The sequence below is a fragment of the Paenirhodobacter enshiensis genome, from assembly GCF_000740785.1.
GTDB lineage: Bacteria > Pseudomonadota > Alphaproteobacteria > Rhodobacterales > Rhodobacteraceae > Rhodobacter > Rhodobacter enshiensis.
Map to the genome: position 1 here is coordinate 113,533 of NZ_JFZB01000014.1, position 54,477 is coordinate 168,009.

Here is a 54,477-nt window from a genome sequence, read left to right on the forward strand (position 1 = left end):
TCACGGCCGCATCCGCGCCGAGCTCGACCATCCATTCGAGCGCGGCGCAGGCGGTCAAGAAATCGAGATCGCGGGCGGGTTGTGTCATGGTGGCAGCCTATGCCGGGACGCGGGCGGGGTAAAGGCGCTGGACGCGCGCGCGGCTGCCTGCCATAAGCGGCCCCGGCCGGTAAAGGCCCTGCGGCTGCCCGAACCAAGCGGCGGGCGACAGCGGCGGGCCGGACCGTTGGTTTTCGCCGTTGGATTCGGGGGCAGACATGGCATTCCGCGCAAGGCATCTTCTGGGGATCGAGCATCTGGCGCCCGACGAGATCGTGACCGTTCTCGATCTGGCGGAGCGTTACGTCGCGCTCAACCGGCGCACGGTGAAACGCACCGAGGCTCTGGCCGGGCTCACCCAGATCAACATGTTCTTCGAGAACTCCACCCGCACGCAGTCGAGCTTCGAGCTTGCCGGCAAGCGTCTTGGCGCCGATGTGATGAACATGTCGATGCAGACCTCGAGCGTGAAGAAGGGCGAGACGCTGATCGACACCGCGCTGACGCTGAACGCGATGCACCCCGATCTTCTGGTGGTGCGCCATGCGTCTTCGGGCGCGGTCGATCTGCTGGCGCAGAAGGTCAACTGCGCGGTGATCAACGCCGGCGACGGCAAGCACGAACATCCGACGCAGGCCCTTCTCGATGCGCTGACGATCCGGCGCTCGAAGGGGCGGATCACCGGGCTGACCGTGGCGATCTGCGGCGACGTGGCGCATAGCCGGGTGGCGCGCTCGAACATGCTGCTGCTCGGCAAGATGGGCAACCGGGTGCGGCTGATCGGGCCGCCGACGCTGGTGCCCTCGGCCTTCGGCGACATGGGCGCCGAGATCCATGACGACATGGCGAGCGGACTGAAGGGCGCCGACGTGGTGATGATGCTGCGTCTGCAGAAAGAGCGCATGGACGGCGGCTTCATTCCGTCGGAGCGGGAATATTTCCACCGCTACGGCCTCGATGCCGACAAGCTGTCCCATGCCGAGCCCGATGCCATCGTGATGCACCCCGGCCCGATGAACCGCGGCGTCGAGATCGACGGCACCATCGCCGATGACATCACCCGCTCTGTCATTCAGGAGCAGGTCGAGATGGGCGTCGCCGTGCGCATGGCGGTGATGGATCTTCTGGCGCAGAACCTGCGCGCCGAGCGCGGACGTGCCGCCGTCGACGGCACCTACGCCTGAAGGAGCGCGCATCGCGATGAGCCTTCCGGCCAAAACTCCTTCCGAAACCGACACGGCGCTTGCCGTGCCGCACTGCCCCGACGCGCTGCGCGACGAGGATCCGGTGCAGCTCGGCCACAGCTCCGGGCAGCCGGGGTTCGAAGCGTTCTGGCAAGGGATCGTGTGCAGCGACGAGCGGGTGCTGTGGTCGGGCCGGCCCGATCCGATGCTGGCCGCCGCGCGCGCCCCGAAAGGCGGCCGGATCGGGCCCTGGCTGTGGTATGGCGCGGCCCTTGCAGGGGGGGCGCTGTTGCTCGGCGGCTCCGGCGCGGGGGTGCGCATCGCCGGGATGGCGGTCGCCTGCGGCGCGCTGATCCTCGGGCTGCGCGCGCGTCCCGTCGACCTCGGCCGGATCGAGGGGACGCGCTATCTCGTCAGCAATCAGGCGGTTTACATCGCCCGTCTCGGCCCCGGCATGGCCCCCGAGGTGCGCAGCCTGCGCCTCAGCCCGGGCATGACCCTCAGCGGCGACGAGACCTCGGTCTCCGTCGCGCTGAACCGTCCGCTGCCGCGGGACGAACATATCGAACATCTCAGGCAGGGCGAACGCCTCGTCCTGAGCGACATTCACGACGCCGGCACGGTGCTTGACCTGCTGCGCTCCATCCAGAAGGGGATGAAATGACCCTGTTCTTCGAAAACGCCCGCCTGATCGACCCGGCCACCGGCACCGAGACACCCGGAAACCTGCTGGTGCGCGACGGGCTGATCGCCGCCACCGGCATCACCGAGGCCCCCGAGGGCGCCGAAGTGATCGACTGCGCCGGGCGCTGCCTCGCACCCGGGATCGTCGACATCGGCGTGAAGATCGGCGAACCGGGCGAGCGCCACAAGGAGAGCTTCCGTTCCGCAGGGCGCGCGGCGGCGGCCGGCGGCGTGACTACCGTCGTGGCGCGTCCCGACACCCTGCCCGCCATCGACACGCCGGAACTTCTGGAATTCACCACCAAGCGCGCCGCCGAGGCCGCGGTGCGCATCCTGCACATGGCCGCGCTCACCAAGGGCCGGCAGGGCCGCGAGATGACCGAGATCGGCTTTCTGCAAGATGCCGGTGCCGTCGCCTTCACCGACGCCGATGCGGTCGCAACCGATGCCCGCGTGCTCAGCCGCGCCTATACCTATGCCCGCGCCCGCGGCGCATTGGTGATCGGCCATCCGCAGGATCCGGGCCTCAGCCACGGCGCCGCCGTCACCGCCGGCAAGTTCGCCGCGCTGCGCGGCCTGCCGGGCGTCAGCCCGATGGCCGAGCGCATGGGCCTCGAACGCGATCTCGCCCTCGTCGAGATGACAGGCGTGCGCTATCACGCCGACCAGATCACCAGCGCGGCAAGCCTTCCGGCCCTCGAACGCGCCAAGGCCGCGGGGCTGAAGGTGACGGCGGGCGTTTCCGTTCATCATCTGACGCTGAACGAGATCGACGTCGGCGAATACCGCACTTTCTTCAAGCTCACCCCGCCGTTGCGTGCGGAATCCGACCGGATGGCCGCAGTTCAGGCGGTGGCGGACGGGCTGATCGACGTGATCTGCTCGATGCACACGCCGGCCGACGAGGAATCGAAGCGCCTGCCCTACGAACAGGCCGCGGCCGGGGCCGTCGGCCTCGAAACCCTGCTGCCCGCGGCGCTGCGGCTCGTGCATGCCGGCGCGCTCAGCCTCGCGCAGCTGTTCCGCGCGCTCTCGCTCAACCCCGCGAGGCTCCTCGGCCTGCCGCAGGGCCGGCTCGAGGAAGGTGCGCCCGCCGATCTCGTGCTGTTCGATCCGGATGCACCTTTCGTGCTCGATCGCTTCGCATTGCAGTCGAAATCGAAGAATACGCCCTTCGACGGCGCCCGGATGCAAGGAAAGGTGCTTGCCACATTCGTTGCCGGGGTGCAGGTATATACTTCAAATAACCAATAACAAATCGGGCACGAGGGGCAGTCATGCCGGCGACGGAATACGGGGCCGCAATTCTGGGCGCGGTAGCAGTGCTGGGCTATCTGCTCGGCTCCATACCTTTTGGCGTTCTGGTCACCAGGATCATGGGGTTGGGCGATCTGCGCAAGATCGGCTCTGGCAATATCGGCGCGACGAACGTTCTGCGCACCGGCAACAAGGCGGCCGCGGTGGCGACGCTGTTGCTCGACGGCGGCAAGGGCGCGGTGGCGGTGCTGGTCGCGGGGGCGCTGTTCGGTCCGAATGCCGCACAGCTCGCCGGCGGCGCTGCCTTCATCGGCCATCTCTACCCGGTGTGGCTGCGCTTTCAGGGCGGCAAGGGCGTGGCCACCTTCCTCGGAACGCTGCTCGCTCTCGGCTGGCCGGTCGGCATCGCCGCCTGCCTCGTGTGGCTGGCGACGGCGGTGGTGACGCGGATCAGCTCGCTTTCGGCGCTCGTCGCTGCTGCGGCGGCGGTGCCGCTCGCTCTCGTCCTCGGCCAGCGCGAGCTGATGCCTCTGGTGACGGTGATGGCGCTGCTGATCTTCTGGCGCCACCGCGGCAACATCATGCGCCTCGCCCACGGCACCGAACCCCGGATCGGCGGCAAGAAATGAATTTCAGGCGGGGGCGCAACGCCCCCGCCTGACAGCTTCATCCGCGCGCAGCCAGCTTCTCGACCGCTTCCGCCGTGCGCCGGGTATTCTCGTGGATGCCGATGAACAGATAGCAAAATCCCCCCATCAGCACGATGTAAAGACCGCCACCGATCAGCACCATAAGCCCGGCGAGGAAGCCGTTCTGCATCATCATGGACAGACCCGACAGCAGCACACCGAGGCAGCCGAGGGCCAGAAACACCGTGATGATCTTGTCGAGGGAATTGATGAAGAACTGACGCATGGGATCGCTCCGGACAGACATTGAACCAATGCCGCACGATCCCGTGATCTGATCGCAAGGTCAACCCGCGTCCGCCCTCTCGCCCTTTCGATTCGCCATAAATATCCCGGGGGTGAATTTGCCCGTCAGGGCAAAGAGGGGGCAGCGCCCCCCCTCTTCATCCTCGACAGCTCAGAACCGGCAGGCGGTATAGATCCGGCTCAGATCGCCGCCCCATTCGCCATTGTAGAGCGCGAGCAGCCGATCCGCCGCCACCGCACCCGTCGCGAGCGCAGGCTCCAGCACGTCGAGACAGCTCTCCTCGCCAAGCCCGCGGCGCGCAAGCCCCTCGCGCGCGATCGCCACCACCTGGCGCGACAGATCCAGAAGACGCACGCCCTCCGCCTCGCCCTGCAGCGCCGATTTCGCCGCCGCGCGGCGCAGCCCCTCGCGGGTCGCATCGGTCCAGCCCTTCACCAGATCCCAGGCGACATCCAGCGCACCCGTGTCATACATCAGCCCGGTCCACAGCGCCGGCAGCGCCACCAGATGATCGCGATCTCCGCAATCGGCACCGCGCATCTCGATGTATTTCTTCACCCGCGCCTCGGGGAAGACCGTCGTCATGTGATCGGCCCAGTCCGACAACGTCGGCTTCTCGCCCGGCAGCGCCGGCAGCTCACCCTTCAGGAAATCGCGGAACGACTGGCCGAGCGCGTCGATGTAATGCCCGTCGCGGTAGACAAAATACATCGGCACATCAAGGACGTAGTCGACATATCTCTCGTAGCCCGCCCCATCCTCGAACAGGAAGGGCAACATCCCCGTGCGCGCATCGTCGAGATGCGACCACACGTTCGAGCGCCACGAGCGGAACCCGTTCGGCTTGCCGTCGAGGAAGGGCGAATTCGCGAACAGCGCCGTCGCCACCGGCTGCAGCGCCAGCGCGACACGCATCTTCTTCACCATGTCCGCCTCAGACCCGAAGTCGAGATTCACCTGCACCGTCGAGGTGCGATACATCATCGTCTTCCCCATCGTGCCGACGCGGTCCATGTAGGCCGTCATCAGCCGGTAGCGCCCCTTCGGCATCATCGGCATCTCGGCCTCGCGCCAGACCGGCGCGGCGCCAAGCCCCATGAAGGCCGCGCCCATCGGCCCGGCGATCTCGGCGACCTCCGCCAGATGAGTGTCGAGTTCGGCACGCGTCTCGTGCAGCGTCGCCATCGGCGCGCCCGACAGCTCGAACTGTCCGCCGGGTTCGAGGCTCACGTTCGCACCGTTGCGCGTCAGCCCGATCAGATGCTCCTGCTCGAAGAGCGGCTCCCAGCCGAAGCGGGTGCGCAAGCCCTGAAGCAGCGCCTCGATCGAGGTCTCGCCTGCATAAGGAAGCGGGCGCAAGGTCTTGGTATCGAACCCGAATTTCTCGTGCTCCGTGCCGATGCGCCAGTCGGCGGCCGGCTTCTCGCCCGAGGCGATATATTCGGCAAGCTGCTCGAACCGTTCGATGGGGCCGCCGCCCTGCTGGGGAATGGACATGGTGCCCTCGTCTTCTGGTGTCGGAGTGGTTGCCGGAACATGTCGCGGCGTCGGTGCGAACAGGTGGCGCGATCCCCGACACAAGTCAAGGGAAGCGCATCGAATGAAAACCCGAATGTCGGGGCAACTCCGCGCCGATGTCGCGAAAGCTCAGCGCAGCGTCGCGACCGAAGCCCCGGGGCGCAGCATCGGACGCAGCCACAGGCTCTGGCTCGCCTCTGCGTCCTGCGTCTCGGCGAGCGCCGCACTCAGCCGGCCCATGTCGATCCCCGGCAGCGCGGCGAAGGCGTCGTACAGCGCCTCACTCCCGGCCGCGCCGAGCGGGATCAGCAGCGCCTGACCGTCGAGCGTGCGCAGCCGCCACGACCGGCCCGAGCGCAGCGTAATCAGCCGGATCTCGGCCAGCTCATCGAGGCCGATCTCGCCGCCCATCACGGTCCCCGCGCCGAAATAGCCGATCCGGCCCTCGATCACCTCGACCAGACCGGGGGCCGAGGTGCCGTGCCGGAACCGCGACCGGCGCGAGGCCACCACCGCCCAGCCGAGGCCGAGCGCCGCGACCGCAAACCCGACGCCTGCCAGAAACCAGCCACCGCGCGTCGCGATCCACAGCCCCACAGCAGCAAGAGCAAGCCCCGCCAGCGCCTCGCCATGGCGCGCGACGAAGGCCGCGCCGGTATGTGGGGCACCGGTCTGCGGGGCCTCATGCTCCACCGGCTTGTCCGCGCGCGGCGCCTCATCGAGGTTCGCCGGCTGTCCGATGGGCAGCATCATCGCCGAGCGTCCATCATCGTCCGTCCCCGTCATCGCCAGTCCCCAAGCGCCGCCTGCCACAGCGTGATCGCGGCGCAGGCGGCGGTATCGGCGCGCAGGATCCGCGGCCCGAGCGACACCGGCGTGACGAAATCGAGCCCGCGCAGCCTGGCCCGCTCCGCCTCGGAAAACCCGCCCTCCGGCCCGATCAGGATCGCCCAGGGACCGGGCGCGAGGCCCGAGAGCGTCTCCGCCGGCCCGACGAGGCTCTCGTCCGCCCACAGGATGCGCCGCGCCGGATCCCAGCCCTTCATGAGCGCATTGAGCGCCACCAGATCGTCAACCGGCGGCACGTAGGTGCCGAGGCACTGCTCCGCCGCCTCGAGCGCATGGGCCTGCAGCCGGTCTTGTCGGATGCGCTGCGCGTTGGTGAAATCGGTCTGCACCGGCAGCACGCGGGCGCAGCCAAGCTCGGTCGCCTTCTCGACGATGAAATCGGTGCGCTCCTTGCGGATCGGGGCGAAGATCAGCCACAGATCCGGCGGGTTCAGCTGCGCCGCCGCCTGTTCGAGGCAGACCAGCCGCCCGCCCTTCTTCGCGGCCTCGGCGACCTCGGCGGTCCATTCGCCGTCGCGGCCGTTGAACAGCGCGACCTTGCTGCCCGGCCCTTCGCGCATCACGCTGAACAGGTAATGCGCCTGATCTTGCGTGAGCGGCACGGCTTGCCCCTGACCCAAGGGGTGATCTACATGCAGTCTGATCTTTGCGCGTTCCATGAGGCGGTCTCTATGAAGTCTTCCAGCCATCATATACCAGAGCCGCCCGCCACGGGCGAGGTCGCCGACGCGGTTTCCGGAAACTGGGTCGATACCCGCGCCCCGGCCAGCTGGCGGCCCTATCTGCGGCTTGCCCGCGTCGACCGCCCGATCGGGACGTGGCTGCTGCTGATCCCGTGCTGGTGGGGCATCGCGCTCGCCGCGACGGCGGATCAGGGGCGGCTGTCGGATCTGTGGCTCGGGCTCGGCTGCACCATCGGCGCGGTGCTGATGCGAGGCGCGGGCTGCACTTGGAACGACATCACCGACCGCGACATCGACGGCTCGGTCGGGCGCACCGCGTCGCGGCCGATTCCCTCCGGTCAGGTGACGGTGCGTCAGGCGCTGGTGTTCCTGGCGGCGCAGTGCCTCGTCGCCTTCGCGGTGCTGCTGACCTTCAACGGCGCGGCCATCGCGATGGGCATCGCCGCGCTGATCCCGGTTGCGGTCTATCCTTTCGCCAAGCGCTTCACCTGGTGGCCTCAGGCGTTTCTGGGCGTCGCCTTCAACTGGGGCGCACTGGTCGGATGGGTGGCGCACAGCGGCCATCTGAGCCTCGCCGCCGTGCTGCTGTGGCTGTCGGGCATCGCCTGGACGCTGTTCTATGACACGATCTACGCCCATCAGGACAAGGAATTCGACGCGCTGATCGGGGTGAAATCAACCGCGCGCCTGTTCGGCGCGAACACCGGGCGCTGGCTTTACGGCTTTCTCGTGGTGACGGTAGCGCTGACCACGGCGGCGGTGCTGGCCGCCCTGTTGCCTGCTGGCGTCGGCGGGCCGCGGCTGGTGCTGGCGCTGATCGCGCCCTGGGCGATGGCTGCGCATATGCTGTGGCAGATGCGCCGGCTCGACATCGACGCGCCCGACACCTGCCTGATGCTGTTTCGCGCCAACCGCGACGCCGGGCTGATCGCTGCGCTGTTTCTTGCCGCCGCCGCCCTTGCCTGAGCGCTGACGAATTGCACCCGGGGCCCGCCTTCCTTATGTGGGGCGGGTCATTCCAAAGGAGCCTCCCCCTTCATGCGGCTGCGCACCACGGTCCTCATCGTCCTCGCCTTCCTGCTGGCGGCGGTCGCCGCCGCCTTCGTCGCGGGCGGCTCGGCGACGATCATCGAGAAGCGCTCGCGCCTCGCCACCCGCGTCGCGATGGAGGAAGGCGGTCACGGCTGGGTCCATGTCGAGACCGACGGCCTTCAGGTGATCCTGTTCGGCACCGCGCCCACCGAGGCCGAGCGGTTCCGCGCCGTCACCCGCGCCACCGCCGTGGTCGATGCCTCGCGCATCGTCGACAATACCGATGTCGCCTCGATCGACGCGATGACGCCGCCGGCGTTTTCGCTGCGGATGCTGCGCAACGAGGACGGCATCCAGCTGATCGGGCTGGTGCCCGCGGGCACCGACCGGGCGGGCCTCGTCGCCCGGCTGCGTGCCGCGCTGAAGGGCGGCGCCGTCACTGACATGCTGGAAACCGCAAGCTTCCCCGCCCCGCCGGGATGGACGGCCGCGCTGAACTACGGCGCCGACGCGATGCAGATGATCCAGCGCGCCAAGGTCTCGGTCGATCCGGGCGCAGTGCGCGTCGAGGCGATGGCCGACAGCCCGACCGAGAAAACCCGCATCGAGACCTCGCTCGCCCGCGCCCGGCCCTCGGATGTGCGGCTCAGCTCTGAGATTTCGGCACCGCGGCCGGTGATTGCCCCCTTCACGCTGCGTTTCCTGATCGACAAGATGGGCGCGCGCTTCGACGCCTGTTCCGCCGACAGCGAGCGCACCCGCGACCGCATCCTCGACGCCGCCCGCGCCGCCGGCGCCACGGGCACGCTCGGCTGCACCATCGGCATGGGCAGCCCCTCGCCGCAATGGGGCGAGGCGGTGGATCTGGCGATCCGCGCGCTCGGTCAGATCGGTTCGGGCGTGGTGACCTTCTCGGACACCGACGTGTTCCTCAGCGCCAACCCCGAGGTCGCGACCGCGCAATACGACCACGCCATCGGCGAGCTGGAATCCAACCTGCCGAAGGTTTTCACCCTGCATACCGAATTGCAGGCGAAGCCCGCCGAAAAGCCCGCCGCGGCCGGATTCTCGGCGGTGCTGAACGATGACGGCAAGATCGAGTTGCGCGGCCGGATGACCGATACCCGCGCCCGGACCGCGACCGAAAGTTTCGCCCGCGCCGAATTCGGCGCCGAGGCTGTGCATGGCGCGATGCGCCTCGACCCGGAGATGCCGCAGGGCTGGCCGACACGGGTGATGACCGCGCTTCAGGCGCTTTCCTCGCTCAGCTCCGGCACGGTCGAGGTGACGCCCGACAGCGTTCATATCGCGGGCGTCAGCGGCGATCCGCAGGCCTCCGACACGATTTCCCGGGTGCTGAGCGGCGGGCTCGGCAGCGGATCGCGGATCGCCATCGACGTGCATTACGACCGCCATCTGGACCCGGCGCTGAACCTGCCTGACGGACCGGGCTGCACGGCGCGGCTGAACGAGGTGCTGAAGGCGCACAAGATCGCCTTTGAACCCGGATCCGCGGTGATTGCGAAGGATGCGCTGCCGGTGATCGACCTGCTCGCGAAAGCGATGAAGGATTGCCAGGAATTTCCGATGGAAATCGGCGGGCATACCGACAGCCAGGGCAGCGACGAGATGAACCTCGCGCTCAGCCAGGACCGGGCGCAGTCGGTGCTGGCGGCGCTGCAGGGACGCGGGCTGTGGACCGGAAACCTGACCGCGAAGGGCTACGGCGAAGCCAGGCCCATCGACACCAACGACACCGAAGCCGGGCGCGAGAACAACCGCCGGATCGAGTTTCGCCTGATCGCCGATGCGGATGCCGCAGGCGCAGAGCCGGTTTCCGGCTCGGCGCCCGACAGCGCCCCGAAGCCTGCCGCCCGCCCCGAGGGGCTGATGCCCGATCAGATGGGCTCCGATCAGATGGGCCCGGCCACCGCCGAAGCGGGTGAGGATGGCGCTCCGATGGACGGAACCGACGGTGACGGCGGTGACGGCGGTGACGGCGCCCCGATGGATGGCGCCCCCGAGGACGACACCGCCCCGGCAAACTCTGCCGCCAACACTGCGACTGACTCTGCGGCAGCCTCTGCGACAACCTCTGCGGCGCCCGCGGATCTGGCCCCGGCCGGAACGCTGCCCGCCGCCCCTTCGGCGCAAGTCGCCCCGACCGGGGCTGCCGCGGAACCGGCAGCGCCGCCGCAGACAGCAGACGTCGCGCAGCCGGACGCCGCTCCGACCGTCTCGGCCCCGGCGCAGGATGCTTCCCCGGCCGCGGAAACCGGTGCTCCGGCCCCTGCCATGCCGGAGGCCGCGCCCGTGACAGAACAGGCGGCGGGGCCGGCGACGGGGCCGGCGACCGACGCAGCAGCCGAAACCGCCTCCGAGCCAGAAACCGCCCCCACGACCTCGCCCCGGCCGCAAAAGCGCCCCGCAGGTCTGGGCAAGGGCAAGGCCGCGACGACCGCTCACAAGCGGGCCCACAAATGACCTCGCGCCGGACGCCCGCACGCGCCGCGCAGACAGGAGACGACGCATGAACCGAACCGAATTCGTCACCGCGACGGCGATCATCCTGTTCCTGTTCTTCTGCCTCGGCTGGTTCGCCTGCTGGCTGTGGATGCGGCTCAGCCGGGTGTCGCGCGCCGACATCGGCGAGATCGACCGCATGGCGCAGGAACTGCACGAGGCCGAGGAGGCCCGCGACCGCGCCGTCTCCTACATCGAAACCCGCGAGGCCGAGCTGACCAACCGCCTCACCCAGGCCGAAGCGGAACTCGATGCCGCGATGGACGGTTTGCGCCTCGCCCGGCGCGAGACCGAGGAACTGCGCACCCGCATCGGACGCTGAGCGCCCCGAAGCGGCGCCCCGAAGACAAGAGACGAACGGGCCGGCCTCCGTCAGGGGCCGGCCCGCCGCTTTTCGGCATGAACTTGCGACGGGCGGCCTCAGCGCAGGCCGCGGGTGCGCAGCGGATGAACGATACGGACATGGCGCGCCGCCTCGGCAGTATAGGGGGCGACCTGCTGCCACAGCCGGTCACCGGCGCGCCACTCGGCCATGAAGCGCTCGCGGGTCAGCTTGTGCAGCTCGGCCAGGGTGGTGATGCCCATGTTCAGCAAGATGTTGCGCGCCCGCGGGTTGATGTCGAGCGCGGCAACCTCGGCCGCTTCCTGCGAGGAGCCGGGAAGGAGATCGTCGTAACGGGTCATGATGGGTGGTCTTTCTGCCTGTCAGTGCGCAAGGCACGCCGAAGCCCCGGCGTGCCGGATCGGCCCGCGCGCTCAGGCGCGGGCGCTCGGCATCGCGACGACAGGCGGCGCACGCATCCCGCCGCGCGCCGGATCGAGAACCGGCCTCGGCGGCAAGGGCGCAGGAGCGCGCGGAACCAGATGCAGCGCCGCGTTCAGCCCGGCATCGCGGGCCGGCCCCGCGGGCAGGCCGACCGGCGGCAGTGCAACCGGATGGCAGGCCGGACAATCATGCCCCTCGTGCACAACCTGACCGGTCCGGTGACAGATCTGTGCCACATCGAGGCCCTGAAGCGCCGCAATCTCCAGCGCCTGCTGCTGGAGATCTGGCCCGCGATGGGCAAAACCCGCCAGAGCCGTCGAAACGACGACAAGGATCAGCGCGGCGATCCCGATCAGACTCTGGCGCAGCGGCCTGTGCATGGCTTACATATGCAGTATATGGAATGTCATGACAAGGCGCCCTCTCGCCGATGCCGGGCAGAGCGCCTTGCGGCCCCGACGGCCCCCCGCCATGATCGCCCGGTCCGAACTGCCGATGAGTCGTCCATGGCTGGCCGCCTGTTTCCCACCCTGATCTGTGCCCTTGTCGCGGCGCTGAGCCTGCCGCTGCCGGCGCGCGCGGACTGCGTGGTGCTGCTGCACGGGCTGAACCGCGGCCCCGGCTCGATGTCGAAGATCGGCGATGCGCTGAAAGATGCGGGCTACCGCGTGGTCAATGACGGCTACCCTTCGGGCGCGGCGCGGATCGAGGCGCTGGCGCCGCGACTGAACAGGATGGTCGCGAAATGCGGCGCAGAGCGGGTCGATTTCGTCACCCATTCGATGGGCGGGATCGTGCTGCGAGCCTGGCTGGCGAAGACCCGGCCGGCCAATCTCGGGCGGGTGGTGATGCTTGCACCGCCCAACCACGGCTCCGAGGTCGTCGACCGCATCGCCGACTGGCCGGGCGCGGAGGCCTTCATCGGCCCCGCCGGGATGGAGCTGGGAACCGGCGGCATCGTCCGGCGCCTGCCGCAGCGCGCCGATTTCGATCTGGGCGTGATCGCGGGCGACCGCAGCGTCGATCCGACGCGGGGCTGGATGTTCGACGGGCCGAACGACAATGCGGTCTCGGTCGCCAGCACGCGGCTTGCGGGGATGGCCGATCAGCTGGTGGTGCACCGCAGCCATACCTTCATCATGAACGCGCCGCAGGTGATCGCCGAGACGCTGGTGTTCCTGCAAACCGGCCGGTTCAGCCATGCCGAGTACGGTTCGGACGACGGGCAGGACGACACCGCCGAAGCGGGCGGCGAGGATCCGTTCGGCGATCTGCTCGGCGGATTGTCCGGCAGCGGCAACTGATCCCCGGCCCCGGCCGGTTTCACGAAACGGATACAGACCCGCCACGCATCCGTTACCTGCCACGCCTATCCCCGCCCCGAAGACGACGGCAAGGGAGAGCGGCACGATGCACATCGAGGTCAGGGGCGTGACCCGGCGGTTCGGCACGGCGACGGCGGTCGACGCGCTGAGCTTCAGCATCGAGCGCCCGGCGATGATCGGCATCATCGGCCGCTCGGGCGCGGGCAAGTCGACCTTCCTGCGCATGATCAACGGCATGACCGAGGCGAGCGCGGGCCAGATCCTCGTCGAGGGCGAGGACGTGCTCGCGCTGACCGGCAAGGCCCGGCGCGCCTGGCAAAGCCGCTGCGCGATGATCTTCCAGCAATTCAATCTGGTGCCGCGCCTCGATGTGGTGTCGAACGTGCTGCACGGGCTGCTGAACCGGCGCCCGACGCTCGCCACGCTGTTCAACCTGTGGTCCGAGGGCGACATCCGCCGCGCCATCGCCATTCTCGACCGGCTGGGCCTTGCCGAACAGGCGCCGAAACGCGCCGAGGCGCTCTCGGGCGGCCAGCAGCAGCGCGTCGCCATCGCCCGCGCGATGATGCAGGAGCCGCAGATCATCCTCGCCGACGAGCCCATCGCCTCGCTCGACCCGATGAACGCGCAGATCGTGATGCAGACGCTGCGCCGCATCCATGACGAGGACGGCCGCACCGTCATCGCCAACCTGCACACCCTCGACACCGCGCGGCGCTATTGCGACCGGGTGATCGGGATGCGCGCCGGGCGGATGGTGTTCGACGGCACGCCCGAACAACTGACCCTCGATGTCGCGCGCGAGATCTATGGCGCCGACGCGAGCTTTTCCGAAGCCACCACCTCGACCTCGCTCGACGTGCTGCCCGAGGGGCGGCGCTACGAACAGGCGATGCTCGCCGACTGACCCTTTTCCCCCGGCCGCTTCCCCCGGACGGGGGCGCGGCCCAATATCCCTGGAGAGACAGATGAAGAAGATCCTGGCCGCGCTCCTCGCGGCGACCGTGCTGAGCCCCGTCGTGACGCCCGCCGCCCATGCCGAAGGCATCAAGCAGTTCAACGTCGGCGTGCTCGGCGGCGAGAACGCGCAAGACCGCGTGAACTCGAACGAATGCTACCGCAAGAAGATCGAGGACACCCTCGGCGTGCCGGTCAAGCTGTTCACCCCGGCGGATTATGACGGCGTGATTCAGGGGCTGCTCGGCGGCACCATCGACGCCGCGGTTCTCGGCGCCTCGGGCTATGCCAAGATCTACCTGACCGACCCGAAGGCCGTCAGCCCGGTGCTGACCACCGAGGGGATGGATGGCTCGCTCGGCTATTACTCGGTCGGGATCGCGCGCAAGGACTCGGGGATCAAGTCGCTTTCCGACATGAAGGGCAAGGTCATGGGCTTCGGCGATCCGAACTCGACCTCGGGCTATCTGATCCCCTCGGTCGAATTCAAGGCGCAGGGCATCTCGACGGAGCCGGGCGCCTATTTCAAGGACGTCAAGTTCACCGGCGGGCATGAGCAGACCATCGTCGCGGTGAAGAACAAGGACATCGACGGCGGCGTGACCTGGGCCGACGCTCAGGGCAACTGGGAAGACGGCTACAACGTCGGCGCGCTGCGCAAGGCGGTCGATGCCGGGCTGATCGACATGAACGATTACGTGCAGATCTGGAAGTCGAAGCTGATCCCGAACGGGCCGCTGGTGATCCGCAACGCCCTGCCCGAGGACGTGAAGAAGAAGGTGATCGAGCTGACCACCGGCCTCGACAAGGATTGTGCCTACGGCGTCGCGGGCGGCGAGATCAAGGGCTTCGTGCCGGTGACCAAGGCCGATTACGACTCGATCATCGAAGCGCGCAAGATGTCGAGCAAGTGATCGACCTTCAGAAGGGCGGCGCAGGCCCGGGGCAACCCGGCGGCCGGTGCCGCCCTTCGTCTTTTCAGCGACGGAGCGGGCGATGAGCGATGCAACCGTGCCGGGCGGGCTGTCCCGGATCGAGGCCGGATATCTGGCGCAAAGCCGGCGCCGGCGGGCGCTGTCGACGGTTCTCGGGATCGTTCTGCTGGCGATGCTGGCGGCGGGGTTCGGGCTGGCCGACAGCCGCAACGCGGGCGGGTTTCTCGACGGGCTGCACCGGATCGGCGATTTCCCCCTTGAGCTGCTGAGCGAGGCGCTTGCCCGCGCCGACCGCATTCCGGGGCTGATGGCGCACTATCTGCCCTCGCTGATCGAGACGCTGAACATCGCACTGTCCTCGACGATCATCGGCACGGCGGGGGCGGTGGTGCTGTCGCTTCTGGGCGCGCGCAATCTGGCCCCCGCGCGCTGGATCGTCGCGCCGGTGCGCCGGGTGATGGATCTGTTCCGCGCCCTGCCCGAGATCGTCGTCGCGCTTGCGCTGATCTTCGCGCTCGGCGGCGGGCCGGTGCCTGCGATGCTGGCGATCACGCTCCACACCTTCGGCGCGCTCGGCAAACTGTTCGCCGAGGTGAACGAGAACGCCGATCCCCGCCCGGTCGAGGGGCTGGCCTCGGTCGGCGCGGGCTGGGTGCAACGGATGTGGTTCGCCGTGGTGCCGCAGGTGGCGCCGAACTGGCTCAGCTACGCGCTGTTGCGTCTGGAGATCAACGTGCGTGCCTCGGCGATCCTCGGGTTCGTCGGCGCGGGCGGTATCGGCTATGACCTGAAGGTCGCCATCGGCTGGGGACAGGGGCGATACGACGCGGCGGCAGCGATCTTCGTGCTGCTGATCCTGTCGATCATCCTCATCGACCAGAGTTCCGAACGTCTGCGCAACCGCCTGATCCGGGGGAAAGCATGAGCACCGTGGCCACCGATCCGACCCTGCTGCCGCGAACCGAGCGCACGATCCTGTCGCGCTTCTCGCGCCGGCGGCTGATGGGGTTCGTGCTGCCGCTGACGGTGCTGGCCTATCTGGTCTATGCCGCCTTCGCGCTCGATGTGGCGGGGCTTGCCGGCCGGTTCCGGCCGGAAAACGCGGTGGTTCTGCTCAACGACAGCTGGAGCTATCGCACCCATGTCACGACCGACAACCGCAGCGGCGAGACCACCGTCGCGATCAAGGGCGAGCGCCGGGCGAGCTATGACGCGACCCACCTGCCCGGCTGGGTGAGCCGCACCGGCGAGACCACCCGCGTCGCCCTGCCCGACGGCAGCGCGGTGACGCTTTCGCCCGGTCAGGCGCGGTTCGACATCGCCGGGCGCGGCACGGTGAACGTCACGGCCGGCCCGCATGGCGTCACCGCCACCGTGCCAGACGGGCTGCCAGCGGACTGGCTCAGCGCCTCGAACACCCGGTTCGACATCACCGTGCCCGGCGCCGGGCGGCTGAGCGTGACGAAATCGCGCTCCGAGGTGCAGCGCCGCGCCTTCGGCTGGGCGATGTGGTTCTTCGATCTGCAAAGCCCGTTCCATTACATGAGCTGGCCCGAGATCGGCCGCGCGCTGGTTTCGGGCCCCGAGATCCGGCCCGGCCAGTCGAACCTTTCGGCGATGCTGGGCGACTGGTGGCACAACGGGATGTGGCATCATGACATGGTGTTTCAGGCGCTGTTCGAGACGCTGCTGATGGCGTTTCTGGGCACCTTCGGCGCGGCCATCATCGGCCTGCCGCTGGCGTTTCTGGCGGCGCGCAACTTCGACCCGCTGGGGCCGGCGCGCTTCGCGGTGCGGCGGCTGTTCGACTTTCTGCGCGGTGTCGACGGGCTGATCTGGACGATCATCCTGTCGCGCGCCTTCGGGCCGGGGCCGCTGACCGGATCGCTGGCGATCCTGCTGACCGACACCGGCACGTTCGGCAAGCTGTTCTCGGAATCGCTCGAAAACATCGACGAGCGCCAGATCGAGGGGTTGCGCTCGACCGGGGCGAATGCGCTGCAACGCGGCCGGTTCGGCGTGCTGCCGCAGATCGCGCCGGTGATCGTGTCGCAGCTTCTGTACATGCTGGAATCGAACACCCGCGGCGCGACGGTGATCGGTGCGCTGGTGGGCGGCGGGATCGGTCTGCTGCTGACCCAGGCGATGATCACCCAGACCAACTGGGAAGATGTCAGCTATTATATCGTGCTGGTGCTGATGCTGGTGATGACGATGGACAGCCTGTCCGGCTGGCTGCGGCAGAAGCTGCTGAAAGGAAAAGACAATGCCTGAACTTTCGCCTGACGGGCCGGTGCTGGGCGCGCGCTGCGCGCTGGACAACGCGAGCTTCGGCCCGTTCACCAGGGTGGGCGAGGACAGCCGGGTGCAGAACGCCCATTTCGGCGCCTACAGCTATTGCGACCGGCTGTGCGACATCGCCAACGCAGAAATCGGCAAGTTCGCGAATATCGCCGCGATGGTGCGGATCGGGGCGACGGACCATCCGCTCGACCGCGCGAGCCTGCATCATTTCATGTACCGGCAGGATTATTACTGGGACGGCGTGGCCCCCTGGCCCGAGCATTGGCAGCGGCGCGAGGCGCGGCGCGCGACGATCGGCCACGACACCTGGATCGGTCATGCCGCGATGGTGAAACCGGGCGTGGTGCTGGGCGAGGGCGCGGTCGTCGCCTCGGGCGCGGTGGTGACGAAGGATGTGGCCCCCTATGCCATCGTCGCGGGCGTGCCGGCGAAGGTGATCCGGTTCCGCCTGCCCGAGGATCTGGCGCAGCGGATGATCGCACTCGCCTGGTGGGATTGGGATCACGAGACGCTGCGCGAGCGGATCGGCGATTTCCGCACCCTGCCGGTCGCGGCATTTCTGGAAAAATACGAGCGCTGACGGGCCGCAGGGCCAGCGGCGCGGGCGGATGGGGGCTCTGCCCCCGTCTCCTTCGGAGACTCCCCCGGGATATTTTCGGAAAGCCGAAAGAGAGCGGGCTCAGCCCTCGGGGGTGACGGTGAGGGTGACGCGCGCGCCCACGAACCAGGTCAGGCCGTATTCGAGCGGGCGGCCTTCCGGGTCGAGGTTGAGGCTTTTCGCCCGGATCAGCGGTGCGCCCTCGGCGATCTGCAACAGGACCGCCTGTGTCGCCGTGGCGAGGCGCGCATCGAGCCGGGTCCAGGCGCGGGTGTAATCGGGCACGCCGCAGCACGCGAGGGCGCGGGTGATCGACACCTCTTCGGCCATCACGTCGAGCAGACCCGGCAGCCGCGCCGCCGGCAGGACCGAGCGGAAATTGCCCAAGGGCACCCCATCGGCGAGCGACACCCCTTCGAGGACATGGACGCTTTCGCCCTCGGACAACGCGAGGGCTTCGGCCTCGGCCGCATCGGCGTGGCGGGTTTCGAGCGACAGCACCCGCCGCCCCGCCACCCGACCCGAGGCCTCGAGGTTTTGGCGAAACCGCACCCTGCGGCCGAGCGGGTAATCGAGCGCCGGCGCGGAAGCCACGAAAGCCCCCGCACCGCGCCGGCTGGTCACCAGCCCCTCATCGGCGAGCTGGGCGAGCGCGCGGCGCACGGTGTGGCGGTTGACGCCGAAGCGCTCGGACAGCTCCGCCTCGGTCGGCAGGCGGTCGCCGGCGCGGCGGCGGCCGGTGGCGATCTCCTCCTTCAGCGTGTCGGCGATGGCGATCCAGAGCGCGGTGCGTCCCATGTCATCGAACTTTCATGCGGCCGGGGCTTGCCCGACTCAGGCTCCACCGGATATTTGTCTAGTTGTATATTTAATTCGACAACTCCGCAAGGTGTCTGAAATGACCGATGAGCAGAAAGCGGAGCGCGCGGCCTGGATGGGGCTGCTGGCGCGCTCTCAACCCTCGGAGCTGGCGCGGCTGATGCCGGCGCTGCCGCCCCATGACACGATCCGCGCCCCCGAGATCGGCACGACGATGATCCGCGGCCGGGCCGGCGCGACGGGGGCGGCGTTCAATCTGGGCGAGATGACGGTGACGCGCTGCGCGGTGCGGCTGGCCTCGGGGGTCGAGGGGCATGGCTATGTGCAGGGCCGCGACAAGGATCATGCCAGAAACGCCGCGCTGATCGACGCGCTGATGCAGGGGCCGGAGGCCGTGGCGCTGCGCGCCGCCGTTCTGGCGCCGTTGCAGGCAAGTGCGACCGCGCGGGCACGCGCGCGCGCCGGCGAGGCCGCGGCGACGAAGGTCGAGTTCTTCACCATGGTCCGAGGGGAATGAGATGACCGCACCCGCTTTCACCGACACGCCGCGCGAGGCGGCACGGGCGTTTCGCGCCGCCCTCGACGCCATGGCGCGGCCGGGGCGGATCGTGGAGATCGCCGGCCCCTCGGGCACCGGGCTGTCGCCCGCCGCGGCCGCGCTGGTGCTGACGCTCGCCGACCGCGGCACCGGGATCTGGCTGGCGCCCGCGCTCGACACGCCCGGGCTGCGCGGCTGGATCACCTTCCACACCGGGGCGGGGTTCACCGCACCTGAGGGCGCCACCTTCGCCCTCGGGCCCTGGGAAGAGATCGAACCGATCCTGCCGCGCCTGCCCGCGGGACAGCCGGATTATCCCGACCGCTCGGCCACGCCGATCATTGAATGCCAGAGCCTGAGCAAGACCGGCGCGCGCCTGACCGGCCCCGGCATCCGCGACAGCGCCCGCCTGTCGCTGCCCGACAGCCCGGCCTTCGCCGCGAATGCCGCCGCCTTCCCCTGCGGGCTCGATTTCTTCTTCACCTGCGGCGCGCACCTTGCCGCCCTGCCCCGCACCACCCACGTGGAGGTCTGCTGATGTATGTCGCCGTCAAAGGGGGCGAGCGCGCCATCGACGCCGCCCATGACTGGCTCGCCCGCGAAAGGCGCGGCGCGCCCGAGCTTGCCGAGATCGGCAACGATCAGATCGCGGGGCAACTGAAACTCGCCACCGACCGGGTGATGGCCGAGGGCTCGCTGTACGACCGCGACCTTGCGGCGCTGGCGATAAGGCAGGCGCGCGGCGATCTGATCGAGGCGATCTTCCTGATCCGCGCCTATCGCACGACGCTGCCGCGCTTCGGGCATTCGGTGCCGGTCGAGACCGCGGCGATGGCCTGCATCCGGCGCATCTCGGCCACGTTCAAGGACGCGCCGGGGGGGCAGATCCTCGGCCCGACTTTTGACTATACCCACCGGCTGATCGACTTCGCGCTGCTGGCCGAAGGCGCGGTGCCGCCGCCGCGCGATCCGGAAACGATGCCGCATGTGACGGGGTTCCTCGGCCGCGACGGGCTGATCGAGGCGGCGGACCCCGACGACACCGAACCCGGCGATCTGACCCGCACGCCGCTGTCGCTGCCCGCCGACCGGGCGCTGCGGCTGCAGGCACTCGCGCGTGCGGACGAAGGGTTCATCCTGTCGCTCGCCTATTCGACCCAGCGCGGCTATGGCCGCACCCATGCTTTCGTGGGCGAGCTGCGCATCGGCCTCGTCACCGTCGAGATGGAGATCCCCGAACTCGGGCTGAGCATCGCCTTGGGCGAGGTCGAGCTGACCGAATGCGAGACGGTGAACCAGTTCCTCGGCTCGAAAACCGAACCGGCGCAGTTCACCCGCGGCTATGGGCTGGTGCTTGGCCAGTCCGAGCGCAAGGCCATCGCGATGTCTCTCGTCGACCGGGCGCTGCGCTGGAAGGAGCTTGGCGAGGATTTCACCGGCGCCCCGGCGCAGGACGAAGAATTCGTCCTCAGCCATTGCGACAACATCCAGGCGACGGGGTTCCTCGAACATATCAAGCTGCCGCATTACGTCGATTTCCAGTCCGAGCTGGAGCTGATCCGCCGCATCCGGGCGGAAGCGCTGAAACAAGGCACCGCGGACACCACTGAACCGGAGGACCGGGCATGACCGATCAGGCCTACAACTTCGCCTATCTCGACGAGGACACCAAGCGCATGATCCGCCGCGCGATCCTGAAGGGCGTGGCGATCCCCGGCTATCAGGTGCCCTTCGCCAGCCGCGAGATGCCGATGCCTTACGGCTGGGGCACCGGCGGCGTGCAGGTCACCGCCGCCTGCCTGACCCCCGAGGACACGCTGAAGGTCATCGACCAGGGCGCCGACGACACCACCAACGCGGTCTCGATCCGGCGGTTCTTCCAGCGCACCGCCGATGTCGCGGTGACCGAGCACACGCGGGACGCCACGCTGATCCAGACCCGCCACCGCATCCCCGAAGAGCCGCTGACCGAAGACCAGATCATGGTCTTTCAGGTGCCGATCCCGGAGCCCCTGCGCTTCCTCGAACCGCGCGAGACCGAAACCCGCAAGATGCACGAGCTGTCGGATTACGGGCTGATGCATGTGAAGCTTTATGAAGACATCGCAAAGAACGGCCATATCGCCACGGCTTACGATTATCCGGTGATGGTGGAGGAGCATTACGTGATGTCGCCCTCGCCGATCCCGCGCTTCGACAATCCGAAGCTCGACCGATCGCCCGCGCTGATGCTGTTCGGCGCCGGGCGCGAACAGCGGATCTATGCGCTGCCGCCCTATACGAAGGTGCGCAGCCTCGATTTCGAGGACCACCCGTTCGAGGCCTCGAAAGCCGATCACGCCTGCGACCTGTGCGGCGCCGAAGACAGCTACCTCGACGAGGTGATCGTCGACGATGCGGGCGGGCGGATGTTCGTGTGCTCGGACACCGATCATTGCGCCGGACGGCGCGCCGCGGGCCATGTCGGACGGCTTGGCGCGGGCACGGAGGACGTGAAATGACTGATCTTCAGATGACCCGCCCCCTGTTCAGCGTCCGCGACCTCGAAAAGCGTTACGGCGCGCGCATCGGCTGCACCGGCGTCAGCTTCGATCTGTATCCCGGCGAGGTGATGGGGATCGTGGGCGAATCCGGCTCGGGCAAGTCGACGCTGCTCGGCTGTCTCGCGGGGCACATGGCGCCCGATGCCGGCACCATCGCCTATGACGGGCGCGACGTTCTGGCGATGAGCGAACCCGAGAGGCGCCGGATGGCGCGCACCGACTGGGCCTTCGTGCATCAGAACCCGCGCGACGGGCTGCGGCTGTCGGTCTCGGCCGGCGGCAATGTCGGCGAGCGGCTGATGGCGGTCGGCGGGCGCAACTACGGCAAGATCCGCGACACCGCCACCGACTGGCTCGGCCGGGTCGAGATCGCCGCCGACCGGATCGACGACCGGCCCTCGGCCTTCTCGGGCGGGATGCAGCAGCGGTTGCAGATCGCGCGCAATCTGGTGACGGGGCCGCGGCTGGTGTTCATGGACGAGCCGACGGGCGGCCTCGATGTCTCGGTGCAGGCGCGGCTTCTCGATCTGATCCGGGGGCTGGTGCGGCGGATGGGGCTGTCGGCCATCGTGGTGACGCACGATCTGGCGGTGGTGCGGCTTCTGGCCGACCGGCTGATGGTGATGAAGGGAGGCCGGGTGATCGAGGCCGGGCTGACCGATCAGGTGCTTGACGATCCGCAACATGCCTATACGCAGTTGCTGGTCTCCTCGGTGTTGCAGGTGTGAGGATGGAACGATGACGATGCAGATGAATGGCATGGATCCGGTGATCCGCCTCAGGGGCGTGGCGAAGACCTTCACCTTGCACAATCAGGGCGGCGCGGTGATCGAGGTGATGGCGGGCGCCACGCTTGCCGTCGCGGCGGGCGAATGCGTCGGGCTGGTGGGCGCCTCGGGCGCGGGCAAGTCGACGCTGATGCGGATGATCTACGGCAACTATCTGACGGCTGCGGGCACCATCGAGGTCGCGGGCACCGATGTCTCGCGCGCCGATCCGCGCGAGATCGTGGCGCTGCGCCGCGACCGGCTGGGCTATGTCAGCCAGTTCCTGCGCGTGCTGCCGCGGGTTCCCGCCCTCGACGTGGTGGCGGAGCCGCTGATCGCGCTCGGCCGGCCCGAGGAAGAGGCGCGCACCCGCGCCGCCGCGCTGCTTGCCCGGCTGCGGCTGCCCGAACGGCTGTGGTCGCTCTCGCCCACCACCTTCTCGGGCGGCGAGCAACAGCGCGTCAACATCGCCCGCGGCTTCGCCCATCCGTTCCCGGCGCTGCTCCTCGACGAGCCGACGGCGAGCCTCGATGCGCTGAACCGCGAAACCGTGCTGACCCTGATCGAGGAAGCGAAGGACCGCGGCGCCGCCATCGTCGGCATCTTCCACGACGAGGGCGCGCGCGAACGGGTCTGCGACCGGCTGATCGACGTCACCGGCTTCACCCCCGGGCGGGAGGGCTGAGATGGCGGTCTTCGCGATCTGCGGCCCCTCGGGGGCGGGCAAGGACACGCTGATCGCCGCGCTCGAACGCGCCCGGCCCGATATCCGCGTGGTGCGCCGCATCGTCACCCGCCCGGCCGAGGCCGGGGGCGAGCCGTTCGTGCCCGCGACCGAGGCCGAGTTCTCCGAAATGGTGGAACGTGGCGATCTGGCGCTGCACTGGCGTGCGCATGGGCTGCGCTACGGCATCCCCATCTCGGCGCTCGGCGCGGCCGAGGCGGGCGAGACGGTGCTGTTCAACGCCTCGCGCGCGACGCTGGCCGAGGCCGCCCGGCGGTTTCCGGGGCTTGGCGTGATCCTCGTGACCGCAAGCCCCGAGACGCTGGCCGCCCGCCTTTCAGCCCGAGGACGCGAGAGTGCGGCGCAGATCCGCGAGCGTCTGGCGCGCGCGCCGGCCTTCGAGCTGCCCGCCGGGCTGCGGGTGATCCGCATCGACAATGACGGCGCCATCGAGACGGCGGCGGCGGCGCTGATCGCCGCGCTCGCGGTGCCCGAAGATCAGAAGCTCAGATGAGGGGGGAGCGATGAACCAGATGGAACCGCCCGTCCGCCGCCTCGCCGAAGACGCACAGGGACGCGATGCGGAACGGCACCGGCAGAATCGGCGCGAGGACGGGCGCGAGAGCCGCGCGCACCGCTTCGGCCTCGGCTTCGGTCAGCTTGCCGGTCAGCGTCAGATGAAAGCGGAACTCGTCCATGACGTAAGGATAGCCCCAGCGGTCGAGAAGCGCGACCTGCGCGGGCGAGAGTTTCTCGGGGTGGCGGCGGGCGCGGTCGGCCGCGGTCATCGGCGCGCGGAACGGATCGAGCGCCTCGACCGCCCGCGCGGCCAGCGCCATGAGGGGGGCCGTATCGCCTTCGGGCGTCAGCGCGAGGAACCGGCCGATCCGGCGCAGCGAAAGCGCCGGCATCTCGACCGGCGCGAGCGTGCCGCCAAGCGCATCGACGGCGGCGATCAGCGCGGCTTCGTCGCGCCCCCCGGCCAGACGGAACGGCGGCTTCAGCGTGCCGTGAAAGCCGTATTTATGCGCCTCGGCGGTCAGGGTGGGGATATCCGCCTGAAGTCCGGGCACGGCGGGACGGGGGCACTCCGCCCCCGCGACCGGATCCCAGCCGAGCCAGCTTGCCGCGAAATCGGCCAGCGGGCCGGGCTCGGGGGCGTAATAGACGGCGTAACGGGTGAACTCCGGCATCGGAACCTCTGAGTGACAGATTTGCCGCGCGGCTGTCGCGCGGCTGACATGCTGGGGCGTGTATGACGCCCGAATGCGACAATTCCAACAAACAGGCGGCGCATCTGGCGCCAATGGACAGAAAAATGACGCAGACCATACTGGCAAACGCCCGGATCGTGCTTCCCGAAGAGATCGTGACCGGCACCGTGGTGCTGGAAGACGGCCGCATCGCGCGGATCGACACCGGCACCGCGGTGCCCGCGGGCGCCACCGATTGCGAAGGCGATCTGGTGATGCCCGGGCTGATCGAGCTGCACACCGACAACCTCGAACGCCATATCGAGCCCCGCCCCGGCGTCAGCTGGCCGCGCGAGGCGGCGATCCTCGCCCATGACGCGGAACTTGCCGGCGCCGGCATCACCACGGTGTTCGACGCGCTGCGGGTGGGCTCGATTCTGGGGGGCGACAGCGAATATCGCAAATATGCCCGCGAGGTGGCGAGCACGATCCTCGATCTGCGCGCGGCCGATGCGCTGCGCATCACCCATCTGATCCACCTGAGGGCCGAGGTCTGCTCGCAGACGCTGATCGAGGAATTCTCCGAATTCGGCCCCGGGGATCACATCGGCATCGTCAGCCTGATGGACCACACCCCCGGCCAGCGCCAGTTCCGCGATCTGTCGAAACTCGAGCAATACATGCGCGGCAAGCGCGGCATGAGCCCCGAGGCCTTCCGCGACCACGTCGCGCGGCAGATGGAGCTGAGCGCGGCCTATGGCGCGCGCCACGAGGCGGCGGTCCTCGATTTCGCCCGGACGGTGGGCGCGACGCTCGCGAGCCATGACGACACCGACCGCGCGCAGGTGGCGACCTCGGCCGCCCACGGCATTCGCCTTGCAGAATTCCCCACGACGACCGAGGCCGCCGAGGCCTGCACCGAGGCCGGGATCCGCGTCATCATGGGTGCGCCGAACCTGATCCGCGGCGGCTCGCATTCGGGCAATGTGGCGGCGCGCACGCTCGCGGATGCGGGGCATCTCGATATCGTGTCGTCGGATTACGTGCCGGCGGCGCTGCTGACCGGGGCGCTGCATCTGGGCGCGCTGTGGGGGGATCTGCCGCGCGGGCTGCGCACGGTGACGGCGACGCCCGCCGCGGCCGCGGGGCTGACCGACCGCGGCCGCATCGCCGAGGGGCTGCGCGCCGATGTGATCCGGGTGCGCCCGCTCGGCCCGGTCACGGCGCGGCTGCGCGGCACCTGGGTCGGCGGCGAGCGCGTTGCCTGAGGAAGGGCGCGCGGGGGGATTACCCCCGCGCCGAACCCGCAACCGTCTGCGCGGCCGCAAGTGCGAGGCGCGCAGACGCCGCCACCCCGTCGATCAGCGGTAAGGATGCGGTCTCGGACAGCGCGGCGTGCAGATGCGCCATGCCGGCACAGCCGAGGACCACGGCCTCCGCCCCGTCGTCGCGGCGCGCGGCCTCGGCCTCGGCCGTCAGGCGCGCGCAGACCTCGGGCCCGCCGGCATCGACCGCCAGCACCGGCAGACCGCTCGCCCGGACCGAAGTGCAGCCCGGCGCGAAGCCGAGCCGGCGGATATTCCCCTCGATCACCGGGACCGAGACCGCGAGCGTCGTCACCACCGAAAACCTGAGCCCCAGAAGCCCCGCCATCGCATAGGCCGACTGACCGATGCCGAGCACCGGGCAATGCGCCGCCGCCCGCATCTCGTCGAGCCCGGTATCGTCGAAACAGGCGATGACGATGGCATCGACCGCCTCGGCCCGCGCGCGCGGCAGTTGCGCCAGAAGCCCCGGCACAGCGGCAGCGCCATCCTCCGGCCCCTGGATCGCCGGCGGCGCGCCCGCGTTGGTCCAGCCGAGGATCTCGGTTCCGGGCGCGGTGCCCGCCAGCGCCGCACGGGCAGCGATCACCACGGCCTCGGTCATCGAGGCGGTCGAATTCGGGTTCAGGTAGAGAAGTTTCATCGTCTCGTCTTCAAAATGCGGCCAACCGGAACGGCGGCAGGCAAGGCGTGAGGGGCAAGGCGGCGCCCTGCCCCTCGGGTCGTTTCAGTGCGTCAGGCTCACACGCTCTTGCCGGCGTCAGAGCCGCCGCGCCGCCGGCGCAGACCGAGCGCCCAGACCACGCCGAGGAACACCGCGATGATCGCGAAGGAGAACAGCGTGGTCAGCGTGCCGAGCGCGTAGATCACCGGATTGGTCACGTTGGTGGTCATGCCGAAGATCTCGAGCGGAAGGGTGTTGTAGCTGCCCGACGTCAGCAGCGTGCGGGCGAATTCGTCATAGGACAGCGAGAAGCCGAACAGCGCCACCCCGATCACCGGCGGGGCGATGATCGGCAAGATCACGTGGCGCACCGTCTGCCAGGCCGACGCGCCCTGATCGCGGGCGGCTTCCTCGTAACGCTTGTCGAAACGGTTGAACACCGCGAACATCACCAGAAGGCCGAAGGGCAGCGTCCAGGTCAGCTGCGCGCCGAAGGCCGAGGTCGCCCAGTGGATCGGCAGCCCGCCTTCGTTGAAGATCAGCCCGACGCCGAGCGAGACGAGGATCGACGGGATCACGAGGGACGCGATCGCCAGATAGAACAGCACGCCCGAGCCCACGAAATGCTTGCGAAACGCCAGACCCGCCATGACCGAGACGACTACCGTCACCGCCATCACCATCAGCCCGAGCACGAAAGACCGCCGCCACGCCCCCCAGATGTCGCCCACCGCCTGCTGAGCGAACAGCGCATGGAACCAGTGCGTCGAGACGCCGCGCATCGGGAAGGTCAGCCCGCCGTCCGGCCCCTGAAAGCTGAGGATGCCGATGGTGACCGTGGGGCCGTAAAGGAACAGCACGAACAGCGCGAAGAAGGCCGTCAACCACCAGAAACTTTTCGAACGCGGTTCCATGTCACAGCTCCTTGCGGATGTTGACGAAGCGCAGCACGATCCCGATCATCATCAGAACGGTAATCAGCAGCACCACCGAGGTGGCCGAGGCCGAGGGATATTGCAAAAGCCCGATGTCGTTGGAGATCAGCCGCCCGACGTTGGCCGATTGCGAGCCCGACATGAACCGCACGGTGATGAAATCGCCCATCACCAGCGTCACCACGAAGATCGAGCCGATCATGATGCCCGGCTTCGACAGCGGCACGATCACGCTCCACAGGATCTGCCAGCCCGACGCGCCCTGATCGCGCGCCGCCTCGATCAGGCGGTGGTCGATGCGGGTCATGGTGTTGAAGATCGGGGTGATCATGAACAGCGTGTTGATATGCACGAAGGCCAGCACCACCGCGAAATCCGAATAGAGCAGCCATTCGAGCGGCTGGTCGATCACCCCGAGGCTGATCAGCGCCTGATTGGCGATGCCGTTGCGGCCGAGAAACGGGATCCACGAGATCATCCGGATGATGTTCGAGGTCAAAAACGGAATGGTGCACAGCAAAAACAGCGCCGTCTGCGACGCCGCGCTGCGGATGTGAAACGCCAGATAATAGGCGACGGTGAAACCGATCAGCAGGGTGAACACCCAGGTCAGGAAGGCATATTTGAACGTCGCGAGAAACACCTTCCAGGTCACCGGCGAGGTCAGCAGAAACTCGTAATTCTCCCACGAGAACGCCGGCTCGATCGAGAATTCCGTCGCCTGCCAGAAGCTGACGACGAAGATCATCCCGATCGGCAGGACGAGGAACGCGCCCAGAACAAGCGCCAGAGGCGAGGCCAGAAGCCAGCCTTTCGCCGATTCCGACATCGTGTGCGACACGGGACTGCTCGACATGGGGGAAACTCCTCATCCGGTCGGGAAAGGCGAAGGGGGTGTCCCCCTTCGCCGCGGGTCTGGCAACGCCTGGTGCGGTGTGTCACCGCCCCCGGCCGCTCAGCCGCCTCAGGCGGCGATGAACTCGTTCCACTTGCGGACCATGTACTGGTTCTCGTCCATCACCGAGTTCCAGCACGCGACATGGCCCATGCGCTCATAGAACGAGCCGCCGTCGCGCAGCTCGCCGGCCTTGGCCATGACCTTGCCGAACGGGTTGGCGATGTCGGCGGTGGCCGCCTTGCCCTCGAACCAGTAGCCCCATTCGTTGGCGTCCATGAACTGTTTCGAGGTCTCGGGAACCGCCGAATAGTAGCCCTGACGCATCAGGAAGGCGCCGACCCAGCCCGACAGATACCAGTTGATGTATTCATAGGCCGCATCGAGCTCCATGCCCTTGAGCGACTTCGACAGGCCGAGGCCGCCGCCCCAGGCGCGATAACCTTCCTTCAGCGGCTGGAACACGCACGGGATGCCGCGCGACTTCACCGCGGTGACGGCGGGCGACCACATCGACTGGATCACCACCTCGCCCGAGGCCATCAGGTTCACCGACTCGTCGAACGACTTCCAGAATGCGCGGAACTGGCCGGCCTTCTTCGCCTCGGTGAAGATCGCGATGGTCTGGTCGATCTCGGCGCGGGTCATGTTGCCCTTGTCGCCATATTTGATCTTGCCCATCGCCTCGCACACCATCGCCATGTCCATGATGCCGATCGAGGAAATGTCGAGGATCGAGGCCTTGCCCTTGAACTCGGGGTTCAAGAGCTCCGCCCAGCTGTCGATCGGACGGCCGATCAGGTCGGGGCGGATGCCGAGCGTGTCGGCGTTGTAGATCGTCGGAACCAGCGTCATCCACTGGGTCTGCTCGGGCGCGAATTTCTTCGAGCCGGGGCCTTCGACGAAGCCCACGGTGTTCGGCGCGGTGCCCTGGGCGATCTTGCTGTCGGGCGTCAGCTTGCCGTCGCGGAAGATGCCGACGATCTTGTCGTAATTCTTGATCTTCGAGACATCCATCGCCTGCAGGTTGCCCGTCGGCCAGACCTTCTTGCAGATCCAGTATTCGATATCGGCGATGTCATAGCTGTCGGGCTGGGTCGCGGCGCGCTGCGTCACCGCATCCGAATCCAGCGCCGTCATGTCGAGCGAGAATCCGAGGTCTTCCTTGACCTTCTGGCCGACCTCGTTGAGGTTCGACACGCCCGTGCCGACCTGACGCAGCTTGATGTTCTTGATCTCCTGCGCCCAGATCATCGGCGCCGGGAAGGCCGAGGCGGCGGCAACGGCCGCACCCGTGGCCAGAAGCGAACGGCGCGAATATCTCATCTTCGACATGAACTTTCCCCTGTCTGTCTGTCTGTCTGTCTGTCGTTGCGATGGAATTGTCAGGCTTCGAGGCGGTGGACCCGCCCCTCATCCCAGGCAAGCCCGAGGGTCTCGCCGGGGTTGATCGGTTGCGCGAAGAAGGCGGCATCGGGCACGAGAGCCACCACCTCCTCGCCAAGCTCGGTGCGGCTGGTCACCGCCACACGGTCGCCCTGATATTCGATGCCCGTCACCGAGGCGGTCACCGTGGCCGGCTGCCCACCCGCGGCGATGCGCACCGCATCCTGACGCAGCGCGACGCGCTGGCCGCCGAAGGTGACGACATTGTGCCCGCCCATGAAACGCGCAACGAATTCGGTGCGCGGGCTGCCCCAGACTTCACGCGGAGTGCCGGCCTGCTCGATCACCGAGTTGTTCATCACCACCACCTCATCGGCGAGCGCGAGCGCCTCGTCCTGACCGTGGGTGACGTGGATGAAGGTGATCCCGGTCTCGCGTTGCAGCTTCTTCAGCTCGGCCCGCATCCGGATGCGCAGGAACGGATCGAGCGCGGAGAGCGGCTCGTCGAGCAAAAGCACCCGCGGCTCGGTGATCAGCGCGCGGGCGAGCGCCACGCGCTGCTGCTGGCCGCCCGACAGCTGCGCCGGCATCCGTTCGGCCAGATGCGCCATCGCCACGAGATCGAGCAGCTTCATCGCCTTCTCGGCCCGCGTCGCCTTGTCGACGCCTTTCATCTTCAGGCTGAACGACACGTTGTCGCGCACCGTCAGATGCGGAAACAGCGCATAGCTCTGGAACATCATCGCCGTCCCGCGCGCGGCCGGCGGCAGCCTGGAGATGTCAGTGCCGTTCAGGATGATCCCGCCTTCGCTGACCGTCTCGTGCCCGGCGATCATGCGCAGCGTCGTCGACTTGCCGCAGCCCGACGGCCCCAGAAGGCAGACATAGGTCGAGGGCGCGAACACGTGGTTGATGTCGTTCACCGCCACCGTGGTGCCGTAACGCTTGGTCAAATGCACGAGTTCGAGATCGTTGGGGGTGCGCATCGCTGGTCCTCGCTGCTGGATGGGATCAGGCTGACCCGGTTCGGCCCCCGTCGGCCAGAAGATAGCGCCGCCCATGAAGCGTTTTCATGCACTGCCGAAATTCTGGGCAAAATTGTATACGATATGCTCATTCGCGCACTCTAAATTGTATCCAATTTTGGATTCGGACCCGTGCCCTTGCCACTGCCCCACCCGGCCCCCATCCTCGAATCAGCCACAGGAGGTGACGACATGGACGGGGCAGGCTCCGACATCACGGCCGAGACCATCGCCGCGGATATCGCGTTCGCGGTGCACGAACACCGTCTGGCACCGGGATCGAAGCTCTCCGAGGACGAGGTGGGCCATGTGTTCGGCGTGTCGCGCACGGTGGTGCGCGCGGCGCTGCAACGGCTGGCGCATGACCGTCTGGTGGAGCTGAAGCGCAACCGCGGCGCTTTCGTCGCCCAGCCGAGCGTGACCGAGGCGCGCGAGGTGTTCGAGGCGCGCGCCCTTCTGGAGCCGCGCACCGCCCGCTCGGCCGCGCGACGCGCGACACCTGACGACATCGGGATCCTGCAACGCCACATCGACGAGGAACATGCCGCGGTGCGCGAAGGATCGGCGGGGCGCGCGCTCTATCTGTCGGGGCGGTTCCATCTGGAGATCGCGCGCATCGCCGATCAGGCGACCATCGCCGAATTCATCGGTCAGCTGGTGTCGCGCTCGTCGCTGGTAATCGCGCTGTATTGGGAACGGCGCGGCGCATTGTGCGAAAGCCACGCCCATCACGCCCTGCTGCGTGCGCTGGCCGAGCATGACGGGGCGCGCGCCGAGGAGCTGATGCAGTCGCATCTGGTCGACCTGCTGACGTCGCTCGACCTGCGCAACCGCACTTCGGCGCCGACATCGCTCAGCCAGGCGCTGAAGCTGTAGGGGGGATCGCCGCTCAGGCCAGGGTCAGCCGCGCCTCGAACCCCTCCGTCCGCCCCGGCACCGGCGACGACAGATCGAGCCGCCCGCCCGCCTGAGCCGCGATCTGATGGCTGATGCACAACCCGAGGCCGAAGCCCGCGGCCCCGCCCGCCCCCGGTGCGCGCACGAAGCGCTGCGTGAGGCGCACCAGCTCGCCGGGCGGCACGACCGGGCCGGCATTGCGCACGCACAGCACGGCGCCGGTGCCCTCCCCGGGATCTGCGCCCGGCTCCGCCGCCGGCCCGGGGATCAGACCGACCTCGACGGGGGTGTCCGCGGGGCTGTGCTGCAAGGCGTTCTCGATCAGGTTGCCGGCGACGATGGCGAAGGCGTCGGCGTCGATATGCACCGGCACCGGTGCCTCGGGCAATGTCAGCTGCAGCCGCGCGCTGCCCGAAGCGAGCCCCCGCACCACCAGCCGCAGCAAAACCCCGGCGTCGACCGCCGCCTCGCCCGGGCCGACGCCGGCATCGGCGCGCGCAAGCTGCAACAGACGCCCGACCAGATGCGACATGCGTTGCAGCGCGGTCTCGATGGTCTCGGCCCGGGCGCGGATCGCGGGATCCGTCGCCTCGGCGCGCAACCGCTGCACCTGCGCCAGCGCGATCGCCACGGGGGTGCGCAGCTCATGCGCCGCGTTCGAGGCGAAAGCGCGCTCTCCTTCCAGCGCCTGCCCGAGCCGCGCCATGAACCCGTTCATCGCTTCGGCCATGGCGGCGAGTTCCTCGGGCAGACGTCCGGTTCCGATCGGCGCGAGGGTGTGACTGTCGCGCCTTGCCATCTCGGCGCGCAGCCCCGTCAGCGGCCGCAGCCCCAGCCCGACCGTGCCCCACACCAGAAGCCCGCCAAGCGGCACCAGCGCCAGCATCGGCAGCGCGAAGGACAGGAAGGTCACGCGCCAGGCCTCGTGCCGCTCGGCCATCGGGTCGGCGAACTGAACCGCATGACCGGCCGCGTCGAAAGCGGTGGTATAAATGCGGTGCGTGGCGCTTCTCTGAAATCCGCCCGGGGCCGGATCGGTGGGAAACTTCGCCCGCGCCGCCATCTCGGAGGCCGCAAGCACCCGCCCGTCGCGGTCGATCATCCGCCAGGCAAGGGCCTCGCGCGGCGCCTCGCGCAGGCTGGCGGCCCCGGGCACGACCGCACCGCCCGAGGCGATCTGCGCACTCAGCATCGGCAACAGGGTCTCCGCCCCCACGACCAGCTGCTGATCGAACAGCTCGCCCTCCTCGAAGCGCAATGCCAGCCCGGTCGCGGCCATGCTCACCAGCCACAACAGTCCCAACACCGCCCCCACCAGCCCCGCAAGCCGGCGCGACAGACGCGGACGGCGCGCGCTCATGCCCGGCCGATCCGGTAGCCGAAGCCGCGCACCGTCTCGATGGCCTGACGGCCGAGCTTGGCGCGCAGCCGGCTGACATGGGCCTCGATGGCGTTGCTCTCCACCTCGGCATCGAAGGCATAGAGCGTATCTTCAAGCTGCGCGCGGGTCACCGTCACCCCCTCGCGCCGGCTGAGCCGTTCGAGCACGGCCCACTCCTTCGGGGTCAGACGCACCGGCACATCGCCGAGGAACACCGCCTGACGCTCCGGCAGCAGCCGCAGCGCGCCGAAGCGGCGCTCGGCCTCGCACCGGCCGTCGTGGCGGCGCCGGATCGCGCCGATGCGCGCCGTCAGCTCGTCGAGGTCATAGGGTTTCACCACGTAATCGTCCGCCCCGGCATCGAGGCCGGCGATCCGTTCGGTGATGCGGTCGCGCGCGGTGGCGATCAGCACCGGCACCCGCACCCCGGACCGGCGCAGCCCGCGCAGCCAGCCGATGCCGTCGCCATCGGGAAGGTGCAGATCCAGAAGCGCCAGATCGTAATCGGCCCCGTCGAGCGCGGCCGTGGCCCCCGCCAGATCGGGGGCGATGTCGACGGCATTGCCATGCGCGTGCAGATGCTCGGCCACAGCCGAAGCCAGATCCGGTTCATCCTCGATCACCAGAAGCCGCATGGGATCCTCCGCGCAGTCCCGGCACCGGGCCGGTCCGGGCCGTTCTAGCGGGGAGGCCGCGGGCAAGAAAGCCGTGCCCGCTCAGGCGGCGTTCATATTTTCGCCAGCACCCGGACGCAGGGCGCGCAGCGCGTTCAGGATCGCGGCGACGTCAATCGCCTCCTGCAGCAGCGCCCCCTGAACCGGCGGCAGCGCGCCCGCAGCCGCAAACAGCATCGCCAGCGCCGACAACCCCATGCCGAGCGCGACGCTCTCGAACGCGATCTTGCGGGTGCGGCGCGCGATGGCCACCGCCTGTGCCAGACGGCCCAGATCGTCGACAAGAAGGACGGCATCGGCTGCCTCGGAAGACGCCGCGGCACCGCGCGCGCCCATCGCGATGCCGACATCGGCCGCGGCCAGCGCGGGCGCGTCGTTCACCCCGTCGCCCACCATCATCACCGGAGCCGCAGCCCCCTCGCGGCTGACCAGAGCCACCTTGTCACCGGGCGCAAGCCCGCCCGCGACCGCATCGAGACCGAGCGCCTCGCCCACCGCCCGCGCCACTTCGGGCCGGTCGCCCGAGGCCATGACGATGCGCACGACGCCCGCCCGGCGCAGCGCGGCAAGCACCGCCAGCGCCTCGGCGCGCGGCGGATCGGCCAGTGCGATCAGCCCCGCGAGACGGCCGTCGATCGCCACGACCACCGTCGCCGTGCCCGGCGCGAACTCCCGTTCGGGCAGATCATGGCCGAGGGCACGCAGATGCCCCTCGCCCCCCGCGACGACATCGCGACCCGAGACCCGGCCGCGAATGCCCGAGCCCGCCGCTTCGGTCACGGCTTCGGGGGCGGGCAACGCCAGCCCGCGGGCGCGCGCCGCCGACACCAGCGCCTGGGCCATCACATGGTTCGACGCCTGATCGAGAGCCGCCGCCGCACCCAGCACCTCGTCTTCGGTGAAACCCGCGCAGGGCACGATCCGCGTCACCTCGGCCCGGCCCGCGGTAAGCGTGCCGGTCTTGTCGAGAACCGCCGTGCGCACCAGCGCGAGCGCCTCGAGAGCGCCACCGTTTTTGACCATCACCCCCGCCGCGGCAGTGCGCGACATCCCCGAGATGATCGCGACGGGCACCGCGAGGATCAGCGGGCACGGCGTCGCCACCATCAGCACCGCCAGCGCGCGCAGCCGGTCCCCCGACAGCCCCCAGGCAAGCCCGGCCAGCGCCACGGTCACCCCGAGGAAGGCCATCGCATAGCGATCCGCCAGCCGCATCATCGGCGCCCGGCTGTCGCGTGCAGCCTCGACCAGACGCACGATACCGGCATAGGTGCTCTCGGAGGCCGGACGCAGCACGATGAGATCGAAGGCCTCGGCGGCGCAGCTTGTGCCGCTCATCGCCTCCTCGCCGCGGGTCCGGCGAACGGGCAAGGGCTCTCCGGTCAGGGCGGATTCGTCGAGCACCGCGACCGCCGAGGCGATCCGGCCATCGACCGGCAGCACCTCGCCCTGGCGGATCAGCACCGTCTCGCCGGGGCGCAGCTCGGCGATGGGGACCTCGGTCAGCCCGCCCGCATCGCGGCGCTGCGCGGTGCGCGCGACCCGTCCGAGCAGCGCCGTCATCTCGCGTCGCGCCCGTCCCTGTGCATATATTTCAAGAAGTTGCCCGCCAGAATACATCAACGCGACGACATTCGCGGCAAGCGGTTCGTCGAAGGCCAGCCCCGTTGCCATCGACAGCGCCGCGATGATATCGAGCCCGACCTGACCGCGGCGCAGATCGGTGACGATCTCGACCAGCAGCGCGATCAGCGCGGGCAACGTCGCCACCGCCCAGACCGGCGCCGCGACGTCCGGCCGGCCGAGCCAATACGCCCCGCTCCCCGCCGCCAGCCCCAGAAGAGCGATCACGACAAGCGACAGGCGCGTGAAGTCATGGAAGCGATGCGACAGGATGGGCACGATGCGGCTGGCCTGAACTGGCTTGCGAAAGGGCGCGCACCCGACAGGCGCGCGCCGCATGAAGTTTTCCGGAACCGGCTCCGTCCGGGCGCGCTCAGTCCGCGCGCATCATCCGCAGCAGCAGGTGATCCTTGAGAACATACTGGTGGAACAGCGCCATCACCGCATGGCCGCCCGCGACGATCAGCAGACCGTTCGCGACAAGCGCATGAACATCGCCGAGCGAACCGATCCCGCCAAACCAGGTCAGCCCGCCCAGCACCGGCGCCAGCAGAAGCAGCGCATAAAGCAGCCGGTGCCCCCACAGGGCTGCCATCGCCAGCCATTCCGGCCCCGGAGCAGCCGGTGCCCCGCGTTTCATCCGAAGCACCAGACGCAGCACGACCAGAGCGAGCACCGCAACCCCGACCCAGACGTGAATCTGCGGGTTGATCTCGACGGCATGTTCCGGCGTTTCTCCCAGCCTCTGATCCAGCGCAGAGCCCATGCCCTCGCTGTAGAAATAGTTGAAAACGACGAGAATCGCCGTGATCCAGTGCACCGCGATCTGCAGCCCGCTGTATCCCTGAACCTTGCCCATTCGGGTCCTCCTTGTTCGGTCAGGCGCGCCGCGGATCGGGGCCTGCCGTATGATGGCATTGCAGGGGCGAAGCGACATCCTGTCAAGGGCTTCGCCCCTCTTCGAGCGCCGCTGTGACATGCAGAGCTTACGGCAAGCTGACGCGGGGGGGGGCGACCTTTGGGGGCCTCAGTCGCCGAAGGTCGAGAACCGCTGCGGCGAGATGCCGAACTTGCGGCTGAAGCCCTTGGAAAAGCTCGACCGCGAGGCATAGCCGCAGGCCAGCGCCACCTCGAGGACGGGCATGTCGGTTTCCGCCAGCAGCGCCCGGCCGTGACGCAGCCGCATGTCGTTGAGGCATTGCACCGGCGTCATGCCGAGGTGATGGCGAAACAGCCGCTGCAACTGCCTGAGCGTCACGCCCACCGCGGCGGCGCAATCGTCGAGGTCGATACCCTCGGCAAGCCCCGCCTCCATGTAGCGGATCGCGGCGACGACCTTCTCGTTGCGGGTGCCAAGGCGCGCGGCGATCGAGGGGATCTGGTTCTCGTCGGCCGGGCGGCGCTGCGACAGCAGGCACATGTTCATCGTCATGCGCCCAAGCTCGGCGCCGAAGCTGTCGCTGATGATCTTGAGCGCGAGATCGGCCGCCGCGACGCCGCCCGCGCAGGTCACGATGCGTCCGTCGATGCAGTAAAGCTGGCGCACCGGGGCGAGGTCTGGGAAGGTCTCGGCGAATCCGGGGATGTTTTCCCAGTGCAGCGTGAACTTGCGCCCCGACAGGATCCCCGCGCGTGCGAGGGCATAGGCCCCGGTGCACAGCCCGCCCACCGTGCGGCCCCGCCGCCAGGCGAGACGCAGCCAGCTGGCGATCTCGGGGCCGGTATTGCGGTCTGGCTCGACCCCGCCACACACCAGAATATAGCCCTCGGGCGGCTCGGGCGGCAACGCCGCGTCGGGCATCACCGCGACGCCGTTCGAGCTTGGAACCGCGGTGCCGGTGGCCGAATAGACATTCCAGCGAAACAGTTCGCGCCCGACCAGCTGATTGGCGACGCGCAAAGGCTCCAGCGCCGAGGTGAAGGCGAGCATGGTAAACTGTGGCATCAGCACGAAAGAGACCTGCACACAACCGGGCACGCAACCGGGCTGCCCCGCCAGCGTCACATGCGCGACACCCGGGGCGACATAGGTCTTGCCGTCCGGACGGGCCGGTGCGGATGTCCGGGGCGGGCGCATCGGGGATCTCCTGTGGCGGGCCGTGGTGCTCTCAGGTTTAGCCGCAGCCGCGCCGGGCGCAAGATCCTGCGGGTGGGTTGCGACAGCGACGACATGGCCTTGCCCCGGGCGTTGGTCTATCCTGCCCCCCGAACCCACGCCGCTCCACCGGAGACCCGAACATGACCGACCATGACCAGACCGGCACCCCTTCCGATGCCGCCCCTCTCGACACCATCGTGATCGGCGGCGGGATCAGCGGGCTGACGACAGCCTGGGGGCTTGCCCGCGCAGGCAAGCGCATCGCGCTGATCGAGGCGGCACCGCGCGCGGGCGGCGTGATCGGCACGCTTCGCGAAGACGGATGGCAGACCGAGACCGGGCCCAACACGCTGATGGTCAAGGCGCCGCTTTACGCGCTGCTTGCCGATCTCGGACTGACGGAGGAGGCGATCCTCGCCGATCAGCGCGCGGCGCGCCGTTATGTCGTCTCGCAGGGGCAGATGGTCGCGCTGCCCTCGGGGCCGGTCTCGGCGCTCACGAGCCCGCTGATGCGCCCGGTCTGGCCCTGGCTGCTGCGCGAGCCGTGGATCGCACCGGCCAAGGGCGAGGAAACCGTGGCGGGGTTCGTGTCGCGCCGTCTCGGTCCGGCGATGCTGCGCTCTTTCGTCGATCCGTTCGTGTCGGGGATCTTCGGCGGCGATCCGGCGCGGCTGTCGGTGCAGGCGGCGTTTCCGCGGCTTGCGGCGCTTGAAAGCGGGCATGGCTCGATCCTGCGCGGCGCGCTGGCGAAGATGGTGACGAAACCCGCCCCCTCGCCCTTCCCGCGCCCGCCGAAGGGCTGGCGCAGCGTAATCGCGAGTTTTCCGAAGGGGTTGCAGACCCTGCCGGAGCGTCTGGCCGACCGTCTGGCCGACCATGCCGAGGTGATGCTCGACACCCCCGTCAGCCGGATCGCGCGGGTGGGCGATCTGTGGCAGGTCGAGGCGAAGGGCCAGATCCGTGAGGCGCGGCAGCTCGTTCTGGCGGTGCCGGCGAAGGCCGCGGCGGCACTGCTTGAACCGCTCGATGCGGAAATCGCCGCGCTGCTGAACCAGATCGTCTATGCGCCGATGGCGTCGCTGGCGCTCGGCTTCGCGCCCGGCACGGTGGCGCATCCGCTCGACGCTTTCGGGGTGCTGTTGCCGCGCCCCGAGGGGCGTCGCACGCTCGGTGCGCTGTTCCCCTCGACGCTGTTCGCGGGCCGCGCGCCCGAGGGGGGCAAGCTGATCTCGGCCTTCATCGGCGGGCGGCTCGATCCCGGGGCGGTGACGCTCTCGGACGACGAGCTGACCGGGATCGCGATGCGCGAGCTGGGCGATCTGCTGGGGCTGAGCGCGCCGCCGGTCTGGCGCCATGTCCGGCGCTGGCCCGAGGCGATCCCGCAATACGAGATCGGCCATCTCGACCGCATCGCCGCAATCGCCGCGCGCGAAGAGCTGATGCCCGGCCTGACGCTCACCGGCAACTGGCGCGGCGGCATCAGCATGACCGATTGCGTGACCAACGGGCTGACGCTCGCGGCGCAGCTGGCGGAGCGGCCTTAAAGATCGCCGGCCTTAAAGATCGAGCGTCAGATCCTCGCCGCGATAGCGCGAGACGCAGGGGATGATGCAGTCGTTCGCGGCGTGCTCGTCCTCGGTCAGGGTCTGGTCGTTGTGGATCAGCTGGCCCCGCCCCGGATGCGCGCCGACGCAGCACCGCCCGCAATGGCCGACCCGGCACATGTAATCGACCGGATGGCCGCTTTCTTCGAGCGCGTCGAGCAGGCTTTGATGCGCGCCGACCCGCACCGTCTCGCCGTTCGAGGCCAGCCGGACCGCGAAGGGCGCCCCGTCGGTGACGGCGCGGAACCGCTCGCTTTGCACATGCGAGCGCGGCCAGCCGATGGCGGCGGCGGTGTCCTCGACCGCGTCGATCAGCCGAAGCGGCCCGCAGGTGTAAAGCTGCGCCCCCGCGTGCTGACAGGCGAGGATCGCGCGCAGGTCCATCCGGTTGCCCTGACTGCTGTCCCACAGGTGGATATTTTGTCCGTAACGCGCGCGCAGTGCCTCGGCATAGGGGGCGTGATCGGGGCTGCGGAAGGCGTAATGCAGCTCGAACCCGGTGCCATGGGCCGCGACCTCGGCGATCATGCTCAGGAACGGCGTGATGCCGATGCCGCCGGCGATGAACACATGATGGCGCGCCAGGTGGTTGATCGGAAAGTAGTTCAGCGGCGCGCGCAGGCGGATCGGGTCGCCCGGCCGCACCCGGTCGTGCAGGAAACGAGAGCCGCCCCGCCCTGCCTCTTCGCGCTGCACCGTCACCGAATAGCCCAGCCGGTCATCGACCGGACCCGAGAGCGTATAGGCATTCCTCAGCCGCCCTTCGGGCGTGTCTAGGAACAACGTCACATGCGCGCCGGGCGAGAACGGCGGCAGTTCATCGCCCTCGGGATGGACGAAGCGAAACCGGCGCGCGGTGGCCGAGACTTGCTCGATACTCTCGACCACGAGGTCGAGGAATTCGGTCGCGAGGCTCATTCCAGAACGGTCTCCCGATAAATCGCGATGCGCGGATCCGTGGGCGAGATCGCCACCGCCTGATACAGCCCGAGCCGGGGCGAGAAGTGATCGCGCACCAGAAGCGACAGCCCGCAGGCGGGGCAGATGCAGAACCGGTGCGTCAACCCGCGGATGACGGTCTTGCAATGCGCGCACTGGCAATCGCGCGCGGCGCTGCCGGCGCGCTCGGTCATAACGGCATCGGGGGGAAAGCCCGCGGCGGTCGCGATGCGCTGAACCTCGGTCAGGAAGGCCTCTGGGCCGGCGGCGTAAAGCTCGGCCCCCATCGGCGCATTCGCGAGGCACTCGGCGAGCAGTGCCGCAAAACGGGCCGGGTCTTCGGTGCGGGCGATGGTTTCGGGCAGATCCGCGGCATCGGAGCCGAGGATCACGCCCTCGACCCGTCCCTCCGGCGGCGTGTCCAGAAGCCGCGCCAGAACCCCGACGCCCGGACCCGAGCCCACGACGATATGGTCGAGTGCGGGTTTCCAGCTGAGCGGCTGCCGCTTCGGCAAGGTCGAGGCGCCGAAGCGATGCGTGACCATTGTGCGCATCGTGGGCGCGGGATTCGCGGGCGCGGGCTTCGCAGGCGGGATCATCGCGGTTTCGCTCATGATGCGGGCGCGTCCAGCACGCTTTGGTCAGGGCCGCGGCCGGGGCTCGTCTCGCGTCCGTCGTCGAAGCGCGCGAGCCACTCGACCAGCGCGGGACGTTCCGGCAGCGTCGCGTAACGGTCGAGCGTCGGATCGAAATCGCGAAACACCCGGTGCATCCGAACCGCCCATTTGCGCACCCGGCACAGCTCGCGCATCGTGGCGAGGTAGTTGCGCAGCACGAAGACCACGGCATTGCTGCGCGGCAGGCGGTAAAGCTGCTGGAACTCGACCCGCATCACCACGGTATCGGGCAGATGTGCGGCCGAACGGTCGTCGTAATCGTGCATCCAGACCGGCCGGTTCTCCATCGAGACATCCATCCGCGGGCGCATCTGCAACATCCAGTTCACCCGCCGCTGCGGCGCGCCCGGGGCGAGCGACAGCGTCATGCGGCGCGCACGGTCGATCACGCTGTTCTCGGACTTGCCGGGGACCGGGCCGTGGATGCTCATCCAATCCGCGCCGACGATGAAATCGAAGGACCAGCCGCTCGCCTCGGTCACCACGCCGGCATCGGCGAAGAACGTGTCGCCGCGCTGGTCGAGCAAGATGATATCGCCCTGCATCTGCCGCGCGATGTATTCGAGCGGATCGCAGGGCAGCGTCGTCGCATCGCCGAAGGTGAGGCGCCGCTCGATCCCGAGGGGGTGGTTGATCCACAGCCCCCTGTCCCCCTCGCGCGAGAAGGAGAACTGCTGCGGGAAGTCCATCGCCATGTTTTCCATGACGAATTCCATCGCTTCCCACTGCGCTTCCATCATGTGGGGCAGTGCCTGAGAGCGGGTCGGATCGCGCGCGATGGTGTTCGCACGCTCGGCCACGGCGGCGAGGTAATGTTCGTCTATGTCGAAGGCGGCGTGGAAGGCCTCGGTCGCGCCGGTGCGGTCATGCGGCTCGATGTTGACATACATCCGGTGGCTGTCGGCCGCGAAAGGGAAGGGAAAGCGCAGGATGCCGGCGTCGGAATTGCGGAAAGTGAGCGCCCCCGCATAGACATCGCCGTGGCGGGCGAGGAAGGCCGGATCGGTCAGCGGCCCCATCGGCGGCCTGGTCTGCGGGCGGATCGGCGGCACCGGGGCCGCAGGCGCAACCGGGATCGGAGAAACGGTGGTCATGGTCTTGCGTCCTGGAGAATTCCTGAACAGCACGAGAGGTTTCGCCCGTGCATGAGACCGATTAGACAGGCGTGTCCGGAGGGGACAAGAGGCCCCGAGCCGGGCAAGCGCGGTTTTGGGCAAGAATACGGGGAAGCGGCGGAATATTTGCACAGAAATACGGCATCCCGGAAATACGGCCAGGAAAACAAGGCCTCCTCCCCGCCGCAGAAACAGGCAGGTCGGCCCGCCTGAGTCGTTTTCTGTTTCTCCCGATCTTCCCCTTGCCTGTGCCCCTCGCCCCCTCAGCCAGCGGCGCCGACGGGCAGCCGAAAGCTCAATGCCTCGGCGAGATGCGGGGCGCGCACAGAAGCCGAACCCGCCAGATCGGCGATGGTGCGCGCGGTGCGCAGCACCCGGTGACAGCCGCGCGCGCTCAGCCCCAGACGCTCCGCCGCGCGACCGAGAAGCCCGCGCCCCTCGGCATCGAGGTCCACCACCTGATCGAGCGCGGCCCCCGGCACCTCGGCATTCGCCCGCCCCTCGCCGAGCGCGGCATAGCGCTGTGCCTGCCGTGCCCGAGCTGCGGCGACACGGGCCGCGACCGTGGCCGAATCCTCGCCCGCCGGCGCCTCGGCCAGATCGGCCCAGGGCACGGGCGGCACCTCGAAGCGCAGATCGAACCGATCAAGCAGCGGCCCCGAGATCCGTCCGAGATATTTCGCCCCGCAATCGGGTGCGCTGGAACAGGTGCGCTCCGCGTCCCCGGCATGACCGCAACGGCAGGGATTGGCCGCGGCGACCAGCTGGAAGCGGCTGGGATAGCTCACATGCGAATTCGCCCGCGCCACGGTGACGGTGCCGGTCTCCAGCGGCTGGCGCAGCACTTCGAGAACGGCGCGCGGGAACTCCGGCAGCTCGTCGAGGAACAGAACGCCATTGTGGGCGAGGCTGATCTCGCCCGGCAGCGCGCCGCGCCCCCCCCCCGCCATCGCCGCGACCGAGGCGGTGTGATGCGGCTCGCGAAACGGCCGCGCGCGGGTGATCCCGCCCGGACCGAGCAGCCCTGCTACCGAATGGATCATCGAGGTTTCAAGGGCTTCGCGCGCCGTCGCCTCGGGCAGAAGGCCCGGCAGACGCGCCGCCAGCATCGACTTTCCCGCCCCCGGCGGACCGACCATCAGCAGATGATGCCCGCCCGCCGCCGCGATTTCCAGCGCCCGTTTCGCCCGCATCTGGCCGCGCACGTCACGAAGATCTCCGCCACTCGCAGGCGCGGCGACAAGGCCCGGGCGGATTTCCGGCAGTGGCATCCGGCCGCTCAGATGCGCGATCAGCGCATCGAGCGTCGCCCCCGCCGCCACCCGTGCCGCCGGCACCCATGCGGCCTCTGCCCCGCTTTCGGACGGACAGATCAGTTCGACCTCTGCCGCGGCCGCGGCCACCGCCGCAGGCAGCGCGCCCGCCACCGGCAATAGCCGCCCGTCGAGAGACAGCTCGCCCAACGACATCACCGCCTCCACCCGCTCGGGCGGCAGCACCCCGATCGCGGCCAGCAGGCACAACGCGATCGGCAGATCGAAATGCGAACCGATCTTCGGCAGATCGGCGGGCGAGAGGTTCACGGTGATGCGCTGCATCGGCAGCGCGACCCCAAGCGCACCGAGCGCCGAGCGCACCCGGTCGCGCGCCTCGTTCACCGCCTTGTCGGGCAGCCCGACGACCGCGAATCCCGGCAGCCCCGGCGAGAGCGCGCATTGAACTTCGACCAGGCGGGCCTCGGCGCCTTCGAAGGCAACGGTGAATGTGCGCGAGACCATGACGCCCCCCGGGCTGCAACAGGTTCCGAAGGCAAGGCTAGGCGCGGGATGGTTGACGAAAGGTTAACAGCCGGCTGCGCCCCGACCGGCTCAGCCGATCAGACGCAGCGCCTCCATCGCCATCATGCGCTCCTCGTTGGCGTCGATCACCAGCGTCTCGAACGTGCCCAAGGGGGCAAGGCGTTCGGCCACGCGCTCGCGGATCGGGGCGGCGTTCTCGCCGATGCCCCCGGTGAACACCAGCGCATCCACACCTCCGAGCGACACCGCCAGCCCCGCCGCGGCCTGCGCCACCCGCATACAGAAATAGTCGAGAGCGAAACGCGAGGTCTCGCTGCCATCCGCCAGAAGCGCCGCGACATCGTTTGACTTGCCCGACAGACCGAGCAGCCCCGAACGGTTGTAAAGAAGGTCTTCGATCTTCGTCAGGCTCATGCCGAAGCTGCGCTTCAGCAGCAGGATCGCGCCCGGATCCACCGCGCCCGAGCGCGTGCCCATCGGCACCCCGTCGACCGCGGTCATGCCCATGGTGGTATCGACGCTGCGCCCGTCGTGAAGCGCGCACAGGCTCGCCCCGTTGCCCAGATGCGCCGCGATCACCCGCCCGCGGGCGAGATCGGGCCGGTCGGTTTCGAGCACATGCGCAAGCCACTGATAGCTCAGCCCGTGAAAGCCGTAACGGCGCACGCCCATCTCGTAAAGCTCGGGCGGCAGGGCGAAATGGGTGAACAGCGGGTCGCGCCCGGTATGGAAAGCGGTGTCGAAGCAGGCGACGTCCGGGATATGGCCGAGCAGCGCGTCCGAAGCCCGGATCGCCTCGAGCCCATGCGGCTGATGCAGTGGCGCATAAGGGATCAGCGCTTCGAGATCGGCCATCACCTCGGGGGTGACGAGGGTCGATTCCGTGTATTTGGTGCCACCATGCACGATCCGGTGCGCGACCGCACCGATCTGCCAGTCGGCGCCATGCGCCATCACCCAGTCGAGCACCCCCTTCAGTGCCACCGCGTGATCCGCCCCCTCTGCGAGCGGGACAGGCACCTCTTCGGAGCCGGTCAGCCCCGCCTTCAGCGTGGCAGCACCGCCGATGCGGCTGACCGCACCCTTGGCCAGGCGCACCAGCCCGTCGCGCGAGAAGACCCGGAATTTCAGGCTCGACGAGCCCGCGTTCAGCGTCAGGATGACAGGCGTCATTTCAGCGTCCCGCGGCGGCGGCCCTCGTCCATCAGCACGGCAAGCGCGCAAGACAGCAGCCGCGCCCGCACGCTGTCGGCGCGGCTGGTCAGGATCACCGGCACGCGTGCGCCCAGAACGATCCCCGCAGCATCCGCGCCGCCAAGAAAAATAAGCTGTTTTGCCAGCATGTTGCCGGCCTCGATATCGGGCACGACGAGAATGTCGGCCTGCCCCGCGACCGGCGAGACGATGCCCTTTTCCTGCGCCGCACGGGTGCTGACGGCGTTGTCGAAGGCGAGCGGACCGTCAAGCACAGCCTGTGCGATCTGGCCGCGGTCGGCCATCTTGCACAGAGCCGCCGCATCGAGCGTCGCCTGCATCTTCGGATTGACCGTCTCGACCGCAGCGAGAATGGCAACCCGGGGTAACGCCGGCCCCCACAGCACCCGCCACAGCCCGACGGCGTTGCGCACGATATCGGCCTTGCCGGTCAGGTCGGGGGCGATATTGACGGCCGCATCGGTGATCAGGAAGGGGCGCGGATAGTCCGGGGTCAGCATCATGAAGGCGTGGCTGATGCGCCGCTCGGTGCGCAACCCCGCCTCGGGGGCCACAACGGCCGCCAGAAGCTCGTCCGAATGCAGCGAGCCCTTCATGATCGCGCCGACCACGCCCGAGGCTGCCATCTCGGCCGCTTTCGCGGCAGCGGCGTGACTGTGCTCGGTGTCGACAATCTCGTAATCCGATTCGCGCTCTCCGGCCTGAGCGAGGGCCGCACGGATCTTCGCCGCCGGGCCGATCAGCACCGGCGCGATGAGGTGCTGCTCCATCGCCTCGCGCACCGCCTCGAAGACGGTGTGCTGGACAGGGTGGACGACGGCGGTGCGCAACGGCGGAAGCTGTGCGCAGCGGCCGAGGAGTTCGCTGTAATGATCCATGGGGGCCTCCGGATTCGGCTTCACCATAGGCGCACATCCCGCCCCGGACCATGCCCCTTCGGCGCGACATCGCGTGAGCAGATTCGGGAGCGGGATCACCGGCGGAGAGCGCCGCCAGGGGGCGCTGCCCCCTGACCCCCGGGATATTTGCAGAAAGCCGAAAGAGAAAAAGCGGCACCTGGAAACCGGACGTTAACCTGAGCCGGGGCAAGCTGCGGATCCGTGAGCGGCAGGAGGACCGATGACCGTCATCGCACGGAAGGGCGCGGGAGAGCAGTTTTCGGTCGAGGGAAACCTGCGGCCGATGCTGTCGCCCCGACAAAAGGCCGCGGTGATCGTGCGGCTGCTGGCCTCCGAAGGGGTGGAACTGCCCCTCGCGACGCTGAGCGACGAGATCCAGACCTTGCTCGCCGGGCAGATGACGCAGATGCGCCCGGTCGACCGCGATACGCTGAACGAGATCGTCGAGGAGTTCTGCTCGGAGATCGAGCGGATCGGTCTGACTTTCCCCGACAGTCTGGACAAGGCGCTGAGCCTGCTTGACGGCCATTTGTCGACCACGGCGGCGAGCCGGCTGAGGCGGATGGTGTCGAGCACCGGGCAAAGCGATCCGTGGGAGCGGATCGCCGAGCTGTCGGGGGCGACGCTCGCGGGGGTGCTGAGCGAGGAGAGTGTCGAGGTCGGGGCGGTAATGCTGTCGAAGCTGCCGATCGGACGGGCGGCGGAGCTTCTCGGCCAGGTGCCCGGCGAAAAGGCCCGTGCGCTGGCCTATGCGGTGTCCCTGACCGGCAACATCGCGCCCGAAGTGGTGCTGCGGATCGGTGTCGTGCTGCTGCAACAGCTCGATGCGGTGCCCGCGCGCGCCTTCGAGGAGGGGCCGGTGGAACGGGTGGGCGCGATTCTCAACCAGTCGGCCTCGGCGGTGCGCGACAGCGTGCTCGAAGGGCTGGAGGAGCAGGACCGCGGCTTTGCCGATCAGGTGCGCAAGGCGATCTTCACCTTCGCACTGATCCCTCAGCGGATCGAGCCGAGAGACGTCCCGAAAATCCTGCGAGCGGTGGATCAGAGCGTTCTGATCACTGCGCTGGCCGCCGCCACGGCCCCGCCCGAGACCGGGGCGCGCGACTTCATTCTGGCGAATATCTCGCAGCGCATGGCCGAAAGCCTGCGCGAAGAGATGTCGCAACGCGAGAAGACCCGTCCGTCGGAGGCCGAGGCGGCTCAGAACGAGATCGTCACAGCGATCCGCGATCTGGAAGCGTCTGGCGAGATCCGCTTTGCCGCCGGAGACGAGGAATGACCAGCCGGTTCAGGACGAGGCCACGGGCCGGTCTCGGGAAGCAGGCAGTCCGAATCGTGCCCTTTGCCCGCCGCCGGCACAGCTTTACCCTGCGTTTCGGTGACACGATGCCAATCCCTGCCCCATGTCCCGGACGGTTTTCACCGCCGGGGGCCGGCAGCGAAAAGCAGGCGCGGAACGACGCCGTTCGCCAAACCTCGCCGATGTTATCGCAACCAGGCCATGTTTCCGCTATCACCCTGAGGAAGCGTGTTTTCCTGTGCTTCCGGCCGTGCTATCTGCTGCGCCGAAATCATGGAGAGGCACAGGCCCCCCGGCCCGCGCCGCACAGGAGAGCGCACATGACCGTCACCATCGGCATCAACGGTTTCGGCCGCATCGGTCGCTGCACGCTGGCCCATATCGCCGAGGCCGCACGCACCGATGTCAAGGTCGTCAAGATCAACGCCACCGGCCCGATCGAAACCAACGCGCATCTGCTGAAATACGACTCGGTCCACGGCCGCTTCCCCGGAACCATCGCGGTCGAGGGCAATACGCTCGACCTCGGTCAGGGCCCGATCGAGGTGATGTCGACCTACAACCCCGACGATCTGGACTGGTCCGGCGTCGATGTGGTGATGGAATGCACCGGCAAGTTCACCGCGCGCGACAAGGCGGCGGTGCATCTGCAGCACGGGGCGAAGCGCGTTCTGGTCTCGGCTCCGGCGACGGGCGTGGACAAGACCGTGGTCTTCGGTGTCAACGACCACGAGCTGACGCCCGAACATCTGGTGGTGTCGAACGGTTCGTGCACGACCAACTGTCTGGCGCCGCTCGCCAAGGTGCTGAATGACGCGATTGGCATCGAATCGGGCATCATGACCACGATCCACAGCTATACCGGCGACCAGCCGACGCTCGACCGCCGGCACAAGGATCTCTATCGCGCCCGCGCTGCGGCGCTGGCGATGATCCCGACCTCGACCGGCGCCGCCAAGGCCATCGGCGAGGTGCTGCCGGAACTGGCCGGACGCCTCGATGGCACCTCGCTGCGGGTGCCGACGCCGAATGTCTCGGCGGTCGATCTGACCTTCGTCGCCGCGAAATCGGTCACCCGCGACGAGGTGAACGAGATCATGCGCGAAGCCGCGGCGGGCCCTCTGGGCGTGGTTCTGGGCTACGATCCGGAACCCAAGGTCTCGATCGACTTCAACCACACCACCCAATCCTCGATTTTCGCGCCGGAGCAGACCAAGGTCACCGGCGGCCGTCTGGTGCGGGTGATGTCGTGGTATGATAACGAATGGGCGTTCTCCTGCCGCATGGCCGACGTGGCCGAGGCGATGGGCCGGCTGACGCGCTGATCCGACAGCCCGACAGGGCGGTGAACCTTGGGGGAGTGTCGATGACCAACCGCATTGCCCTGGGGCTCGCCGCTGTGATTGTGCTCGGCGCCGCCGCGGATGCTGTTTTCGACGGCGGCGAGGGGCTGTTATTCCTGGCTCAGAAAACCTTCGATCTGATCAACTGGGTAGCGTTCTGGCGCTGATTGTGCTGCACTCGGCCGTGCGGGTGCAGCGGGATGCGCCGGGCGATTCCAGGAGAGATGGCGATGACGGTGAAGGTGGCAATCAACGGCTTCGGCCGGATCGGGCGCAACGTGCTGCGCGCGATCGTCGAATCGGGGCGCGAAGATATCGAGGTTGTGGCGATCAACGACCTCGGGCCGGTCGAAACCAACGCGCATCTGCTGCGCTTCGATTCGGTGCATGGCCGCTTCCCGCATGAGGTCACCACGGGCGAAGACTGGATCGACGCAGGCCGCGGGCCGATCAAGGTGACCGCGCTGCGCAATCCCGCCGAACTGCCCTGGGTGGGGGTGGATGTCGCGCTCGAATGCACCGGGATCTTCACGTCGAAAGAGAAGTGCCTGCCCCATCTGGCAAGCGGAGCGAAACGCGTGCTGATTTCGGCCCCGGGCGAGGGCGCGGACAAGACCGTGGTGTTCGGCGTCAACGATTCCGTCCTGACCAGCGCCGATATCGTGGTCTCGAACGCGTCGTGCACCACCAATTGTCTCGCGCCGGTCGCCAAGGTGCTGAACGATTCGATTGGCATCGTGAAAGGGTTCATGACCACGATCCACAGCTACACCGGCGATCAGCCGACGCTCGACACGCTGCACAAGGATCTTTATCGCACCCGCGCCGCGGCGCTGAGCATGATCCCCACCAAGACCGGCGCGGCCAAGGCCGTCGGGCTGGTCCTGCCCGAGCTGAACGGCAAGCTCGACGGTGTGGCGATCCGGGTGCCGACGCCCAATGTCTCGGTCGTCGATCTGACGTTCGAAGCCTCCCGACCGACGACCGTCGAAGAGGTCAACGAAGCGATCCGCGCCGCTGCCGACGGGCCGATGAAGGGTATCCTCGGCTATACCAAGTGGAAGAACGTCTCGATGGACTTCAACCACGACAGCCATTCCTCGGTCTTCCACATGGATCAGACCCGGGTGCTGGACGGCACGATGGTGCGCATCCTGTCGTGGTATGACAACGAATGGGGCTTCTCGGAGCGGATGATCGACACCGCGCTCGCGATGGGCAAGCTGATCTGATCCGGGGGGCGGGGCCTTTGCGCCCTGCCCTTCCCTTCAGCGCTTCCCCAGTTTTTTCAAAAGCTTGTCCTCGACCAGAGGGGTGACGAATTTCGACACGTCGCCATCGAGCCGGGCGATTTCCTTGACCAGCTTCGAGGCGATCGCCTGCCGGCGGGCATCGGCCATCAGGAACACCGTCTCGATCTGGGCATTCAGCGAGCGGTTCATCCCCACCATCTGGAATTCGTATTCGAAATCGGCGACGGCGCGCAATCCGCGCACGATCACGTTCGCCTGCACGTCCTGCGCGCAATGGATCAGCAGGTTCTCGAACGGATGGACGACGATCTCGGTGCCGAGACGCCGGGTCAGCCCGGCGCATTCCGCTTCGAGCATCCCCACCCGCTCGTCCAGCGAGAACAGCGGCCCCTTGTCGCGGTTGATCGCCACCCCGATCACCAGACGGTCCACGAGGGCCGCCGCGCGCTCGATGATGTCGAGATGACCGAGCGTGACCGGATCGAACGTGCCGGGATAAAGGCCGATGCGCATGGAGGTCCTCCCTGGACACGTTGTGCGATAATTCGGTCGCACGAGAACAGCAATCCCGAGGCCTTTGCAACCCCGTTCGCCGCGAAGAACGCGGCGAAACGCAGCAAGCCCGCCCCGGTCGCCACCGCTTTGGGATTGCACGACGACACGACGGGCGGCACGGTAGGGGCCGGAGCGCGGCCAGGTGGCCGTGCCGTCCACAGTTCGGGAGGGGACCGTTGACAGAAACGATGATCGCACGCAAGGAGGGCCGGGCCGGCAGGCTGACCCTCAACCGTCCGAAGGCGCTGAACGCACTCGACCACGAGATGGCGCAGACGCTGGAGGCGGCACTCGATGCCTGGCGCGACGATCCGGAGGTCGATCTGATCCTGATCGATGCCGAAGGCAGCCGTGCCTTCTGTGCGGGCGGCGACATCGCTGCGGTCTATCATGCCGGAAAGGCCGGGGATTTCGCCGCCGGGGGGGCCTACTGGCGCGACGAATACCGGATGAATGCCAAGATCAAGGAATACCCGAAGCCGGTGATCGCCTTCATGCAGGGCTTCGTGATGGGCGGAGGCGTGGGCCTCGGGGGGCACGGCTCGCACCGGGTGATCGGTGAGACCACTCAGGTCGCCATGCCCGAAACCGGAATCGGGCTGGTGCCGGACGTCGGCGGCTCTTTGGTGCTGGCGCTGTCTCCCGGGCGGATCGGCGAATATCTCGGGGTAACCGGATCGCGCATCAACGCAGCCGATGCGATCTATGCGGGATTCGCCGATTTGTTCATCCCGGAGGCGAACTGGCCCGCGCTGAAGGCGAAGCTGGCCGAGACCGGCGACCCCGGAGTGCTGCCCACCGGGCTGATGCCGCCCGAGCCCGGCCGCCTTGCGGCGCTGCGCCCCGAGATCGACGCGGCCTTCTCGGGCGCGGATGTCCGCGAAATCGTGGAACGCCTGCGGGCGATGGACAGCGATTTCGCCCGCGAGACGCTGGACGTGATCTTGCAGAAATCCGCCCTGTCCGAGCAGGCGACGCTGCGTCTGGTGCGGATGACCCGTGCCACTCCGACAATCCGCGACGCGCTGTCGAACGAGTTCCGCTTCACGCTGCGCGCGGCCGAGCACAGCGATTTCCTCGAAGGCGTGCGCGCCCAGATCATCGACAAGGACCGCACCCCACGCTGGCGCTGGAGCCTCGCGACACTGCCGCCCGACCTGGTCGACGCCATGCTCGCCCCGGTGCCCGCAGAGTGGCGGATCGACTTCGCCTGAACCGGCTGCCGCCGGAAGGCCATGCCGCCGGCGCGACGGAACCGTCGCTCCGGCGCGTTACATGACCGCAATCCGAACAGGAGAAGGACATGCGAAAGATGGCGAATGGTGCGATGATCGCCGCTCTGGCGACGGGGCTGGCGCTCGGGCTCGGGTCGACAGCCTCGGCGGAGACTCCGGCGACCGCCTGCCCCGGCGGTCAGCCCTGCGCGGCCCAACCTTCCCCCACGCATCGCAACGCGCAAAACGCAGCCCCGCAGCAGAAGCTGCGCAAGCCGCAGAATCACGCTCCACATGTCGGCGAATCGGCGCGCCGCGCCCCGATGCTGCAACAGGCCCGCGACAGCCGCCTGCCGCCGCCGCCGAAGGGCCAGCATTACCGCATCATGGACGATCGGGTCGTGCGCGTCGACGATCAGACCGCCAGAATCGTCGCAATCATCGGCCTGACGAGGGATCTGCTCGGCGCACGCTGAGGCCGGATCGGCGTTCAAAAACCGGGCGCGGACTTCACAGGCCGCGCCCGGTCGTTATTCCGCCGCCTGAAACCGGCGCAGCAGCGGTCCGAGATAACGCCCGGTATGGCTGCGCGGACTGGCGGCGATGTCCTCGGGCGTGCCCACGGCGACCACCTCGCCACCGCCGTCACCGCCCTCGGGGCCAATGTCGATGATCCAGTCGGCGGTCTTGATGACGTCGAGGTTATGCTCGATCACCACCACGGTATTTCCGTTGTCGACGATCTTGTGCAGCACTTCCAACAGCTTGCGGACGTCTTCGAAATGCAGCCCCGTGGTCGGCTCGTCGAGGATGTAAAGCGTGCGCCCGGTCGCGGGGCGGCTCAGCTCTTTCGCCAGCTTGACGCGCTGCGCCTCGCCACCCGAAAGCGTCGTCGCCTGCTGACCGACCTTGACATAACCGAGGCCGACCTCGACCAGCGCATCCATCTTGTCGCGGATCGAGGGGACGGCCTTGAAGAACTCCTGCGCGTCCTCGACCGTCATGTCGAGAACGTCCGAGATCGACTTGCCCTTGAACGTCACCTCCAGCGTCTCGCGGTTGTAGCGCTTGCCGTGGCAGGTCTCGCATTCGACATAGACGTCGGGCAGGAAGTGCATCTCGATCTTGATGACGCCATCGCCCTGACAGGCCTCGCAGCGCCCGCCCTTGACGTTGAAGCTGAACCGCCCCGGCTTGTAGCCGCGCGCCTGCGCCTCGGGCAGCCCCGCGAACCAGTCGCGGATCGGGCCGAACGCGCCGGTATAGGTCGCCGGGTTGGAGCGCGGCGTGCGCCCGATCGGCCGCTGGTCGATGTCGATGACCTTGTCGAGATGCTCGAAGCCCTTGATCGTCTCGCACGGCGCCGGCGCCTCGCGCGCGCCATTGAGCCGCATCGCCGCGGTTTTGTAGAGCGTCTCGATGGTCAGGGTCGACTTGCCGCCCCCCGACACGCCGGTCACGCAGACGAACTTGCCAAGCGGGAACTCCGCCGTGACGTTCTTCAGGTTGTTGCCGCAAGCCTTTACGACGGTGAGCTTTTTCCCGTTCCCCTTGCGGCGGGTCTTGGGCACCTCGATGCGGCGCGCACCCGACAGATACTGCCCGGTGATCGAGGCCGGATCGCGCGCCAGCTCCTCGGGTGTGCCTTTGGCGACGACATTGCCACCGTGCACGCCTGCCCCCGGACCGATGTCGAAGACGTAATCGGCCTCGCGGATCGCATCCTCGTCATGCTCGACCACCAGAACCGTATTGCCCTGATCGCGCAGGTTCTTCAGCGTCTTCAGCAGCCGGTCGTTGTCGCGCTGGTGCAGCCCGATGGAAGGCTCATCGAGCACGTAAAGCACGCCCGTGAGGCCGGAGCCGATCTGGCTCGCCAGTCGGATGCGCTGCGCCTCGCCGCCCGAGAGCGTGCCCGCCGCGCGGCTGAGCGTCAGATAGTCGAGCCCGACATTCACAAGAAATCCAAGACGTTCGCGGATTTCCTTGAGGATCGCGCGGGCGATCTCGTTTTGCTGGCCGGTCAGCGTGTCGGGCACGGTCTGGATCCAGGCGTGCGCCTCTTTCACCGATTTCTCGACCACCTGACCGATGTGCAGCCCGGCGATCTTCACCGCCAGCGCCTCGGGCTTCAGCCGGTAGCCGTGGCAGGCACCGCAGGGGCGGTTGTTCTGATAGCGCTCGAATTCCTCGCGCACCCAGGCGCTGTCCGTCTCGCGGTAGCGCCGTTCGAGGTTCGGCAAAACCCCCTCGAAGGTGCGGCTGACCTGATAGACCCGCCCGCCCTCGTCGAACCGGAACGGGATTTCCTCAGACCCAGAGCCGTTCAGGAACAGGTTGCGCACCGCCTCCGGCAGGTCCTTCCAGGCCTTGCGCTTGTCGAAACCGTAGTGCTTCGCGAGCGCCTCGATGGTCTGGGTGAAATAGGGGCTTTTCGATTTGGCCCAGGGCGCGATGGCGCCGGCGGCGATGCTCAGCGACTGATCCGGCACCACGAGACGTTCGTCGAAGAACAGCTCCATCCCCAGCCCGTCGCAGACCGGACAGGCCCCGAACGGCGCGTTGAACGAGAACAGCCGCGGTTCGATCTCGGGGATGGTGAAGCCCGACACCGGACAGGCGAATTTCTCGGAGAAGGTGATGCGCTCGGGCTCGGCGCCGGCCTCGGTCTCTTCGGCCGTCTGGGCGCGCTCGAATACCGAAATCCCGTCGGCGAGGTCGAGCGCGGTGCGGAAACTGTCGGCAAGCCGCGATTCCAGCCCCTCACGCACCACGATCCGGTCCACCACCACGTCGATGTCATGGCGGAATTTCTTGTCGAGGACCGGCGGCTCCTCCAGCTCATAGAACTTGCCGTCGACCTTGACGCGCTGGAAGCCCGCCTTCTGCCATTCGGCGAATTCCTTGCGATACTCGCCCTTGCGGTCGCGCACCACCGGGGCCAGCAGATAGCCGCGCGTCCCCTCGGGAAGCGCCATCACCCGGTCCACCATGTCCTGCACCTGGCTTGCCACGATGGGCAGGCCGGTCGCCGGGCTGTAGGGCACGCCGACGCGCGCGAACAGCAGCCGCAGGTAATCGTAAATCTCGGTCACCGTGCCGACGGTCGAACGCGGGTTCTTCGAGGTGGTCTTCTGCTCGATCGAGATTGCCGGGCTCAGCCCCGAGATCCGGTCGACATCGGGCTTGCCGGCCATGTCGAGGAACTGGCGCGCATAGGCCGAAAGACTTTCGACATAGCGCCGCTGACCCTCGGCATAGATCGTATCAAAAGCGAGCGAGGATTTCCCCGACCCCGACAGCCCGGTGATGACGGTGAAACTGTCGCGCGGGATATCGAGGTCGACATTCTTCAGATTGTGCTGCCGCGCGCCGCGGACCTCGATGAACTTCTGCTCGGCCATGACCGCCCCCGTTTACCTGCCCTCTAGATAGGCGATGGCGGCGGGCTTTCCAAACGAAATGTGCGAACACAAAGAGAACGTGT

General features: G+C 68.3%; 56 protein-coding genes (1 of these 56 only partly in view). 29 read left to right on the plus strand and 27 right to left on the minus strand.

The window, feature by feature from the left end:
- A protein-coding gene (locus CG50_RS09240; RefSeq protein ID WP_036637377.1) for a uracil-DNA glycosylase crosses the window boundary here: on the minus strand, window positions 1-88 show its start. 740 nt of this gene lie to the left of the window's left edge; only the first 88 of its 828 coding nucleotides appear in the window; its start codon is at window positions 86-88; its stop codon lies off the left edge, out of view.
- 169 nt (window positions 89-257) lie between these two features.
- Between CG50_RS09240 and CG50_RS09245 the strand changes: the two genes are divergently transcribed.
- Genes CG50_RS09245 through plsY form a run of 4 tightly spaced genes read left to right on the plus strand, consistent with a single transcriptional unit; the run spans window position 258 to window position 3,793 of the window.
- Complete coding sequence (locus tag CG50_RS09245) at window positions 258-1,223, plus strand: aspartate carbamoyltransferase catalytic subunit (RefSeq protein WP_036637378.1); 966 nt, start codon at window positions 258-260, stop codon at window positions 1,221-1,223.
- Window positions 1,224-1,239: 16 nt separating this feature from the next.
- Window positions 1,240-1,887: a hypothetical protein gene (locus CG50_RS09250; protein WP_036637380.1), complete on the plus strand. Its 648-nt coding sequence runs from the start codon at window positions 1,240-1,242 to the stop codon at window positions 1,885-1,887.
- Window positions 1,884-3,161 (plus strand): dihydroorotase, encoded by a 1,278-nt coding sequence (gene pyrC, locus CG50_RS09255; RefSeq protein WP_036637382.1) that lies wholly within the window; start codon window positions 1,884-1,886, stop codon window positions 3,159-3,161. The genes CG50_RS09250 and pyrC overlap by 4 nt, the downstream gene beginning before the upstream one ends.
- Window positions 3,162-3,184: 23 nt before the next feature.
- Window positions 3,185-3,793 carry a glycerol-3-phosphate 1-O-acyltransferase PlsY gene (gene plsY / locus CG50_RS09260; protein WP_036637384.1) on the plus strand — a complete coding sequence of 203 codons (609 nt, stop codon included), beginning with the start codon at window positions 3,185-3,187 and terminating at the stop codon, window positions 3,791-3,793.
- Between the two features lie 37 nt (window positions 3,794-3,830).
- Here the strand turns inward: plsY and CG50_RS09265 are convergent, their stop codons facing one another.
- The 4 genes from CG50_RS09265 to CG50_RS09280 form a co-directional block, all read right to left on the minus strand.
- Window positions 3,831-4,079 carry a hypothetical protein gene (locus CG50_RS09265; RefSeq protein WP_036637386.1) on the minus strand — a complete coding sequence of 83 codons (249 nt, stop codon included), beginning with the start codon at window positions 4,077-4,079 and terminating at the stop codon, window positions 3,831-3,833.
- A 171-nt stretch (window positions 4,080-4,250) separates the two neighbouring features.
- On the minus strand, window positions 4,251-5,597 hold the full coding sequence (locus CG50_RS09270) for a glutamate--cysteine ligase (RefSeq protein ID WP_036637388.1): 1,347 nt from the start codon (window positions 5,595-5,597) through the stop codon (window positions 4,251-4,253).
- 150 nt (window positions 5,598-5,747) lie between these two features.
- Window positions 5,748-6,404, minus strand: coding sequence for a hypothetical protein (locus tag CG50_RS09275; protein ID WP_245615660.1), 657 nt, complete (start codon window positions 6,402-6,404; stop codon window positions 5,748-5,750).
- The gene (locus CG50_RS09280; protein WP_036637390.1) at window positions 6,401-7,126 is read right to left on the minus strand and encodes a 16S rRNA (uracil(1498)-N(3))-methyltransferase; all 726 of its coding nucleotides are present in this window, start codon (window positions 7,124-7,126) and stop codon (window positions 6,401-6,403) included. The genes CG50_RS09275 and CG50_RS09280 overlap by 4 nt, the downstream gene beginning before the upstream one ends.
- A gap of 12 nt (window positions 7,127-7,138) precedes the next feature.
- Here CG50_RS09280 and ubiA point away from each other — a divergent pair, with 12 nt between their 5' ends.
- The 3 genes from ubiA to CG50_RS09295 all read left to right on the plus strand — a co-directional run bounded on the left by ubiA (window position 7,139) and on the right by CG50_RS09295 (window position 11,027).
- Entirely contained in the window at window positions 7,139-8,116 is a 978-nt protein-coding gene (ubiA, locus tag CG50_RS09285) for a 4-hydroxybenzoate octaprenyltransferase (protein ID WP_036637392.1), read from the plus strand.
- Window positions 8,117-8,188: 72 nt separating this feature from the next.
- Window positions 8,189-10,666, plus strand: coding sequence for an OmpA family protein (locus CG50_RS17485; protein ID WP_051909803.1), 2,478 nt, complete (start codon window positions 8,189-8,191; stop codon window positions 10,664-10,666).
- A gap of 46 nt (window positions 10,667-10,712) precedes the next feature.
- Entirely contained in the window at window positions 10,713-11,027 is a 315-nt protein-coding gene (locus CG50_RS09295) for a hypothetical protein (RefSeq protein ID WP_036637393.1), read from the plus strand.
- Between the two features lie 98 nt (window positions 11,028-11,125).
- Here the strand turns inward: CG50_RS09295 and CG50_RS09300 are convergent, their stop codons facing one another.
- Complete coding sequence (locus tag CG50_RS09300; protein WP_036637395.1) at window positions 11,126-11,389, minus strand: hypothetical protein; 264 nt, start codon at window positions 11,387-11,389, stop codon at window positions 11,126-11,128.
- A gap of 72 nt (window positions 11,390-11,461) precedes the next feature.
- A complete protein-coding gene (locus CG50_RS09305; protein ID WP_036637397.1) occupies window positions 11,462-11,851 on the minus strand; it encodes a hypothetical protein in 390 nt (129 codons plus the stop codon).
- Between the two features lie 126 nt (window positions 11,852-11,977).
- On the opposite strand from CG50_RS09305, the gene CG50_RS09310 reads away from it, so the two are divergent.
- The 6 genes from CG50_RS09310 to CG50_RS09335 all read left to right on the plus strand — a co-directional run bounded on the left by CG50_RS09310 (window position 11,978) and on the right by CG50_RS09335 (window position 17,572).
- Window positions 11,978-12,775 (plus strand): esterase/lipase family protein, encoded by a 798-nt coding sequence (locus CG50_RS09310; protein ID WP_211248593.1) that lies wholly within the window; start codon window positions 11,978-11,980, stop codon window positions 12,773-12,775.
- Window positions 12,776-12,881: 106 nt separating this feature from the next.
- Window positions 12,882-13,703, plus strand: a complete 822-nt coding sequence (gene phnC, locus CG50_RS09315; RefSeq protein ID WP_051909805.1) for a phosphonate ABC transporter ATP-binding protein — start codon at window positions 12,882-12,884, stop codon at window positions 13,701-13,703.
- 61 nt (window positions 13,704-13,764) lie between these two features.
- Entirely contained in the window at window positions 13,765-14,667 is a 903-nt protein-coding gene (phnD, locus tag CG50_RS09320; protein WP_036637399.1) for a phosphonate ABC transporter substrate-binding protein, read from the plus strand.
- Between the two features lie 82 nt (window positions 14,668-14,749).
- Window positions 14,750-15,613, plus strand: a complete 864-nt coding sequence (gene phnE / locus CG50_RS09325; RefSeq protein WP_036637401.1) for a phosphonate ABC transporter, permease protein PhnE — start codon at window positions 14,750-14,752, stop codon at window positions 15,611-15,613.
- Window positions 15,610-16,962 (plus strand): phosphonate ABC transporter, permease protein PhnE, encoded by a 1,353-nt coding sequence (gene phnE, locus CG50_RS09330; RefSeq protein WP_051909818.1) that lies wholly within the window; start codon window positions 15,610-15,612, stop codon window positions 16,960-16,962. The genes phnE (CG50_RS09325) and phnE (CG50_RS09330) overlap by 4 nt, the downstream gene beginning before the upstream one ends.
- On the plus strand, window positions 16,955-17,572 hold the full coding sequence (locus tag CG50_RS09335) for a DapH/DapD/GlmU-related protein (protein ID WP_036637403.1): 618 nt from the start codon (window positions 16,955-16,957) through the stop codon (window positions 17,570-17,572). Before phnE (CG50_RS09330) ends, CG50_RS09335 begins: the two co-directional genes overlap by 8 nt.
- Before the next feature lie 99 nt (window positions 17,573-17,671).
- Here CG50_RS09335 and phnF read toward each other — a convergent pair whose 3' ends face one another.
- Window positions 17,672-18,388 (minus strand): phosphonate metabolism transcriptional regulator PhnF, encoded by a 717-nt coding sequence (phnF, locus tag CG50_RS09340; protein ID WP_036637404.1) that lies wholly within the window; start codon window positions 18,386-18,388, stop codon window positions 17,672-17,674.
- 100 nt (window positions 18,389-18,488) lie between these two features.
- Here phnF and phnG point away from each other — a divergent pair, with 100 nt between their 5' ends.
- The 7 genes from phnG to phnN are packed head-to-tail and all read left to right on the plus strand — an operon-like array spanning window position 18,489 to window position 23,495.
- On the plus strand, window positions 18,489-18,926 hold the full coding sequence (gene phnG / locus CG50_RS09345) for a phosphonate C-P lyase system protein PhnG (RefSeq protein ID WP_036637406.1): 438 nt from the start codon (window positions 18,489-18,491) through the stop codon (window positions 18,924-18,926).
- A gap of 1 nt (window position 18,927) precedes the next feature.
- On the plus strand, window positions 18,928-19,485 hold the full coding sequence (phnH, locus tag CG50_RS09350; RefSeq protein ID WP_036637408.1) for a phosphonate C-P lyase system protein PhnH: 558 nt from the start codon (window positions 18,928-18,930) through the stop codon (window positions 19,483-19,485).
- Window positions 19,485-20,576, plus strand: a complete 1,092-nt coding sequence (locus CG50_RS09355; protein ID WP_036637409.1) for a carbon-phosphorus lyase complex subunit PhnI — start codon at window positions 19,485-19,487, stop codon at window positions 20,574-20,576. The genes phnH and CG50_RS09355 overlap by 1 nt, the downstream gene beginning before the upstream one ends.
- A complete protein-coding gene (locus tag CG50_RS09360) occupies window positions 20,573-21,448 on the plus strand; it encodes an alpha-D-ribose 1-methylphosphonate 5-phosphate C-P-lyase PhnJ (RefSeq protein ID WP_036637411.1) in 876 nt (291 codons plus the stop codon). The genes CG50_RS09355 and CG50_RS09360 overlap by 4 nt, the downstream gene beginning before the upstream one ends.
- Window positions 21,445-22,218, plus strand: coding sequence for a phosphonate C-P lyase system protein PhnK (gene phnK / locus CG50_RS09365; protein WP_245615662.1), 774 nt, complete (start codon window positions 21,445-21,447; stop codon window positions 22,216-22,218). Before CG50_RS09360 ends, phnK begins: the two co-directional genes overlap by 4 nt.
- A 16-nt stretch (window positions 22,219-22,234) precedes the next feature.
- On the plus strand, window positions 22,235-22,942 hold the full coding sequence (phnL, locus tag CG50_RS09370; RefSeq protein ID WP_394297137.1) for a phosphonate C-P lyase system protein PhnL: 708 nt from the start codon (window positions 22,235-22,237) through the stop codon (window positions 22,940-22,942).
- Window position 22,943: 1 nt separating this feature from the next.
- A complete protein-coding gene (gene phnN / locus CG50_RS09375; protein ID WP_036637413.1) occupies window positions 22,944-23,495 on the plus strand; it encodes a phosphonate metabolism protein/1,5-bisphosphokinase (PRPP-forming) PhnN in 552 nt (183 codons plus the stop codon).
- Here phnN and CG50_RS09380 read toward each other — a convergent pair.
- Window positions 23,488-24,174, minus strand: coding sequence for a DUF1045 domain-containing protein (locus tag CG50_RS09380; RefSeq protein ID WP_036637415.1), 687 nt, complete (start codon window positions 24,172-24,174; stop codon window positions 23,488-23,490). The genes phnN and CG50_RS09380 overlap by 8 nt on opposite strands.
- Before the next feature lie 125 nt (window positions 24,175-24,299).
- Here CG50_RS09380 and CG50_RS09385 point away from each other — a divergent pair, with 125 nt between their 5' ends.
- Window positions 24,300-25,442: an alpha-D-ribose 1-methylphosphonate 5-triphosphate diphosphatase gene (locus tag CG50_RS09385; RefSeq protein WP_036637529.1), complete on the plus strand. Its 1,143-nt coding sequence runs from the start codon at window positions 24,300-24,302 to the stop codon at window positions 25,440-25,442.
- Between the two features lie 19 nt (window positions 25,443-25,461).
- Here CG50_RS09385 and CG50_RS09390 read toward each other — a convergent pair whose 3' ends face one another.
- From CG50_RS09390 to CG50_RS09410, 5 genes are all read right to left on the minus strand, one after another.
- A complete protein-coding gene (locus CG50_RS09390; RefSeq protein ID WP_036637425.1) occupies window positions 25,462-26,142 on the minus strand; it encodes an aspartate/glutamate racemase family protein in 681 nt (226 codons plus the stop codon).
- A 98-nt stretch (window positions 26,143-26,240) separates the two neighbouring features.
- On the minus strand, window positions 26,241-27,077 hold the full coding sequence (locus CG50_RS09395) for an ABC transporter permease (RefSeq protein ID WP_036637427.1): 837 nt from the start codon (window positions 27,075-27,077) through the stop codon (window positions 26,241-26,243).
- A gap of 1 nt (window position 27,078) precedes the next feature.
- Window positions 27,079-27,954, minus strand: a complete 876-nt coding sequence (locus CG50_RS09400; RefSeq protein WP_245615663.1) for an ABC transporter permease — start codon at window positions 27,952-27,954, stop codon at window positions 27,079-27,081.
- A 108-nt stretch (window positions 27,955-28,062) separates the two neighbouring features.
- A complete protein-coding gene (locus CG50_RS09405; protein ID WP_036637429.1) occupies window positions 28,063-29,328 on the minus strand; it encodes an ABC transporter substrate-binding protein in 1,266 nt (421 codons plus the stop codon).
- A 50-nt stretch (window positions 29,329-29,378) separates the two neighbouring features.
- Window positions 29,379-30,365 carry an ABC transporter ATP-binding protein gene (locus CG50_RS09410; RefSeq protein ID WP_036637431.1) on the minus strand — a complete coding sequence of 329 codons (987 nt, stop codon included), beginning with the start codon at window positions 30,363-30,365 and terminating at the stop codon, window positions 29,379-29,381.
- A gap of 231 nt (window positions 30,366-30,596) precedes the next feature.
- On the opposite strand from CG50_RS09410, the gene CG50_RS09415 reads away from it, so the two are divergent.
- Window positions 30,597-31,280 carry a GntR family transcriptional regulator gene (locus tag CG50_RS09415; RefSeq protein WP_051909820.1) on the plus strand — a complete coding sequence of 228 codons (684 nt, stop codon included), beginning with the start codon at window positions 30,597-30,599 and terminating at the stop codon, window positions 31,278-31,280.
- Between the two features lie 13 nt (window positions 31,281-31,293).
- Here CG50_RS09415 and CG50_RS09420 read toward each other — a convergent pair whose 3' ends face one another.
- The 5 genes from CG50_RS09420 to CG50_RS09440 form a co-directional block, all read right to left on the minus strand.
- Window positions 31,294-32,661, minus strand: a complete 1,368-nt coding sequence (locus CG50_RS09420) for a sensor histidine kinase (RefSeq protein ID WP_036637433.1) — start codon at window positions 32,659-32,661, stop codon at window positions 31,294-31,296.
- Entirely contained in the window at window positions 32,658-33,317 is a 660-nt protein-coding gene (locus CG50_RS09425; protein ID WP_036637435.1) for a response regulator, read from the minus strand. Before CG50_RS09425 ends, CG50_RS09420 begins: the two co-directional genes overlap by 4 nt.
- A gap of 81 nt (window positions 33,318-33,398) precedes the next feature.
- Window positions 33,399-35,318 (minus strand): heavy metal translocating P-type ATPase, encoded by a 1,920-nt coding sequence (locus CG50_RS09430; RefSeq protein ID WP_081880363.1) that lies wholly within the window; start codon window positions 35,316-35,318, stop codon window positions 33,399-33,401.
- Between the two features lie 34 nt (window positions 35,319-35,352).
- Entirely contained in the window at window positions 35,353-35,838 is a 486-nt protein-coding gene (locus tag CG50_RS09435; protein WP_036637437.1) for a cytochrome b, read from the minus strand.
- A gap of 168 nt (window positions 35,839-36,006) precedes the next feature.
- Complete coding sequence (locus tag CG50_RS09440; protein ID WP_036637439.1) at window positions 36,007-37,056, minus strand: GlxA family transcriptional regulator; 1,050 nt, start codon at window positions 37,054-37,056, stop codon at window positions 36,007-36,009.
- A 161-nt stretch (window positions 37,057-37,217) separates the two neighbouring features.
- On the opposite strand from CG50_RS09440, the gene hemG reads away from it, so the two are divergent.
- Entirely contained in the window at window positions 37,218-38,621 is a 1,404-nt protein-coding gene (hemG, locus tag CG50_RS09445; RefSeq protein WP_051909822.1) for a protoporphyrinogen oxidase, read from the plus strand.
- Between the two features lie 12 nt (window positions 38,622-38,633).
- On the opposite strand, the gene CG50_RS17050 is transcribed toward hemG, so the two are convergent.
- From CG50_RS17050 to CG50_RS09475, 6 genes are all read right to left on the minus strand, one after another.
- Window positions 38,634-39,599 carry a PDR/VanB family oxidoreductase gene (locus CG50_RS17050; RefSeq protein WP_036637440.1) on the minus strand — a complete coding sequence of 322 codons (966 nt, stop codon included), beginning with the start codon at window positions 39,597-39,599 and terminating at the stop codon, window positions 38,634-38,636.
- On the minus strand, window positions 39,596-40,234 hold the full coding sequence (locus CG50_RS17055) for a dimethylamine monooxygenase subunit DmmA family protein (protein WP_051909824.1): 639 nt from the start codon (window positions 40,232-40,234) through the stop codon (window positions 39,596-39,598). The genes CG50_RS17050 and CG50_RS17055 overlap by 4 nt, the downstream gene beginning before the upstream one ends.
- Window positions 40,231-41,391 carry a heme-dependent oxidative N-demethylase family protein gene (locus CG50_RS09460; protein ID WP_051909826.1) on the minus strand — a complete coding sequence of 387 codons (1,161 nt, stop codon included), beginning with the start codon at window positions 41,389-41,391 and terminating at the stop codon, window positions 40,231-40,233. Before CG50_RS09460 ends, CG50_RS17055 begins: the two co-directional genes overlap by 4 nt.
- A 284-nt stretch (window positions 41,392-41,675) precedes the next feature.
- On the minus strand, window positions 41,676-43,190 hold the full coding sequence (locus tag CG50_RS16235; protein ID WP_051909829.1) for a YifB family Mg chelatase-like AAA ATPase: 1,515 nt from the start codon (window positions 43,188-43,190) through the stop codon (window positions 41,676-41,678).
- A gap of 90 nt (window positions 43,191-43,280) precedes the next feature.
- Window positions 43,281-44,384 (minus strand): acetate/propionate family kinase, encoded by a 1,104-nt coding sequence (locus tag CG50_RS09470; RefSeq protein ID WP_036637445.1) that lies wholly within the window; start codon window positions 44,382-44,384, stop codon window positions 43,281-43,283.
- Window positions 44,381-45,304 carry a bifunctional enoyl-CoA hydratase/phosphate acetyltransferase gene (locus CG50_RS09475; RefSeq protein ID WP_036637447.1) on the minus strand — a complete coding sequence of 308 codons (924 nt, stop codon included), beginning with the start codon at window positions 45,302-45,304 and terminating at the stop codon, window positions 44,381-44,383. The genes CG50_RS09470 and CG50_RS09475 overlap by 4 nt, the downstream gene beginning before the upstream one ends.
- Before the next feature lie 241 nt (window positions 45,305-45,545).
- Between CG50_RS09475 and CG50_RS09480 the strand changes: the two genes are divergently transcribed.
- The 4 genes from CG50_RS09480 to gap (CG50_RS09495) all read left to right on the plus strand — a co-directional run bounded on the left by CG50_RS09480 (window position 45,546) and on the right by gap (CG50_RS09495) (window position 49,200).
- Complete coding sequence (locus CG50_RS09480) at window positions 45,546-46,604, plus strand: flagellar motor switch protein FliG (protein ID WP_036637448.1); 1,059 nt, start codon at window positions 45,546-45,548, stop codon at window positions 46,602-46,604.
- A 341-nt stretch (window positions 46,605-46,945) separates the two neighbouring features.
- Window positions 46,946-47,950: a type I glyceraldehyde-3-phosphate dehydrogenase gene (gap, locus tag CG50_RS09485; RefSeq protein ID WP_036637450.1), complete on the plus strand. Its 1,005-nt coding sequence runs from the start codon at window positions 46,946-46,948 to the stop codon at window positions 47,948-47,950.
- 41 nt (window positions 47,951-47,991) lie between these two features.
- Window positions 47,992-48,135, plus strand: coding sequence for a hypothetical protein (locus CG50_RS09490; RefSeq protein ID WP_036637452.1), 144 nt, complete (start codon window positions 47,992-47,994; stop codon window positions 48,133-48,135).
- Between the two features lie 63 nt (window positions 48,136-48,198).
- Entirely contained in the window at window positions 48,199-49,200 is a 1,002-nt protein-coding gene (gene gap, locus CG50_RS09495) for a type I glyceraldehyde-3-phosphate dehydrogenase (RefSeq protein WP_036637542.1), read from the plus strand.
- 36 nt (window positions 49,201-49,236) lie between these two features.
- On the opposite strand, the gene coaD is transcribed toward gap (CG50_RS09495), so the two are convergent.
- Window positions 49,237-49,734, minus strand: a complete 498-nt coding sequence (coaD, locus tag CG50_RS09500) for a pantetheine-phosphate adenylyltransferase (RefSeq protein ID WP_036637454.1) — start codon at window positions 49,732-49,734, stop codon at window positions 49,237-49,239.
- A gap of 230 nt (window positions 49,735-49,964) precedes the next feature.
- Here coaD and CG50_RS09505 point away from each other — a divergent pair, with 230 nt between their 5' ends.
- Together CG50_RS09505 and CG50_RS09510 are read left to right on the plus strand one after the other, a co-directional pair.
- Window positions 49,965-50,990 (plus strand): enoyl-CoA hydratase/isomerase family protein, encoded by a 1,026-nt coding sequence (locus CG50_RS09505; protein WP_036637456.1) that lies wholly within the window; start codon window positions 49,965-49,967, stop codon window positions 50,988-50,990.
- A gap of 89 nt (window positions 50,991-51,079) precedes the next feature.
- Window positions 51,080-51,466, plus strand: coding sequence for an RcnB family protein (locus CG50_RS09510; RefSeq protein ID WP_036637458.1), 387 nt, complete (start codon window positions 51,080-51,082; stop codon window positions 51,464-51,466).
- Window positions 51,467-51,520: 54 nt separating this feature from the next.
- Here CG50_RS09510 and uvrA read toward each other — a convergent pair whose 3' ends face one another.
- The gene (gene uvrA / locus CG50_RS09515; protein WP_036637460.1) at window positions 51,521-54,394 is read right to left on the minus strand and encodes an excinuclease ABC subunit UvrA; all 2,874 of its coding nucleotides are present in this window, start codon (window positions 54,392-54,394) and stop codon (window positions 51,521-51,523) included.
- Window positions 54,395-54,477: the final 83 nt, after the last annotated feature.

What these genes read in the sequence shown, in the direction of transcription:
- CG50_RS09245 (WP_036637378.1), top strand. Translation starts at nt 258, where the DNA reads ATGGCATTCCGCGCAAGGCATCTTCTGGGGATCGAGCATCTGGCGCCC.
- CG50_RS09250 (WP_036637380.1), top strand. Translation starts at nt 1,240, where the DNA reads ATGAGCCTTCCGGCCAAAACTCCTTCCGAAACCGACACGGCGCTTGCC.
- pyrC (WP_036637382.1), top strand. Translation starts at nt 1,884, where the DNA reads ATGACCCTGTTCTTCGAAAACGCCCGCCTGATCGACCCGGCCACCGGC.
- plsY (WP_036637384.1), top strand. Translation starts at nt 3,185, where the DNA reads ATGCCGGCGACGGAATACGGGGCCGCAATTCTGGGCGCGGTAGCAGTG.
- CG50_RS09265 (WP_036637386.1), bottom strand. Translation starts at nt 4,079, where the DNA reads ATGCGTCAGTTCTTCATCAATTCCCTCGACAAGATCATCACGGTGTTT.
- CG50_RS09270 (WP_036637388.1), bottom strand. Translation starts at nt 5,597, where the DNA reads ATGTCCATTCCCCAGCAGGGCGGCGGCCCCATCGAACGGTTCGAGCAG.
- CG50_RS09275 (WP_245615660.1), bottom strand. Translation starts at nt 6,404, where the DNA reads ATGACGGGGACGGACGATGATGGACGCTCGGCGATGATGCTGCCCATC.
- CG50_RS09280 (WP_036637390.1), bottom strand. Translation starts at nt 7,126, where the DNA reads ATGGAACGCGCAAAGATCAGACTGCATGTAGATCACCCCTTGGGTCAG.
- ubiA (WP_036637392.1), top strand. Translation starts at nt 7,139, where the DNA reads ATGAAGTCTTCCAGCCATCATATACCAGAGCCGCCCGCCACGGGCGAG.
- CG50_RS17485 (WP_051909803.1), top strand. Translation starts at nt 8,189, where the DNA reads ATGCGGCTGCGCACCACGGTCCTCATCGTCCTCGCCTTCCTGCTGGCG.
- CG50_RS09295 (WP_036637393.1), top strand. Translation starts at nt 10,713, where the DNA reads ATGAACCGAACCGAATTCGTCACCGCGACGGCGATCATCCTGTTCCTG.
- CG50_RS09300 (WP_036637395.1), bottom strand. Translation starts at nt 11,389, where the DNA reads ATGACCCGTTACGACGATCTCCTTCCCGGCTCCTCGCAGGAAGCGGCC.
- CG50_RS09305 (WP_036637397.1), bottom strand. Translation starts at nt 11,851, where the DNA reads ATGCACAGGCCGCTGCGCCAGAGTCTGATCGGGATCGCCGCGCTGATC.
- CG50_RS09310 (WP_211248593.1), top strand. Translation starts at nt 11,978, where the DNA reads ATGGCTGGCCGCCTGTTTCCCACCCTGATCTGTGCCCTTGTCGCGGCG.
- phnC (WP_051909805.1), top strand. Translation starts at nt 12,882, where the DNA reads ATGCACATCGAGGTCAGGGGCGTGACCCGGCGGTTCGGCACGGCGACG.
- phnD (WP_036637399.1), top strand. Translation starts at nt 13,765, where the DNA reads ATGAAGAAGATCCTGGCCGCGCTCCTCGCGGCGACCGTGCTGAGCCCC.
- phnE (WP_036637401.1), top strand. Translation starts at nt 14,750, where the DNA reads ATGAGCGATGCAACCGTGCCGGGCGGGCTGTCCCGGATCGAGGCCGGA.
- phnE (WP_051909818.1), top strand. Translation starts at nt 15,610, where the DNA reads ATGAGCACCGTGGCCACCGATCCGACCCTGCTGCCGCGAACCGAGCGC.
- CG50_RS09335 (WP_036637403.1), top strand. Translation starts at nt 16,955, where the DNA reads ATGCCTGAACTTTCGCCTGACGGGCCGGTGCTGGGCGCGCGCTGCGCG.
- phnF (WP_036637404.1), bottom strand. Translation starts at nt 18,388, where the DNA reads ATGGGACGCACCGCGCTCTGGATCGCCATCGCCGACACGCTGAAGGAG.
- phnG (WP_036637406.1), top strand. Translation starts at nt 18,489, where the DNA reads ATGACCGATGAGCAGAAAGCGGAGCGCGCGGCCTGGATGGGGCTGCTG.
- phnH (WP_036637408.1), top strand. Translation starts at nt 18,928, where the DNA reads ATGACCGCACCCGCTTTCACCGACACGCCGCGCGAGGCGGCACGGGCG.
- CG50_RS09355 (WP_036637409.1), top strand. Translation starts at nt 19,485, where the DNA reads ATGTATGTCGCCGTCAAAGGGGGCGAGCGCGCCATCGACGCCGCCCAT.
- CG50_RS09360 (WP_036637411.1), top strand. Translation starts at nt 20,573, where the DNA reads ATGACCGATCAGGCCTACAACTTCGCCTATCTCGACGAGGACACCAAG.
- phnK (WP_245615662.1), top strand. Translation starts at nt 21,445, where the DNA reads ATGACTGATCTTCAGATGACCCGCCCCCTGTTCAGCGTCCGCGACCTC.
- phnL (WP_394297137.1), top strand. Translation starts at nt 22,235, where the DNA reads ATGCAGATGAATGGCATGGATCCGGTGATCCGCCTCAGGGGCGTGGCG.
- phnN (WP_036637413.1), top strand. Translation starts at nt 22,944, where the DNA reads ATGGCGGTCTTCGCGATCTGCGGCCCCTCGGGGGCGGGCAAGGACACG.
- CG50_RS09380 (WP_036637415.1), bottom strand. Translation starts at nt 24,174, where the DNA reads ATGCCGGAGTTCACCCGTTACGCCGTCTATTACGCCCCCGAGCCCGGC.
- CG50_RS09385 (WP_036637529.1), top strand. Translation starts at nt 24,300, where the DNA reads ATGACGCAGACCATACTGGCAAACGCCCGGATCGTGCTTCCCGAAGAG.
- CG50_RS09390 (WP_036637425.1), bottom strand. Translation starts at nt 26,142, where the DNA reads ATGAAACTTCTCTACCTGAACCCGAATTCGACCGCCTCGATGACCGAG.
- CG50_RS09395 (WP_036637427.1), bottom strand. Translation starts at nt 27,077, where the DNA reads ATGGAACCGCGTTCGAAAAGTTTCTGGTGGTTGACGGCCTTCTTCGCG.
- CG50_RS09400 (WP_245615663.1), bottom strand. Translation starts at nt 27,954, where the DNA reads ATGTCGAGCAGTCCCGTGTCGCACACGATGTCGGAATCGGCGAAAGGC.
- CG50_RS09405 (WP_036637429.1), bottom strand. Translation starts at nt 29,328, where the DNA reads ATGTCGAAGATGAGATATTCGCGCCGTTCGCTTCTGGCCACGGGTGCG.
- CG50_RS09410 (WP_036637431.1), bottom strand. Translation starts at nt 30,365, where the DNA reads ATGCGCACCCCCAACGATCTCGAACTCGTGCATTTGACCAAGCGTTAC.
- CG50_RS09415 (WP_051909820.1), top strand. Translation starts at nt 30,597, where the DNA reads ATGGACGGGGCAGGCTCCGACATCACGGCCGAGACCATCGCCGCGGAT.
- CG50_RS09420 (WP_036637433.1), bottom strand. Translation starts at nt 32,661, where the DNA reads ATGAGCGCGCGCCGTCCGCGTCTGTCGCGCCGGCTTGCGGGGCTGGTG.
- CG50_RS09425 (WP_036637435.1), bottom strand. Translation starts at nt 33,317, where the DNA reads ATGCGGCTTCTGGTGATCGAGGATGAACCGGATCTGGCTTCGGCTGTG.
- CG50_RS09430 (WP_081880363.1), bottom strand. Translation starts at nt 35,318, where the DNA reads ATGCGGCGCGCGCCTGTCGGGTGCGCGCCCTTTCGCAAGCCAGTTCAG.
- CG50_RS09435 (WP_036637437.1), bottom strand. Translation starts at nt 35,838, where the DNA reads ATGGGCAAGGTTCAGGGATACAGCGGGCTGCAGATCGCGGTGCACTGG.
- CG50_RS09440 (WP_036637439.1), bottom strand. Translation starts at nt 37,056, where the DNA reads ATGCGCCCGCCCCGGACATCCGCACCGGCCCGTCCGGACGGCAAGACC.
- hemG (WP_051909822.1), top strand. Translation starts at nt 37,218, where the DNA reads ATGACCGACCATGACCAGACCGGCACCCCTTCCGATGCCGCCCCTCTC.
- CG50_RS17050 (WP_036637440.1), bottom strand. Translation starts at nt 39,599, where the DNA reads ATGAGCCTCGCGACCGAATTCCTCGACCTCGTGGTCGAGAGTATCGAG.
- CG50_RS17055 (WP_051909824.1), bottom strand. Translation starts at nt 40,234, where the DNA reads ATGAGCGAAACCGCGATGATCCCGCCTGCGAAGCCCGCGCCCGCGAAT.
- CG50_RS09460 (WP_051909826.1), bottom strand. Translation starts at nt 41,391, where the DNA reads ATGACCACCGTTTCTCCGATCCCGGTTGCGCCTGCGGCCCCGGTGCCG.
- CG50_RS16235 (WP_051909829.1), bottom strand. Translation starts at nt 43,190, where the DNA reads ATGGTCTCGCGCACATTCACCGTTGCCTTCGAAGGCGCCGAGGCCCGC.
- CG50_RS09470 (WP_036637445.1), bottom strand. Translation starts at nt 44,384, where the DNA reads ATGACGCCTGTCATCCTGACGCTGAACGCGGGCTCGTCGAGCCTGAAA.
- CG50_RS09475 (WP_036637447.1), bottom strand. Translation starts at nt 45,304, where the DNA reads ATGGATCATTACAGCGAACTCCTCGGCCGCTGCGCACAGCTTCCGCCG.
- CG50_RS09480 (WP_036637448.1), top strand. Translation starts at nt 45,546, where the DNA reads ATGACCGTCATCGCACGGAAGGGCGCGGGAGAGCAGTTTTCGGTCGAG.
- gap (WP_036637450.1), top strand. Translation starts at nt 46,946, where the DNA reads ATGACCGTCACCATCGGCATCAACGGTTTCGGCCGCATCGGTCGCTGC.
- CG50_RS09490 (WP_036637452.1), top strand. Translation starts at nt 47,992, where the DNA reads ATGACCAACCGCATTGCCCTGGGGCTCGCCGCTGTGATTGTGCTCGGC.
- gap (WP_036637542.1), top strand. Translation starts at nt 48,199, where the DNA reads ATGACGGTGAAGGTGGCAATCAACGGCTTCGGCCGGATCGGGCGCAAC.
- coaD (WP_036637454.1), bottom strand. Translation starts at nt 49,734, where the DNA reads ATGCGCATCGGCCTTTATCCCGGCACGTTCGATCCGGTCACGCTCGGT.
- CG50_RS09505 (WP_036637456.1), top strand. Translation starts at nt 49,965, where the DNA reads ATGATCGCACGCAAGGAGGGCCGGGCCGGCAGGCTGACCCTCAACCGT.
- CG50_RS09510 (WP_036637458.1), top strand. Translation starts at nt 51,080, where the DNA reads ATGCGAAAGATGGCGAATGGTGCGATGATCGCCGCTCTGGCGACGGGG.
- uvrA (WP_036637460.1), bottom strand. Translation starts at nt 54,394, where the DNA reads ATGGCCGAGCAGAAGTTCATCGAGGTCCGCGGCGCGCGGCAGCACAAT.